The sequence below is a fragment of the Pseudomonas sp. USHLN015 genome (assembly GCF_037153275.1).
Classification (GTDB): domain Bacteria; phylum Pseudomonadota; class Gammaproteobacteria; order Pseudomonadales; family Pseudomonadaceae; genus Metapseudomonas; species Metapseudomonas tohonis.
On sequence record NZ_JBBCKP010000019.1, the window covers coordinates 1 to 56,068 of the forward strand.

The 56,068-nt window shown below is 66.9% G+C and carries 50 protein-coding genes and 8 tRNA genes (1 of these 58 cut by a window edge); 45 read left to right on the plus strand and 13 right to left on the minus strand.

What is annotated here, in order from left to right; translation table 11 throughout:
* On the plus strand, window positions 1-117 hold a 117-nt coding region (locus WFQ67_RS29140), incomplete at its 5' end, for an integrase core domain-containing protein (RefSeq protein WP_337058936.1).
* A gap of 375 nt (window positions 118-492) precedes the next feature.
* Here WFQ67_RS29140 and WFQ67_RS29145 read toward each other — a convergent pair.
* Window positions 493-568 (minus strand) — tRNA-Asn (locus WFQ67_RS29145).
* Window positions 569-637: 69 nt separating this feature from the next.
* On the minus strand, window positions 638-1,834 hold the full coding sequence (locus tag WFQ67_RS29150) for an amino acid aminotransferase (RefSeq protein WP_213628828.1): 1,197 nt from the start codon (window positions 1,832-1,834) through the stop codon (window positions 638-640).
* Window positions 1,835-2,021: 187 nt separating this feature from the next.
* Here WFQ67_RS29150 and uvrB point away from each other — a divergent pair, with 187 nt between their 5' ends.
* A complete protein-coding gene (gene uvrB, locus WFQ67_RS29155) occupies window positions 2,022-4,037 on the plus strand; it encodes an excinuclease ABC subunit UvrB (protein ID WP_213628829.1) in 2,016 nt (671 codons plus the stop codon).
* Window positions 4,038-4,085: 48 nt separating this feature from the next.
* Here uvrB and WFQ67_RS29160 read toward each other — a convergent pair whose 3' ends face one another.
* The 3 genes from WFQ67_RS29160 to WFQ67_RS29170 form a co-directional block, all read right to left on the minus strand.
* The gene (locus tag WFQ67_RS29160) at window positions 4,086-4,985 is read right to left on the minus strand and encodes an EamA family transporter (protein ID WP_213628830.1); all 900 of its coding nucleotides are present in this window, start codon (window positions 4,983-4,985) and stop codon (window positions 4,086-4,088) included.
* Window positions 4,986-5,029: 44 nt separating this feature from the next.
* On the minus strand, window positions 5,030-6,520 hold the full coding sequence (locus tag WFQ67_RS29165) for an MDR family MFS transporter (protein WP_337058937.1): 1,491 nt from the start codon (window positions 6,518-6,520) through the stop codon (window positions 5,030-5,032).
* A 62-nt stretch (window positions 6,521-6,582) separates the two neighbouring features.
* Window positions 6,583-7,620 carry an HlyD family secretion protein gene (locus WFQ67_RS29170; RefSeq protein ID WP_213628831.1) on the minus strand — a complete coding sequence of 346 codons (1,038 nt, stop codon included), beginning with the start codon at window positions 7,618-7,620 and terminating at the stop codon, window positions 6,583-6,585.
* 104 nt (window positions 7,621-7,724) lie between these two features.
* Between WFQ67_RS29170 and WFQ67_RS29175 the strand changes: the two genes are divergently transcribed.
* The 10 genes from WFQ67_RS29175 (at window position 7,725) to WFQ67_RS29220 (ending at window position 13,759) form a co-directional block, all read left to right on the plus strand.
* Window positions 7,725-8,645, plus strand: coding sequence for a LysR family transcriptional regulator (locus WFQ67_RS29175; protein ID WP_173177147.1), 921 nt, complete (start codon window positions 7,725-7,727; stop codon window positions 8,643-8,645).
* Between the two features lie 25 nt (window positions 8,646-8,670).
* On the plus strand, window positions 8,671-10,155 hold the full coding sequence (gene gltX, locus WFQ67_RS29180) for a glutamate--tRNA ligase (RefSeq protein ID WP_213628832.1): 1,485 nt from the start codon (window positions 8,671-8,673) through the stop codon (window positions 10,153-10,155).
* 246 nt (window positions 10,156-10,401) lie between these two features.
* Window positions 10,402-10,477 (plus strand) — tRNA-Ala (locus tag WFQ67_RS29185).
* 45 nt (window positions 10,478-10,522) lie between these two features.
* Window positions 10,523-10,598: transfer RNA gene (locus tag WFQ67_RS29190), tRNA-Glu, on the plus strand.
* Between the two features lie 49 nt (window positions 10,599-10,647).
* A tRNA-Ala gene (locus WFQ67_RS29195) sits at window positions 10,648-10,723 on the plus strand.
* Between the two features lie 67 nt (window positions 10,724-10,790).
* A tRNA-Glu gene (locus tag WFQ67_RS29200) sits at window positions 10,791-10,866 on the plus strand.
* Window positions 10,867-11,055: 189 nt separating this feature from the next.
* Entirely contained in the window at window positions 11,056-11,595 is a 540-nt protein-coding gene (locus WFQ67_RS29205) for a TetR/AcrR family transcriptional regulator (protein ID WP_337058910.1), read from the plus strand.
* A 10-nt stretch (window positions 11,596-11,605) separates the two neighbouring features.
* Window positions 11,606-12,433 (plus strand): alpha/beta fold hydrolase, encoded by an 828-nt coding sequence (locus tag WFQ67_RS29210; RefSeq protein WP_213628833.1) that lies wholly within the window; start codon window positions 11,606-11,608, stop codon window positions 12,431-12,433.
* Window positions 12,434-12,662: 229 nt separating this feature from the next.
* The gene (locus WFQ67_RS29215) at window positions 12,663-13,310 is read left to right on the plus strand and encodes a bifunctional 4-hydroxy-2-oxoglutarate aldolase/2-dehydro-3-deoxy-phosphogluconate aldolase (RefSeq protein WP_111259441.1); all 648 of its coding nucleotides are present in this window, start codon (window positions 12,663-12,665) and stop codon (window positions 13,308-13,310) included.
* Window positions 13,310-13,759 (plus strand): acyl-CoA thioesterase, encoded by a 450-nt coding sequence (locus WFQ67_RS29220; RefSeq protein WP_337058911.1) that lies wholly within the window; start codon window positions 13,310-13,312, stop codon window positions 13,757-13,759. The genes WFQ67_RS29215 and WFQ67_RS29220 overlap by 1 nt, the downstream gene beginning before the upstream one ends.
* Before the next feature lie 9 nt (window positions 13,760-13,768).
* On the opposite strand, the gene WFQ67_RS29225 is transcribed toward WFQ67_RS29220, so the two are convergent.
* Window positions 13,769-14,161 carry a hypothetical protein gene (locus tag WFQ67_RS29225; RefSeq protein WP_337058912.1) on the minus strand — a complete coding sequence of 131 codons (393 nt, stop codon included), beginning with the start codon at window positions 14,159-14,161 and terminating at the stop codon, window positions 13,769-13,771.
* 136 nt (window positions 14,162-14,297) lie between these two features.
* Between WFQ67_RS29225 and WFQ67_RS29230 the strand changes: the two genes are divergently transcribed.
* Both WFQ67_RS29230 and WFQ67_RS29235 read left to right on the plus strand, forming a co-directional pair.
* Entirely contained in the window at window positions 14,298-15,269 is a 972-nt protein-coding gene (locus WFQ67_RS29230) for a tRNA dihydrouridine synthase (RefSeq protein WP_213628835.1), read from the plus strand.
* Window positions 15,270-15,471: 202 nt separating this feature from the next.
* Entirely contained in the window at window positions 15,472-15,918 is a 447-nt protein-coding gene (locus WFQ67_RS29235) for an Hsp20 family protein (protein ID WP_263153245.1), read from the plus strand.
* Between the two features lie 66 nt (window positions 15,919-15,984).
* Here the strand turns inward: WFQ67_RS29235 and WFQ67_RS29240 are convergent, their stop codons facing one another.
* Both WFQ67_RS29240 and WFQ67_RS29245 read right to left on the minus strand, forming a co-directional pair.
* Complete coding sequence (locus WFQ67_RS29240; protein WP_337058913.1) at window positions 15,985-19,653, minus strand: PAS domain S-box protein; 3,669 nt, start codon at window positions 19,651-19,653, stop codon at window positions 15,985-15,987.
* 126 nt (window positions 19,654-19,779) lie between these two features.
* Complete coding sequence (locus tag WFQ67_RS29245; protein ID WP_111259524.1) at window positions 19,780-20,661, minus strand: LysR family transcriptional regulator; 882 nt, start codon at window positions 20,659-20,661, stop codon at window positions 19,780-19,782.
* A gap of 223 nt (window positions 20,662-20,884) precedes the next feature.
* On the opposite strand from WFQ67_RS29245, the gene leuC reads away from it, so the two are divergent.
* The 9 genes from leuC (at window position 20,885) to WFQ67_RS29290 (ending at window position 31,801) form a co-directional block, all read left to right on the plus strand.
* Window positions 20,885-22,309, plus strand: coding sequence for a 3-isopropylmalate dehydratase large subunit (leuC, locus tag WFQ67_RS29250; protein WP_236232731.1), 1,425 nt, complete (start codon window positions 20,885-20,887; stop codon window positions 22,307-22,309).
* A 10-nt stretch (window positions 22,310-22,319) separates the two neighbouring features.
* Window positions 22,320-22,964: a 3-isopropylmalate dehydratase small subunit gene (gene leuD / locus WFQ67_RS29255; RefSeq protein ID WP_236207379.1), complete on the plus strand. Its 645-nt coding sequence runs from the start codon at window positions 22,320-22,322 to the stop codon at window positions 22,962-22,964.
* 14 nt (window positions 22,965-22,978) lie between these two features.
* Complete coding sequence (locus WFQ67_RS29260; RefSeq protein WP_337058914.1) at window positions 22,979-23,743, plus strand: class I SAM-dependent methyltransferase; 765 nt, start codon at window positions 22,979-22,981, stop codon at window positions 23,741-23,743.
* Window positions 23,744-23,828: 85 nt separating this feature from the next.
* Entirely contained in the window at window positions 23,829-24,911 is a 1,083-nt protein-coding gene (gene leuB, locus WFQ67_RS29265; protein ID WP_337058915.1) for a 3-isopropylmalate dehydrogenase, read from the plus strand.
* Between the two features lie 57 nt (window positions 24,912-24,968).
* A complete protein-coding gene (gene asd, locus WFQ67_RS29270; RefSeq protein ID WP_337058916.1) occupies window positions 24,969-26,081 on the plus strand; it encodes an aspartate-semialdehyde dehydrogenase in 1,113 nt (370 codons plus the stop codon).
* A gap of 106 nt (window positions 26,082-26,187) precedes the next feature.
* Window positions 26,188-27,189 carry an aspartate-semialdehyde dehydrogenase gene (locus tag WFQ67_RS29275; protein ID WP_337058917.1) on the plus strand — a complete coding sequence of 334 codons (1,002 nt, stop codon included), beginning with the start codon at window positions 26,188-26,190 and terminating at the stop codon, window positions 27,187-27,189.
* Between the two features lie 154 nt (window positions 27,190-27,343).
* Window positions 27,344-30,256: a FimV/HubP family polar landmark protein gene (locus tag WFQ67_RS29280; RefSeq protein WP_337058918.1), complete on the plus strand. Its 2,913-nt coding sequence runs from the start codon at window positions 27,344-27,346 to the stop codon at window positions 30,254-30,256.
* Between the two features lie 3 nt (window positions 30,257-30,259).
* On the plus strand, window positions 30,260-31,120 hold the full coding sequence (gene truA / locus WFQ67_RS29285; protein ID WP_111259427.1) for a tRNA pseudouridine(38-40) synthase TruA: 861 nt from the start codon (window positions 30,260-30,262) through the stop codon (window positions 31,118-31,120).
* Window positions 31,121-31,177: 57 nt separating this feature from the next.
* Window positions 31,178-31,801, plus strand: a complete 624-nt coding sequence (locus WFQ67_RS29290) for a phosphoribosylanthranilate isomerase (RefSeq protein ID WP_337058919.1) — start codon at window positions 31,178-31,180, stop codon at window positions 31,799-31,801.
* Here the strand turns inward: WFQ67_RS29290 and WFQ67_RS29295 are convergent.
* Entirely contained in the window at window positions 31,773-32,045 is a 273-nt protein-coding gene (locus WFQ67_RS29295) for a hypothetical protein (protein WP_213628844.1), read from the minus strand. The two genes, WFQ67_RS29290 and WFQ67_RS29295, sit on opposite strands and share 29 nt — an antisense overlap.
* 58 nt (window positions 32,046-32,103) lie before the next feature.
* Here WFQ67_RS29295 and accD point away from each other — a divergent pair, with 58 nt between their 5' ends.
* The 7 genes from accD (at window position 32,104) to WFQ67_RS29330 (ending at window position 39,174) form a co-directional block, all read left to right on the plus strand.
* Entirely contained in the window at window positions 32,104-32,976 is an 873-nt protein-coding gene (gene accD / locus WFQ67_RS29300) for an acetyl-CoA carboxylase, carboxyltransferase subunit beta (protein WP_337058920.1), read from the plus strand.
* Entirely contained in the window at window positions 32,973-34,250 is a 1,278-nt protein-coding gene (folC, locus tag WFQ67_RS29305; RefSeq protein ID WP_271105342.1) for a bifunctional tetrahydrofolate synthase/dihydrofolate synthase, read from the plus strand. The genes accD and folC overlap by 4 nt, the downstream gene beginning before the upstream one ends.
* A gap of 6 nt (window positions 34,251-34,256) precedes the next feature.
* Window positions 34,257-34,904, plus strand: a complete 648-nt coding sequence (locus WFQ67_RS29310) for an SPOR domain-containing protein (RefSeq protein ID WP_337058921.1) — start codon at window positions 34,257-34,259, stop codon at window positions 34,902-34,904.
* A gap of 95 nt (window positions 34,905-34,999) precedes the next feature.
* The gene (locus WFQ67_RS29315; protein ID WP_021218569.1) at window positions 35,000-35,512 is read left to right on the plus strand and encodes a CvpA family protein; all 513 of its coding nucleotides are present in this window, start codon (window positions 35,000-35,002) and stop codon (window positions 35,510-35,512) included.
* Between the two features lie 91 nt (window positions 35,513-35,603).
* A complete protein-coding gene (gene purF / locus WFQ67_RS29320) occupies window positions 35,604-37,109 on the plus strand; it encodes an amidophosphoribosyltransferase (protein WP_213628847.1) in 1,506 nt (501 codons plus the stop codon).
* A gap of 77 nt (window positions 37,110-37,186) precedes the next feature.
* Complete coding sequence (locus tag WFQ67_RS29325; protein WP_173177189.1) at window positions 37,187-38,398, plus strand: O-succinylhomoserine sulfhydrylase; 1,212 nt, start codon at window positions 37,187-37,189, stop codon at window positions 38,396-38,398.
* 11 nt (window positions 38,399-38,409) lie between these two features.
* Window positions 38,410-39,174 carry an SDR family oxidoreductase gene (locus tag WFQ67_RS29330; protein WP_213628848.1) on the plus strand — a complete coding sequence of 255 codons (765 nt, stop codon included), beginning with the start codon at window positions 38,410-38,412 and terminating at the stop codon, window positions 39,172-39,174.
* Window positions 39,175-39,287: 113 nt separating this feature from the next.
* Here the strand turns inward: WFQ67_RS29330 and gspD are convergent, their stop codons facing one another.
* Both gspD and WFQ67_RS29340 read right to left on the minus strand, forming a co-directional pair.
* Window positions 39,288-41,246 carry a type II secretion system secretin GspD gene (gene gspD / locus WFQ67_RS29335; protein ID WP_337058922.1) on the minus strand — a complete coding sequence of 653 codons (1,959 nt, stop codon included), beginning with the start codon at window positions 41,244-41,246 and terminating at the stop codon, window positions 39,288-39,290.
* Between the two features lie 4 nt (window positions 41,247-41,250).
* Window positions 41,251-41,817, minus strand: a complete 567-nt coding sequence (locus WFQ67_RS29340) for a type II secretion system protein N (RefSeq protein ID WP_337058923.1) — start codon at window positions 41,815-41,817, stop codon at window positions 41,251-41,253.
* A 330-nt stretch (window positions 41,818-42,147) separates the two neighbouring features.
* Here WFQ67_RS29340 and gspE point away from each other — a divergent pair, with 330 nt between their 5' ends.
* The 12 genes from gspE (at window position 42,148) to WFQ67_RS29400 (ending at window position 50,154) form a co-directional block, all read left to right on the plus strand.
* Window positions 42,148-43,635, plus strand: a complete 1,488-nt coding sequence (gene gspE / locus WFQ67_RS29345) for a type II secretion system ATPase GspE (RefSeq protein ID WP_173177195.1) — start codon at window positions 42,148-42,150, stop codon at window positions 43,633-43,635.
* Entirely contained in the window at window positions 43,636-44,853 is a 1,218-nt protein-coding gene (gene xcpS, locus WFQ67_RS29350) for a GspF family T2SS innner membrane protein variant XcpS (RefSeq protein WP_213628851.1), read from the plus strand.
* A 49-nt stretch (window positions 44,854-44,902) separates the two neighbouring features.
* Entirely contained in the window at window positions 44,903-45,289 is a 387-nt protein-coding gene (gene gspG, locus WFQ67_RS29355) for a type II secretion system major pseudopilin GspG (RefSeq protein ID WP_230428053.1), read from the plus strand.
* Complete coding sequence (gene gspH, locus WFQ67_RS29360) at window positions 45,289-45,864, plus strand: type II secretion system minor pseudopilin GspH (RefSeq protein WP_213628852.1); 576 nt, start codon at window positions 45,289-45,291, stop codon at window positions 45,862-45,864. Before gspG ends, gspH begins: the two co-directional genes overlap by 1 nt.
* On the plus strand, window positions 45,861-46,250 hold the full coding sequence (gene gspI, locus WFQ67_RS29365; RefSeq protein WP_271105344.1) for a type II secretion system minor pseudopilin GspI: 390 nt from the start codon (window positions 45,861-45,863) through the stop codon (window positions 46,248-46,250). The genes gspH and gspI overlap by 4 nt, the downstream gene beginning before the upstream one ends.
* Window positions 46,247-46,939, plus strand: a complete 693-nt coding sequence (gene gspJ / locus WFQ67_RS29370; RefSeq protein ID WP_213628854.1) for a type II secretion system minor pseudopilin GspJ — start codon at window positions 46,247-46,249, stop codon at window positions 46,937-46,939. Before gspI ends, gspJ begins: the two co-directional genes overlap by 4 nt.
* Window positions 46,936-47,910: a type II secretion system minor pseudopilin GspK gene (gspK, locus tag WFQ67_RS29375; RefSeq protein WP_263153262.1), complete on the plus strand. Its 975-nt coding sequence runs from the start codon at window positions 46,936-46,938 to the stop codon at window positions 47,908-47,910. Before gspJ ends, gspK begins: the two co-directional genes overlap by 4 nt.
* Window positions 47,907-49,049, plus strand: a complete 1,143-nt coding sequence (gene gspL / locus WFQ67_RS29380; protein WP_337058925.1) for a type II secretion system protein GspL — start codon at window positions 47,907-47,909, stop codon at window positions 49,047-49,049. Before gspK ends, gspL begins: the two co-directional genes overlap by 4 nt.
* Window positions 49,046-49,570: a type II secretion system protein M gene (locus tag WFQ67_RS29385; RefSeq protein ID WP_442969639.1), complete on the plus strand. Its 525-nt coding sequence runs from the start codon at window positions 49,046-49,048 to the stop codon at window positions 49,568-49,570. Before gspL ends, WFQ67_RS29385 begins: the two co-directional genes overlap by 4 nt.
* A 216-nt stretch (window positions 49,571-49,786) precedes the next feature.
* Window positions 49,787-49,862 (plus strand) — tRNA-Val (locus WFQ67_RS29390).
* 35 nt (window positions 49,863-49,897) lie between these two features.
* A tRNA-Asp gene (locus tag WFQ67_RS29395) sits at window positions 49,898-49,974 on the plus strand.
* 103 nt (window positions 49,975-50,077) lie between these two features.
* Window positions 50,078-50,154 (plus strand) — tRNA-Asp (locus tag WFQ67_RS29400).
* Between the two features lie 280 nt (window positions 50,155-50,434).
* Here the strand turns inward: WFQ67_RS29400 and WFQ67_RS29405 are convergent.
* Both WFQ67_RS29405 and WFQ67_RS29410 read right to left on the minus strand, forming a co-directional pair.
* A complete protein-coding gene (locus tag WFQ67_RS29405) occupies window positions 50,435-51,472 on the minus strand; it encodes an AraC family transcriptional regulator (RefSeq protein WP_173173627.1) in 1,038 nt (345 codons plus the stop codon).
* Window positions 51,469-52,599 carry a nitrilase-related carbon-nitrogen hydrolase gene (locus tag WFQ67_RS29410; protein ID WP_213628857.1) on the minus strand — a complete coding sequence of 377 codons (1,131 nt, stop codon included), beginning with the start codon at window positions 52,597-52,599 and terminating at the stop codon, window positions 51,469-51,471. Before WFQ67_RS29410 ends, WFQ67_RS29405 begins: the two co-directional genes overlap by 4 nt.
* Before the next feature lie 203 nt (window positions 52,600-52,802).
* On the opposite strand from WFQ67_RS29410, the gene WFQ67_RS29415 reads away from it, so the two are divergent.
* The 3 genes from WFQ67_RS29415 to WFQ67_RS29425 form a co-directional block, all read left to right on the plus strand.
* Window positions 52,803-54,839 (plus strand): NADPH-dependent 2,4-dienoyl-CoA reductase, encoded by a 2,037-nt coding sequence (locus tag WFQ67_RS29415; protein WP_337058927.1) that lies wholly within the window; start codon window positions 52,803-52,805, stop codon window positions 54,837-54,839.
* 210 nt (window positions 54,840-55,049) lie between these two features.
* Complete coding sequence (locus WFQ67_RS29420; protein ID WP_213628859.1) at window positions 55,050-55,481, plus strand: nuclear transport factor 2 family protein; 432 nt, start codon at window positions 55,050-55,052, stop codon at window positions 55,479-55,481.
* A gap of 211 nt (window positions 55,482-55,692) precedes the next feature.
* On the plus strand, window positions 55,693-56,068 hold the start of the coding sequence (locus WFQ67_RS29425) for a chromosome partitioning protein ParA (protein ID WP_213628860.1). Its footprint extends 995 nt past the window's final position; 376 of the gene's 1,371 nt are visible here — the first part of the coding sequence; the start codon lies at window positions 55,693-55,695; the stop codon falls past the right edge of the window.

Here is a 56,068-nt window from a genome sequence, read left to right on the forward strand (position 1 = left end):
ACCGACCTCGGACAGGCGCGCCGCATGGTGCGCGAAGCCGTCGATATCTATAACCGGGAGCGGCCTCACCTGGCTCTGAAATACAAAACGCCCAATGCGGTGCATCGGGCGTTTTGAGGTCTGGAGCCTGACCTGAAAGGTGTAAACCTATTTCAGGACTAGACAAGGACTAGACATTATTGATCTGTCGCTAACGAGGCTGCAGGTCCAACGAAGTCTTACATACGTCAGTGCGGTCCTGAGGACGAAACTCGAGTAGCTAGTGGCTAAGTCCCTAGTTAGGTTTTAGTGTTGAATGCAAAGCCACCGTTATATGCCGAGGGCTTTGAATCTGGCTCCGCGACCTGAACTCGACCGCAAAGCCGAACGCGCTTCAGCGTGGCCCCGCAGGGGTGAGAGCCGAAGGTCCCGAATAACCGGGGACTAAGTCCCTTGTGAGTGTCCGGATGCTGAAACGAAAAAGCCCCCGGCATCTGCCGAGGGCTTTGAATTTGGCTCCGCGACCTGGACTCGAACCAGGGACCCAATGATTAACAGTCATTTGCTCTACCGACTGAGCTATCGCGGAACAACGACGCGTATCCTACTGATTAAGAAGGAGAAGTCAAGCACCTGGCTTGAGCTTCTCCCGCTTTTTTCACAGTACCTGGGTGATGGCGCGGGTCACGCTTTCCAGGTTGCCGTTGTTCAGTGCGGCGACGCAGATGCGCCCGGTGCTGACGGCGTAGATGCCGAACTCGTTCTTCAGGCGCTCGACCTGCTCGGCGGTGAGGCCGGAGTAGGAGAACATGCCGCGCTGGCGGGCGACGAAGCTGAAGTCGCGCTTGGCGCCGAAGGCGGCCAGTTGCTCGACCATCGCCAGGCGCATGCTGCGGATGCGCTGGCGCATCTCGCCCAACTCCTCTTCCCACAGGGCGCGAAGCTCGGGGCTGTTGAGCACCGATGCCACTACCGTGGCGCCGTGGGTCGGCGGGTTGGAGTAGTTGGTACGGATCACGCGCTTGGCCTGCGAGAGTACTCGGCTGGCTTCGTCGCTGGAGCCAGTGACGATGGACAGGGCGCCAACGCGCTCGCCGTAGAGCGAGAACGACTTGGAGAAGGAACTGGAGACGAAGAAGTTCAGGCCCGATTGTGCGAACAGGCGCACCGCTTCCGCGTCTTCTTCTATACCGTCACCGAAGCCTTGGTAGGCGATGTCGAGGAAGGGAATGTGCTCGCGCTCGCGCAGCACTTCCAGTACGGCTTTCCAGTCATCAAGGTTCAGGTCGACGCCCGTCGGGTTGTGGCAACAGGCGTGCATCACGACGATCGAACGAGGAGGAAGGGCCTTGAGGTCTTCGAGCATGCCGGCACGATTCACGCCATGGGTGGCGGCGTCGTAATAGCGGTAGTTCTGCACCGGGAAACCGGCGGACTCGAACAGCGCCCGGTGGTTTTCCCAGCTCGGGTCGCTGATGGCGACAACGGCGTCAGGCAGCAAGCGCTTGAGGAAGTCGGCGCCGGTCTTCAGGGCCCCGGTGCCCCCGACCGCCTGGGTGGTGATGATGCGGCCATCGGCAATCAGCGCCGAGTCGGTACCGAACAGCAGCTTCTGCACGGCCTGGTCATAGGCGGCGATACCTTCGATCGGCAGGTAGCCACGTGGTGCATGGGCTTCGATGCGGGCCTTCTCGGCCTCGGCAACGGCGCGCAGCAGCGGGATGCGGCCCTGTTCGTTGTAGTAGACGCCCACGCCAAGGTTGACCTTGGTCGGGCGGGGATCGGCGTTGAATGCTTCGTTAAGGCCCAGGATCGGGTCGCGCGGAGCCATTTCGACGGCAGAAAACAGACTCATGATGCGGCTGCTCGAGAGGAGGGGAAGTTGGAGGCCTGGCAACCCCGCGAGCATCGTGCATTGGGGTTGCGCAATCGGGCCGGTATTATAGCGGCCAAGGTCGCGTGCGGCGACATCGTACGCTAGCTTTTCGCCTGGTTTGACGCTGCCCGCGGGCGGGTGTCACATCCTTTTGCCGAGGTCAGACATGTCAGAGTTTCAACTTGTCACCCGCTTCCAGCCGGCCGGCGACCAACCTGAGGCCATCCGTCAGTTGGTCGAGGGCCTGGAAGCCGGTCTGTCGCACCAGACGCTGCTGGGGGTGACCGGTTCGGGCAAGACCTTCAGCATCGCCAATGTCATCTCCCAGGTGCAGCGTCCGACGCTTGTGCTGGCGCCGAACAAGACGCTGGCCGCCCAGCTCTATGGTGAGTTCAAGGCTTTCTTCCCGAACAATTCCGTCGAGTATTTCGTCTCCTACTACGACTATTACCAGCCTGAAGCCTACGTACCGTCCTCGGACACCTATATCGAGAAGGACGCATCGATCAACGACCACATCGAGCAGATGCGCCTGTCCGCGACCAAGGCCCTGCTGGAGCGCTCCGACGCGATCATCGTCGCCACGGTTTCGTCGATCTACGGCCTGGGCGACCCCCAGTCGTACCTGCGCATGGTTCTGCACCTGGACCGGGGCGACAAGATCGACCAACGCGCGCTGCTGCGCCGCTTGGCCGACCTGCAGTACACCCGCAACGACATGGACTTCGCCCGCGCCACCTTCCGTGTCAGGGGCGATGTGATCGATATCTTCCCGGCAGAGTCCGATCTGGAGGCGATCCGCGTCGAGTTGTTCGACGACGAGGTGGAGAGTCTTTCCGCCTTCGATCCCCTGACCGGAGAGGTGATCCGCAAGCTGCCGCGCTTCACCTTCTACCCCAAGAGCCACTACGTGACGCCGCGTGAGGTGATCCTCGGTGCGGTGGAGAAGATCAAGGAAGAGCTCAAGGAGCGCCTCGACTACCTGCGTAGCAACAACAAGCTCGTGGAGGCCCAGCGCCTGGAGCAGCGCACCCGGTTCGACCTGGAGATGATCCTCGAACTGGGCTATTGCAACGGCATCGAGAACTACTCCCGCTATCTTTCCGGTCGTGAGCCCGGCCAGGCGCCGCCCACTCTCTACGACTACCTGCCGGCGAACTCGCTGCTGGTGATCGACGAATCGCACGTCAGCGTTCCGCAGGTCGGGGCGATGTTCAAGGGCGACCGTTCGCGCAAGGAAAACCTGGTGGAGTACGGCTTCCGCCTGCCGTCGGCGCTGGACAACCGGCCCATGCGCTTCGACGAATGGGAGGCGGTCAGCCCGCAGACCATCTTCGTTTCCGCGACGCCTGGGCCCTACGAGGCCGAGCATGCCGGGCGCGTCGTCGAGCAGGTGGTGCGTCCGACTGGCCTGGTGGACCCGGAGATCGAGGTGCGTCCGGCCACGACGCAAGTCGACGACCTGCTGTCGGAGATCCGCAAGCGTGTCGCCGTCGAACAGCGCGTGCTGGTCACCACCCTGACCAAGCGCATGGCCGAGGACCTCACCGACTACCTGTCCGACCATGACGTTCGGGTGCGCTACCTGCACTCGGATATCGACACGGTGGAGCGGGTGGAGATCATCCGTGACCTGCGCATCGGCGCTTTCGACGTGCTGGTGGGCATCAACCTGCTGCGCGAGGGCCTGGATATGCCCGAGGTTTCGCTGGTTGCCATCCTCGATGCCGACAAGGAGGGCTTCCTGCGTTCCGAGCGCTCGCTGATCCAGACCATCGGTCGGGCCGCGCGCAACCTGCACGGCAAGGCCATCCTCTACGCCGACAACGTCACCGGCTCGATGCAGCGCGCCATCGACGAGACCGAGCGTCGCCGCAACAAGCAGATCGCCTTCAACGAAGCCAACGGCATCGTTCCCAAGGGCGTGCAGAAGGACGTCCAGGACATCCTCGAAGGTGCCACCGTGCCGGGCTCGCGCAGCAACAAGCGCAAGGCGATGGCCAAGGCGGCGGAGGAAAGCGCGCGCTACGAGGCGGAGCTGCGCTCGCCGAGCGAGATCACCAAGCGCATCCGCCAGATGGAAGAGAAGATGTACCAGTTGGCCCGCGACCTGGAGTTCGAGGCCGCCGCGCAGCTGCGTGACGAGATCCAGAAGCTCCGTGACAGGCTGCTGCAGGTGTGAATGGAAAGGGCGCCATCGGGCGCCCTTTTTCCATCACGGCGTCGCTTTTCAGCGGCGTCCGAAGATGATCATCATCACCCCGCCCAGGGTTGCCAGGCAGGCCAGCAGGGCCGTGACGCTCAGGCGCTCGTCGAGGATCAGGTAGCCCAGCAGGAGCGCGACCACCGGGTTGACGAAGGCGAAGGTCGATACCAGGCTCGGACGCACTTCGCGCAGCAGCCAGAAGTAGGCGGGGTAGACGCCGAGACTCACCGGCAGCACCAGGTAGGCCAGCCACAGCCAGCCGCCCGGGGACAGGTGCCCCAGTTCGAAGCCCTGCCAGTCTCCGCGCCACAGGCCGAAGCCGGCCAGCAGCGCAGTACCGATCAGCATCTGCATGGCCAGCCCCATCCAGCTGGAGCGGAACGGCCCGCGCTTGCGCAGCAGCCAGGCGCCGACGGCCCAGAGCAGCGTGGCCGTCACCACCAGCGCGCCGGCGAACCACTGCTCGAAACCCGGGTCCTCGCCCAGGCCGTTGCCCATCAGCAGCAGGATGCCGCCGCTGGCCACCGCCAACCCGCAGAGCACCCAGAGCGGCGGGCGCTCGTCCAGCAGCCATTCCAGCGCCACGCTCCACAGTGGCAGCGTGGTGTAGAGCATCGCCAGCATGCCGGTCGGCAGGTACTGGTTGGCATAGATCAGGGCGCCCTGGCCGACGGCGATCAGCATCACTCCGCCGATGAAGGCGCTGCCCAGGTCGCTGCGCTGCACCTTGGCCTGGCCACGCAACAGCACCCAGGCGAGGGCCAGCAGGCCGGCGAAGAGGAAGCGCAGCGTGGCGATGACGAACGGTGGCTGCTCGCGCAGCAGGAAATGATTGGCCAGGTAGGTGGTGCCCCAGCCGATGTAGATGAGGGCGAAGGCGCCGACGAGGAGGAGGGCGCGGGTTCTCGGGTTGATGCTGGACATGCGAAGCCTGGAGCGGAACGCGCCGCTCCAGGCGGTGCGCGGGGTTAGTGAGCGGCGCCGCCGGTGGCGCCGGCGGGCAGGGAACGGGTCAGCAGCACGGCGATCATGCTGATGCCGAGTGCGATGCCGATGAAATGGAAGGCGTCATTGTACGCCATGATCGCCGCCTGCTGATGGGCGATCTCGCTGAGCTTGGCCAATGCCGCCTGGTCGCTGCCGAGCTTCTCGCCAAGCAGGGCCAGGCGCTCGGCCACCTGCGGGTTGCTCGGTACCAGCGACTCGCGCAGGTAGTCGAAATACACCTTGGCGCGGCTGTCCAGCAGGGTGGCGAGCAGGGCGATGCCGATGGCGCCGCCGAGGTTGCGCAGGATGTTGAACAGGCTGGAGGCCGACCCCGCATCCTGCGGCAGGATGTAGGCCGTGGCGATCAGCGAGATGGTCACCATCACCAGCGGCTGGCCCAAGGCGCGGATGATCTGGATCTGGTTGAACTGCGGGCCGGCGAAGTCGGGGTTGAGCACCCCGGAGGCGAAGCTGGCGGCGCCGAACAGGCCGAAGCCCAGGGCGCAGAGCAGCTTCGGCGAGATGATCTTCATCAGCTTGGGCACCAGCGGGATGAGGAACAGCTGCGGCACCCCCATCCACATGATCACCTCGCCGATCTGCAGCGCGTTGTAGCCCTGGATCTGCGCCAGGTACAGCGGCAGCACGTAGATCGAACCGTAGAGCCCCATGCCCAGGCCGACGCTGGAGATGCTCGACAGGCCGAAGTTGCGGTTCTTGAGGATGCCCAGGTTGATCAGCGGGTTGGGCCGCGAGGTCTGCAGGATGACGAAGAGGACCAGGCTCACCAGGGCGATGCTGCCCAGGCCGACGATGAGCTGCGACTCCAGCCAGTCCTTGCGATGGCCTTCCTCGAGGAATACCTGCAGGCAGCCCAGCCCCAGGCCAAGGGTGAGGATGCCGGCGTAGTCCGTGCTCTTCAGCAGTTCCCAGTGAGGCGCCTTCTTCTCCAGGCCGTACATCAGCCCGGTGATCATCAGCAGGCCCGGGGGCACGTTGATGTAGAAGATGTATTCCCAGCCGAAGTTCTCCGTCAGCCAGCCGCCCAGGGTCGGGCCGATGGAGGGCGCGAAGGTGGCGGTGATGGCGAACAGCGCCATGCCCTTGGCCCGGTGGTGCTCGGGCAGCTTGATCAGGGTCAGGGTGAAGGCCAGGGGGATCAGCGCGCCGCCGGTGAAGCCCTGCATGGCGCGGAACACGATCATGCTTTCAAGGCTCCAGGCCATGGAGCAGAGCAGGGAGGACGCGAGGAAACCGAGGGAGACCCAGACCGCCAGGCGTCGCGCCGAGAGCACCTGCACCAGCCAGGCGGTGAGCGGGATCATGATGATCTCCGCCACCAGGTAGGACGTGGAGATCCACGAGCCTTCCTCAAGGGTGGCGGAGAGCGCGCCCTGGATGTCCTTCAGCGAGGAGTTGGTGATCTGGATGTCCAGCACCGCCATGAAGGCGCCGAGCATGGCGCTCATCACGGCGATCCAGTCGCGCCGGCTGGGCTCGCCGGTCGGGCGGATCAGGGCGTCACCGGCCACCGTCAGTCATCCAGCTTGATCGAGACTTTCACCAGCACCGACATGCCGGGGCGGATGCGGCCCTTGAGCGGATTGTCGCGCTCGAAGGTCAGCTTCACCGGGATGCGCTGCACCACCTTGGTGAAGTTGCCGGTGGCGTTGTCCGGTGGCAGCAGGCTGAACTGGGCGCCGGACGCGGCGAACAGGCTTTCGACCTTCGCCTCGATGGGCGTATTGGGGAAGCTGTCGAACACCAGTTCGGCCTTTTGCCCAGGCTGCATGTGCTCGATCTGGGTTTCCTTGAAGTTGGCCTGGACCCAGATGTCCTGGTCCGGGACCAGCGACATCAGGTGGGCGCCGACCTGCACGTACTGGCCGTTGCGCGCGGCGCGCTGGCCGACCATGCCGTCGATGGGCGCGCGGATCTCGGTGCGCGCCAGGTTCAGCTCGGCCTGGGCGATATCGGCGCGGGCATTGGCGATCTGCGCTTCCAGGCGCTTCACGTCGGCACGCAGCGCATCGGTCTGCACGCGCTGGGCCTTGAGGTCGGCCTCGGCGCGGGCCACCTGGGAACGGGCCACGCGGGAGTCGGCGGACAGCGTGGTGACGCGTTCCTCGGAGACATAGCCCGGCTTGCGCAGGGTCTGTGCGCGGGACAGGTCGATCTGGGTGCGGCCCAGGGTCGCCTGGCTGGCGGCAACGTCGGCCTCGCTGGCGGCGATCATGCTGTCCTGCTGGGTGAGTTTGCTGCGTGACTGGGCCAGCTCCGCCTCGCGAGTGGCCAGGGTGGCCTGCGCGCGTTGCAGGGCCAGCTTGAAGTCCTCGGCCTCCAGGCGTACCAGCAGGTCGCCTTTCTTCACATGCTGGTTGTCGCCCACCAGCACTTCTTCTATACGCGCGCCGAGCTGGCTGGAGACCCGGGTGATCTCGCCCTGGACATAGGCGTTGTCAGTGGTTTCCAGGAAGCGCCCGACCAGCAGCCAGTGCAGGAAGAAACCGCCCACGACGAGGACCAGCAGGGCGATGAAAACGAACAGGCGACGTTGCAGTTTGGCAGGCATTCCAGGTGCTCGAAGTGCGGGCGGAAAGGCGGAAATCTAGCACTGTTCCAGTCAGGCAAATAGCCAGTACACTTCATAAACTTTGTTGCTTATGGGGAACAATAATGGGTCTGGATGACGCCCTGATCTTCACCCGGGTGGTGGAGTTGCACAGCTTCACCCAGGCCGCCCATAGCCTGGGCATGCAGAAATCCACGGTCAGCCGGCGCATCGCCCTGCTGGAGGAGCGCCTTGGCGTGCGCCTGCTCAACCGCACGACGCGCAAGCTGCGGCTGACCGAGGTCGGCCAGGCCTATTACGAGCGCTGCCGGCAGATCATGGTCGACTTCGCCGAGGCCGAGCAGGCGGTCATGCAGCTGCAGCAGGAGCCCTCCGGCCTGTTGCGCATCACCGCGCCCATCGAGTTCGGCCAGTTGTTCCTCGGCAGGGTGCTGGGCGACTTCATGAGCCAGTACCCACAGATCACCGCTGAAGTGGAGATCACCTCGCGGGACGTGGACCCGCTGGAGGAGGGCGTCGACATCGCCATCATGGTCGGCCAGCCACAGGATTCCACCCTGATCGCCCGCAAGCTGTTCGAGAATGGCCGCCGTCTCTGCGCCAGCCCCGCTTACCTGGCGGCCCACGGCACGCCGCTCGATGTCCAGGCCCTGGCCGAGCACCGCGCGGTGCTCTTGCCCCAGGACCCGCAGCGCTACTGGCCGCTGCTCGATGAAAGCGTGCCCTGCCAGCGCGTGCTGCACTGCAACAACATCACCTTCGCCCGCGAGGCCGTGCTGGGCGGGGCGGGCATCGCCTCGCTGCCGCTGATGATCACCGAGGACGCGGTGCGCCGCGGCGAGCTGGTCGAGCTGCTGCCCGGCGTGCAGTTGCCCAGCGGCGTGATCTACGCCGTCTATCCTTCCCGGCGCTTCCAGGCGATGAAGGTGAAGGCCTTCCTCGATTTCCTCATGGCCAGCCTGCCGATCGATCGCAGCCAGTGGCTGGAGCCCGCAGCTGCGCCCCTGCTAACATCGCGCCTTTGACCGTTCCTCCGTACCAGGACCCGCCATGACCACTGTCCGTACCCGCATCGCGCCGTCGCCCACTGGCGACCCGCACGTCGGCACCGCCTATATAGCCCTGTTCAACCTCTGCTTCGCCCGTCAGCACGGTGGCCAGTTCATCCTGCGCATCGAGGACACCGACCAGCTCCGCTCCACCCGCGAGTCGGAGCAGCAGATCTTCGACGCCCTGCGCTGGCTGGGCATCGAGTGGGACGAGGGCCCCGATGTCGGTGGCCCCCACGGCCCCTATCGGCAGAGCGAGCGCGGCGAGATCTACAAGAAGTATTCCCAGGAACTGGTGGACAAGGGCCATGCCTTCCCCTGCTTCTGCACCGCCGAGCGCCTGGACAAGCTGCGCGCCGAGCAGACCGAGCGCAAGGAAACCCCGCGCTACGACGGCCACTGCATCGACCTGAGCCGCGAGGAAGCGGACACGCGCATCGCCGCCGGCGAGCCTCATGTCGTGCGTATGAAGATGCCCACCGAGGGCGTCTGCGTGGTGCCGGACATGCTCCGCGGCAATGTCGAGATCCCGTGGGATCGCATGGACATGCAGGTGCTGATGAAGACCGATGGCCTGCCGACCTACTTCCTCGCCAACGTGGTCGATGACCACCTCATGGGCATCACCCATGTGCTGCGCGGTGAAGAGTGGCTGCCCTCGGCGCCGAAGCTGATCAAGCTGTACGAGTACTTCGGCTGGGAGCAGCCGGTGCTCTGCTACATGCCGCTGCTGCGCAACCCGGACAAGAGCAAGCTCTCCAAGCGCAAGAACCCGACGTCCATCACCTTTTACGAGCGCATGGGCTACCTGCCCGAGGCGATGCTCAACTACCTCGGCCGCATGGGCTGGTCGATGCCGGACGAGCGCGAGAAGTTCTCCCTGGCGGAGATGATCGAGCACTTCGACCTGTCGCGTGTTTCCCTGGGTGGGCCGATCTTCGACCTGGAGAAGCTCTCCTGGCTCAACGGCCAGTGGATCCGCGAGCTGCCGGTGGAGCGGTTCGCCGCCGAGGTGCAGAAGTGGGCGCTCAATCCCGACTACCTGATGAAGATCGCCCCCCACGTGCAGGGCCGGGTCGAGACCTTCAGCCAGATCGCCCCGCTGGCCGGCTTCTTCTTCGCCGGCGCGCTGCCGCTGGACGCCAAGCTGTTCGAGCACAAGAAACTGTCGCCCGACCAGGTTCGCCAGGTCATGCAACTGGTGCTGTGGAAGCTGGAATCGCTGCGCCAGTGGGAGAAGGACCGCATCACCGCCTGCATCCAGGCCGTCGCCGAACACCTAGAGCTCAAGCTGCGTGACGTGATGCCCCTGATGTTCCCGGCCATCACCGGCCAGGCCAGCTCCGTCTCCGTGCTGGACGCCATGGAAGTGCTCGGCGCCGACCTCACGCGCTTCCGCCTGCGCCAGGCGCTGGAGCTCCTGGGCGGTGCGTCGAAGAAGGAAACCAAGGAGTGGGAAAAGATCCGCGACGCCATTCCTGGCTGAGTGGCCCCGCCTCTAGCAGGCCCGCCTCGTGCGGGCCTTTTCGTCTCTTGAGAAGGGAAGCGGGTTGGCTCGGCGGGAGCGGAGCATGGGCGCTTCTCGCTGAATCCGGTAAGTGATTGTTCTTGCGATGAAAATTTTTCGATCCCGCGGAAAAATTTTGTTGACAGCCTTCAGGGGCGCCCTTAGTATGCGCCCCGTTCTCACGACGAACTCGAAAGCGACGTGAGATGTTCCAGCGTTGTTCGTGGGGCTATAGCTCAGCTGGGAGAGCGCTTGCATGGCATGCAAGAGGTCGACGGTTCGATCCCGTCTAGCTCCACCAAATTGCCGGGATTCGCAGCGATGGTTGCGGTTCCACGAAGGTTAAGTCCCCTTCGTCTAGTGGCCTAGGACACCGCCCTTTCACGGCGGTAACAGGGGTTCGAGTCCCCTAGGGGACGCCACTTTCCAGCAGCGACAGCCACCAGGCCAGTCGCGCACCGAGAAGGTTTCGGGGCTATAGCTCAGCTGGGAGAGCGCTTGCATGGCATGCAAGAGGTCGACGGTTCGATCCCGTCTAGCTCCACCAAACCAGATGCCCAGCGCATCGAATTAAGGCCAGCCGCAAGGCTGGCCTTGCTTTTCGAAGGTTCAAAGTCCCCTTCGTCTAGTGGCCTAGGACACCGCCCTTTCACGGCGGTAACAGGGGTTCGAGTCCCCTAGGGGACGCCACTTTTCCCGCTCTGCGGGGTTTTCAAGGGTCATTCCGTCATGGGGTGGCCCTTTTGTTTTTCCGCTTCCGGAACATCCGCCCACCCCTCATTCATTCGCATCCCGGCCCACGACGGGTGGCACGTGTATCGGCTTGCCAAATTGAATGATGGATATAATATTATATCCATCATTCCACGGGAGGCCGTCATGAGCGACAAACGCACCCAGACACGCAAGCGCATTCTCGCCGAGGCGGGCAGGGCACTGTTCGCGCGGGGGCCGCTGGAGCCTAGTGTCAGCGAAGTGATGGCGGCGGCCGGGCTCACGGTGGGTGGTTTCTATACCCATTTCGACAGCAAGGAAGCCTTGATGGCGGAGGCGTTCGGTGAGCTGCTGCGGGAACGGCGCCAGCAGATGCGCCAGATCGATTCCGCACTTGCACCACGGGACCGGCGCTCTCTGGCGGCGGCCTTCTACCTCTCACGCAGGCATCGCGACAGCACGGATCGTGGCTGCCCGCTTCCCGGCTCCCTCGGCGAAGTGGCGCGCAATGCCGAACCCTACCAACTGATGCTGGCCGAGCACCTCGAACTGCTCGCTGCCGACCTGGCCGGTACGCCGGAGGAGGGCGACAAGGCCCTGGCCGATATCGCCCTGATGGTCGGCGGCCTGGCCCTTGCCCGGGCCCTGGGCGCCGGCGAGTTGTCGGACCGGATACTGCGTGCCGCCCGTACGGCGGTGATCTAGGAGAAACGAGATGAACAGCCTGGACTTGCTTCGAGGATTCAACGCCACGGTCGGCCGGGTCGCGCCCCGGCACGTCGCCGACCGTGCCCGGCGGCGCTTCATGACGCCGCGCGACACCACGCCTCGCGATTGGGAGCTGCCCTGGCTCGAGCGCGCTGAGCGCATCACCCTGCGCTTCGGCCTTTCCGCCCTGCGCTGGGGCAGCGGCCCGACCGTGTTGCTGATGCACGGCTGGGAAGGGCGCCCGACCCAGTTCGCCAGCCTGATCGACGCGCTGGTACAGGCCGGCTACGGCGTGATCGCCCTCGATGCACCCGCCCACGGCCGTTCTCCGGGGCGCGAGGCGAACATCGTGCTGTTCGCCCGTGCCCTGCTCGAAGCCGCCGAGGACCTGCCGCCGCTGCACGGCGTGATCGGCCACTCCATGGGCGGCGCCAGCGCCATGCTGGCCATCCAGCTGGGGTTGCGGCCCCGGGCCCTGGTCACGGTGGCCGCCCCCAGCCGCATTCTCGGCATGCTGCGCGGCTTCGCCCGCTTCATCGGCTTGCCGCCCCGGGCTGGCGAGCAGTTCATCAAGCGGGTCGAGGATCACGCCGGCATCCCCGCTGCGGACCTCGACGTGCAGCACTACCGGCTCGACATGCCCGGCCTTGTGGCCCATGCGGAGGATGATCCCCTGGTTCCCGCCGCCGAAGCCGGGCGTATCCACGAGGCCTGGTTCGACAGCCAGCTGCTGCGCCTGGAGGGCGGTGGCCACCAGCGGGTGCTGGCGGACCCGCGCCTGGTGAAGGCGGTGTTGCAGCTGTTCCACGAGGTCGGCCTGCGCGCCAGTGCCTGAGCCTTTCCCATTGCACGGCGGGCTTGGCGACAGCCGCCGGGTGCAGGAAGATTCGCCCACGGAATGCGTCGGTGGCCCACCGCTGGTCGGTGACCTGCCGCCGATGCTGCGCTTCCAAGGTCCATGTCTGTTGCGCGCCACCGACGGCGGCCAGGGCATGGTCGCCGGGGTGAATCAATTCCGGCCCCGAGCGCGGGGCCGGAGGCACGAATCAAGGGGAAAGATGCAAATGAGCCTGACTATGGATGTGGTGCTGCAGCGGGCGCGCCCCGTCCTTCCGGTGCTGGTCATCGAGGACACCGGGCTGGCCCTGGACCTGGCCGGCGCCCTCGCTGCCGGCGGGATCGAGGTGCTGGAAGTGACGCTGCGTACGCCGCGGGCCCTGGATGCCGTGGCGGCGATCCGCAAGGAATTCCCCGACCTGCTGGTGGGGGCGGGGACGCTGATCCACACCGAGCAGTTCCTCGAAGCCCGCGATGCCGGTGCCCACTTCGCCGTCAGCCCCGGCTGCACCGAGCGCCTGGCGGCCGCTGCAGAGGACTCCGGCCTGCCGTACCTGCCCGGGGTGATGACGCCCTCGGAAGTGCTGCTGGCGCTGGAGTACGGCTACCGCTCGCTGAAACTGTTCCCGGCCAATGGCAACGCCAGCGTGAAGATGCTCAAGAGCTTCAAGGGCCCCTTCACCGGCATCCGCTTCTGCCCCACCGGCGGTGTGACGCCGGACAACCTGCAAGGCTTCCTGCAACTGCCCAACGTCGCCTGCGTCGGAGGCACCTGGATCGCGCCTTCGAGCCTGATCCGCGCCCGTGCCTGGGACCAGATCACCCAGCTCGCCGCCGAAGCCCGTGAACTGGCCAGCAGCTCGGAGCACGCCTGATGAACTGGGAGCTGCCCACCCCCTTCGTCATCGACATCAAGGTCGCCGCCGATGACATCGACGGCCTCGGCCACGCCAACAACGCCGTCTACGTCAGCTGGCTGGAGCGCTGCGCCTGGCGCCACTCCCAGAGCCTGGGCCTGGACCTGGTCGAGTACCGCCGGCTGGACCGTGCCATGGCCGTGGTGCGCCACGAGATCGACTACCTCGCCGCCGCCTACGAGGACCAGGAACTGCAGATGGCGACCTGGATCGTCGAGTCCGACCAGCGCCTGAAGATGGATCGGCGCTTCCAGCTGATCCGTCCCGAAGACGGCGCCACGCTGCTGCGGGCGAAGACCACCTTCGTCTGCATCGAGCTCTCCAGTGGCCGGCCCAAGCGCATGCCGCCCGAGTTCATCGAAGGCTACGGCCGTGCATTGATGCCGCCATTCCCCCTGGAGCTCTGAGCGGGTCCGTCACTCCACCGCTGGCGACAGGAACAGCTCGGTCGGGTTCTGCACGATGCGCAGGTGCCGCCGCTCGCCGGGCTGGATCAGAACCGACTGCGGGCGCCCGGTGAGGTTGCCGGCGCAGTAGCCGGAAGGGCTCTGGGCGACGTTCAGGGTCATCTCGCCGGCCGGCACGCTCAGGCTGATGGCCTGCCCGGCGGAAATCTGCGCCACCAGTTCGTCCTGCAGGTAGAGGCCGACCTCGCAGGCATTGGCCGCATTCTCGTCACGGCTGACCACCAGTTCCGCCAGCGAATCGGGGGCCGGCTGCAACTGGCCTTCCAATGCGCCGGCCGCATTCACGAGAGGCGCCAGGCCACCGAGAGCCAGGCAGAGCAGGGCGGGTCGGATCATTTTCATCGGCGATTCCTTTTCCTGAGGCATACCGGTTCGACTGCACCGGGGCGTGGCTTGCTCCCGCAGTTTTCGTCGGGAGGATTCTGCGGCGGCCGGCTCCGCGCTTACACTACGCGCCCATTTTTCCAAGGTTTCCCTTATGCAAATCGCCCTGGCGCCCATGGAGGGCCTGGTCGACGAGATTCTCCGTGACGTGCTGACCCGCGTGGGTGGCATCGATTGGTGCGTCAGCGAGTTCATCCGCGTCTGCGACCGCCTGTTGCCCGCCAGCACCTATCAGAAGCTCGCCCCCGAGCTGGAGAGCGGGTCGCGCACCCGCGCCGGAACTCCGATGCGGGTGCAGCTGCTGGGTTCCGACCCGGTGTGCCTGGGGGAGAACGCGGCCTACGCCTGCGAGCTCGGCGCGCCGGTGATCGACCTCAACTTCGGCTGCCCGGCCAAGACGGTGAACAAGTCCCGTGGCGGTGCCGTGCTGCTCAAGGAGCCCGAGTTGCTGCATGCCATCGTCAGCGGTGTGCGTCGCGCGGTGCCGGCGGCCATCCCGGTGACGGCGAAGATGCGCCTGGGCTTCGACAGCCCCGATGGCGCGCTCGATTGTGCCCTGGCCCTGGCCGAAGGCGGCGCCTCGCAACTGGTGGTGCACGCGCGCACCAAGGTCGAGGGCTACAAGCCGCCGGCACACTGGGAATGGGTGGCGCGGGTTCAGGACGTGGTCAAGGTGCCGGTGTTCGCCAATGGCGAAGTCTGGACCCTGGATGACTGGCGGCGCTGCCGCGAAGTCAGTGGCGTCGAAGACATCATGCTCGGCCGTGGGCTGGTTTCGCGCCCCGGCCTGGCCCGGCAGATCGCCGCTGTGCGTGACGGCGCGACGCCGGAGGACATGAGCTGGGAGGAGTTCCAGCCGCTGCTCCGTGATTTCTGGCGCCAGGCGCGGCGCAAGCTCGCCCCGCGCTACGCACCGGGGCGCCTCAAGCAGTGGCTGGGCATGCTCACCCGCACCTACCCCGAGGCCGTGGTGCTGTTCACCGAGATCCGCCGGGAAAGCGACTGCTCGCGCATCGACGCCCTGCTGGGCATGCCGAGCCTGGAGCGGGAGCTGGCGGCGGCCTGAGATACGAAGCCCAGCGCCAGGCGCGCCGTGGCGGCGCCTATGCCTCGGCTGGCGCCGGTGATCAGCATGACCTTGTGCATGAATCCTCCGAGGAAGGGTGGGGCCTTGAAATCATTTCCGGCATCCCTATCTAGGGGAATGCGGGATGCCGAAGTCGGGTCCCGCGACTTTAGACCTTGCTGATTATTCAGGAGAGATTGTCATGACCAGCGCATTTTCCCTCGCTCCGCTGTTCCGCCATTCCGTAGGCTTCGACCGGTTCAACGACCTGTTCGAATCGGCCCTGCGCAACGAGAGCGGCAGCACCTACCCGCCTTACAACGTCGAGAAGCACGGTGACGACCAGTACCGCATCGTGGTCGCCGCGGCCGGCTTCCAGGAAGAAGACCTGGAGCTGCATGTCGAGCGCGGCGTACTGACCGTCAGCGGCGGCAAGCGCGATAACGGCGCCGAAAGCGTGACCTACCTGCACCAGGGCATCGCCCAGCGCGCCTTCAAGCTGTCGTTCCGCCTGGCCGATCACATCGAGGTGCGTAACGCGGGGCTGCAGAACGGCCTGCTGAACATCGACCTGGTACGCATCGTGCCGGAAGAGGCCAAGCCCAAGCGCATCCCGATCAACGGCACCCGTCCGGTGCTGGAAAACTGATCCGACGCGCAAGCGGCACGAGAAAGGGCGCCCCAGGGCGCCCTTTCTCATTGGGGCGGCTGGCGCTCAGCCCTGTTGGCGGTTCCTGGCCAGCAGCGCGCGGAACTCGTCCAGCGGCACCGGCTTGCTGAACAGGTAGCCCTGGTACAGGTGGCAGCCCTGCTGCTCGAGGAAGTCCAGTTGCTCCTGCTGCTCCACCCCCTCTGCCACCATGCCCAGCCCCAGGCTGCGCGCCATGGCGACGATGGCGCGGATGATCTCGGCGTCGTTGGGGTCGTTGGTGGCGTCGCGGACGAACGACTGGTCGATCTTCAGCACATCCACCGGCAGGCGCTTGAGGTAGGTCAGCGACGAGTAGCCGGTGCCGAAGTCGTCCATGGCGAAGCTGACGCCGAGCTTCTTCAGGCGGCGCATCTTGCCGATGGTGTCGTCGAGGTTCTGGATGACGATGCCTTCGGTGATCTCCAGCTTGAGGATGCTGCGCGGCAGGTGGGTATCGGCCAGGCTCTTCTCGATGCGCTCGACGAAGTCGCTCTGGCGGAACTGCCGTGGGCTGATGTTCACGCACAGGCTGAAGTCATCGGCGCTGGCCAGCCCCTCGGCGAACAGTTGCCCGCAGGCGCGGCAGGCTTCGGCCAGTACCCAGCTGCCCACCTCGACGATCAGGCCGCTTTCCTCCAGCACCTGGATGAACTGCGCCGGCGATTGCGGGCCGAGCGTCGGGTGCTTCCAGCGCAGCAGGGCCTCGGTGCCGATCACGCGGTTGTCCCGGGCATCCACCTGGGGCTGGAAGTGCAGCTCGAACTCGCCGCGCACCAGCGCCAGGCGCAGGTCGTTCTCCAGCCGCAGGCGCTCGCTGGCGGCTTCCTGCATGGTCGCGCGGAACAATTGGATGGCGTTGCGCCCGGAGTCCTTGGCCCGATACAGGGCGATGTCGGCGCGCTTGAGCAGGTCGGCGGGTGTCTCGCCGTGATCGGGGATCAGCGCCACGCCCATGCTCGGCGTCACCTGCAGGTGGTGGCCGTCCAGCAGCATGGGCTCGGCCAGCAGCTTGCGCAGCTTGTCGGCGATCTGCCGCACCTGGCGCGTCACTTCCGAGCGCTTGCCCTCCAGGCCGGTGAGCAGCACGACGAATTCGTCACCGCCCAGGCGCGCCACGGTGTCCTCCAGGCGCACGCTGGCTTCCAGGCGCGCGGTGACCATCTTCAGCACCGAGTCGCCCACCGGGTGGCCGAGGGAATCATTGATGTGCTTGAAGTGGTCGAGGTCGAGGAACAGCAGGGCGCCACGCAGCTTGTGGCGCTTGAGCAGGGCGATCTGCTGGGTCAGGCGGTCCATCAGCAGTGCGCGGTTGGGCAGGTTGGTCAGCGGGTCGTGGTAGGCCAGGTGCTGGATCTGTGCCTGGGCGTCCTTCAGCGCGCTGATGTCGCGGGCGGTCAGCAGCAGGCAGGCCTTGCCGTCCAGGTCGATCTGCTCGACCGACACCTCCACCATCTTGCGCGTGCCGTCGCGGTGCTGGCCGGACATCTCCAGGTGGTGCGCGCGGCCGTCGCGGCGCATGACCTCGACCAGGCGCTGGCGCTCCTCGGGGCGGGCCCAGATGTTCAGGTCATGGGCGGTGCGCCCGATGACTTCCTCGGCGCTGTAGCCGGTGAGGCGGCAGAACCCCTCGTTGACCTCGATGTAGCGGCCGGTGTCGCGCTCGGTGATGGTGATGGCGTCCGGGCTGGAGTGGAACGCCTTGGCGAATTTCTCCTGGCTGGCCTTCAGGGCGGCCTCGGCCTGCTGGCGCTCGGTGATGTCGCGGAAGGTGGTGGTGATGCACAACTGGCGATCGACGCGGATGAAGCGGCTGGACACCACGCAGGTCAGCGTCCGTCCGTCCTGGGTCAGGTACTGGGCCTCGACGTTGTCCAGGCCTTTCTCGCGCATCAGCTCGCGTGACAGGCGGTCGCGTTGCTGCAGGTCGACCCAGAAGGCGATCTCCGGTGCGCAGCGGCCGACGATCTCGTCCGGCCGCCAGCCGAACACCTCGGTGAAGCTGGGGTTGATCTCGATGAAGGCGCCATCGCGCACGCGGGTCACGCATATGGGGTCGGGGCTGGCCTGGAACAGGGTGACGAACTTCTCCTCCGAGGCCGCCAGGCGCTGCTCGCGGCGCACCCGCTCGGTGATGTCGATGAGGATGCCGGCCATGCGCAGCGGCTCGCCGGTTTCGTCGCGGTAGAGCTTGGCGGTGCTTTCCAGGTAGTGGATCTCACCGTTGGCGAAGCGCGAGCGGTAGGTGAACTGGTAGTCCTTGGTCACGCCGGTCAGCAGGTCCTGGTAGGCCTGGCGCATGGCCATCTGGTCTTCCAGCGGCACGAAGCTGAAGAAGTTCTTGAAGTCGCCCTCGTAGGGCTCGGCCGCCAGCCCGTGCAGGGCGGAGGCGCGCGCCGAGCCATACAGGCAACTGCTGGGGATGTGCCAGTCCCAGGTGCCCAGGTCGGCGGACTCCAGGGCCAGCGCCAGGCGCTCCTGGCTTTCCTTGAGGGCGCGCTCCTGGGCGCGCATGCGGGTGATGTCGCGCACCGTCAGCACCAGGCAGGTGCGGCCGTTGAGCTGGATCTGGTCGCCGTAGAGCAGGTTGGTGCTGACGCTGCCGTCACGGCCGCGCAGTTGCACTTCGAGGCCGTCCAGGGTGCCGTGGCGGTCGAAGTCATCGAGCATCTCGCGGCGCTGCCCGGCATGCACCCAGATGCCCAGTTCCAGGGAGCTGCGGCCGATCGTCTCGCTGGCGTCCCAGCCGAACTGGCGCTGGAAGCCGGGGTTGGCCTCGATGAAGCAGCCGGTCTCGCGGTCGGTGATGACCACGGCGTCGGGCGTGCTGCGGAAGGCCTTGGAGAATTTTTCCTCGCTGGTGCGCAGGGCGGCTTCGGCGCGCTTGCGCTCGGTGGTGTCGAGGAAGGTGCTGATGAGGAAGGACTCGCCCTCCAGTTCGATGAACTGGCTGGACAGCACGCCGTCGAGCACGCGCTGGTCGCGGGTGCGCAGTTGTACTTCCTGGACGATGGGGTCGTCCGAGTCGCTGCGGCTGCGATACAGCAGCTCGCGCTGCTGCGGGTGAACCCAGATGCCCAGCTCCGCCGTGCTGCGGCCGACCACTTCGGTCGCCGGCCAGCCGAACACGCTCTCGAAGTGCTGGTTGGCCTCGGTGATGATGCCGCCCTCCATGCGCACCAGCAGCACCACGTCGGGGCTCAGGTGGAACAGGCTGGAGAAGCGTCGCTGGGAGTTCTCCAGGGCTTCGGCGCGTTCCTGCTGCTCGGTCACGTCGCGGATCACGCCGATGATGCGCTTGCGGCCATCGGCATCCTGCTGCGGGCTGCCGCTGATCTCCAGCCAGTGCAGGCTGCCGTCGGGCCAGCGGATGCGGTGGCGGAAGGCGCGCTCGGGGTGGGCGCCGGAAAGGACGCGGGCGAAGAGTTCCATGACCCCGGCGCGGTCCTCCTCGGGAATCAGCTCGATGTAGTCGACCTGGGTACGCAGCGGGCGCTTGGGGTCCAGGCCGAACAGCGCCTGCGCACCGCGCGACCAGTTGACCCGGCCGCTGGCGATGTCCCAGTCCCAGGCGCCCAGGCGTGCGCCATTGAGGGCGGCGAGCAGGCGCTGCACGTCCTGCCAGCTCTGCTCGAATTCGGCCGGGTCGAGGGCGGGGATGTAGGGCAGCGGCGGATGGTCAGTTGGCTTGGACATGGTGGCCCCTTCCGGTCCGGTGACTGCAATCTGGCGGGAGGACGGGTGGGAGTGGGCGGGGTGGGCAGGGCATGCGCGGGCCTTTTCTTATCGTTATGCGGCTCACGTTAGCCCCAGCCTCGGGGACTACGCAAGGTGATCGCGCTGGGCGTCGAGCAGCGCCATGAAGGCCTTGGCCGCGTTCGACAGGGTGCGGTCCGTGTGCAGGATGTAGCCGAGCTTGCGGCTCAGCTGGATGTCCTGCAGCGGCAGGCGGACCACCTGTTCGTCGAGCATGGTGCGCGGTAGCACGCTCCAGGCCAGGCCGATGGAAACCATCATCTTGATGGTCTCCATGTAGTTGGTGCTCATGCCGATGTTGGGCGTCAGCCCCTCGGCCTCGAACAGGCGCCGCACGATGTGGTGGGTGAAGGTGTTGCCACCGGGGAACACCGCCGGGTGCTTGGCCACGTCGGCGAGGAAGATGGTCTTGTCGCGGGCCAGCGGGTGCTCCGGGGCGGCGACGAAGTCCAGGGCGTCGTCCCAGACCGGCACCGCCTGCACCGGCAGCGCGGTTTCCGGGGCCAGGGTGATCACCGCCAGCTCGGCGCGGCCATGCAGGATCTCCTCGTAGGCGACCTCGGAGTCGAGGAACTGGATGTCCAGCGCCACCTGCGGGTAGGCACGGGTGAAGGCGCGCAGCAGCGGCGGCAGGCGATGCAGGCCGATGTGGTGGCTGGTGGCCAGGGTCAGGCGGCCGCTGATGTCGCCGGACAGGTTGGAGAGGGCGCGGCGGGTGTCGTCCAGCACATTGAGGATCTGGTAGGCCCTTGGCAGCAACGCGCGGCCGGCCTCGGTCAGCCCCACCTCGCGGCCGAGGCGGTCGAACAGGCGCACGTTCAGCTGCTGCTCCAGGGAGGCGATGCGCTTGCTCACCGCCGGCTGGGTCAGGTGCAGGCGCTCGCCGGCTTCGGAGAAGCTGCCGGTTTCGGCGATGGCGATGAAGGCATTGAGGCTGGCGAGATCCATGGCGCTGGGGCTCCGGGCCGCGTGAGCGGCGGGTGTGCGGGAGAGGGCAGTCGCCTGGGTGGCAGTCGACTGCGGGGCTATCGATTCCTTGTAGGAATCCATTGGATAAAAAATATGAATTTGAGTTATTCATGTCAAATCCCTAGGATCATCCCCACAAGCCAAGGGGCCTTTTTGTCCAATGAGAGCCCCGGCATGGAAACAAGCTGATGAGGAACGCCCGATGGCCGGCAAGACGCTCTACGACAAGCTCTGGGAAATGCACGAGGTGAAGCGCCGCGACGATGGTTCGTCGCTGATCTACATCGACCGCCACATCCTTCATGAAGTGACCTCGCCCCAGGCGTTCGAAGGCCTGCGTCTGGCCGACCGCAAGCCGTGGCGCATCGACGCCAACATCGCCACCCCGGACCACAACGTGCCGACCACCCGCGCCGAGCGCCAGGGGGGCCTCGAGGCCATCGCCGACGAGGTGTCGCGCATCCAGGTACAGACCCTCGATGAGAACTGCGACGACTTCGGCATCCTCGAGTTCAAGATGAATGATGTGCGCCAGGGCATCGTCCACGTGGTCGGCCCGGAGCAGGGCGCCACCTTGCCGGGCATGACCGTGGTCTGCGGCGACTCGCACACCTCCACCCACGGTGCCTTCGGTGCGTTGGCCCACGGCATCGGCACCTCCGAGGTGGAGCATGTGCTCGCCACCCAGTGCCTGATCGCCAAGAAGATGAAGAACATGCAGGTGCGCGTGGAGGGGACGCTGCCCTTCGGCGTCACCGCCAAGGACATCGTGCTCGCGGTGATCGGCAGGATCGGCACCGCCGGCGGCAACGGCCACGCCCTGGAGTTCGCCGGCAGCGCCATCCGCGATCTGTCCATGGAAGGCCGCATGACCATCTGCAACATGTCCATCGAGGCAGGTGCCCGCGTGGGCATGGTGGCGGTGGACGAGAAGACCATCGCCTATGTCGAGGGCCGCCCCTTCGCACCCAAGGGAGCGGACTGGGAGAAGGCCGTGGCGGTCTGGCGCGGCCTGGTTTCCGACGCCGACGCCCACTTCGACACCGTGATCGAGATGCGTGCCGAGGACATCATTCCCCAGGTCAGCTGGGGCACCTCGCCGGAGATGGTGCTGCCGGTCGACCAGCGCGTGCCGGACCCGGCCGTCGAGGCCGACCCGGTCAAGCGCGACTCCATCACCCGCGCCCTCAAGTACATGGGCCTGGCCGCCAACCAGGCGATCACCGATATCCAGCTGGACCGCGTGTTCATCGGCTCCTGCACCAACTCGCGCATCGAAGACCTGCGCGCCGCGGCGGAGGTGGCCAAGGGTCGCAAGGTCGCCGCGACCGTCAAGCAGGCGATGGTGGTGCCGGGCTCGGGCCTGGTGAAGCAGCAGGCCGAGCGTGAGGGGCTGGACAAGATCTTCATCGAGGCGGGCTTCGAATGGCGTGAGCCGGGCTGCTCCATGTGCCTGGCGATGAACCCGGACCGCCTGGAAAGCGGCGAGCATTGCGCCTCCACCTCCAACCGCAACTTCGAAGGCCGCCAGGGTGCCGGTGGGCGTACCCACCTGGTCAGCCCGGCCATGGCCGCCGCAGCCGCCGTCAACGGCCGCTTCGTCGATGTTCGCGAGATGCTCAAGTAAGGAGAGCGAGATGAAAGCCTTCACCCAACACACCGGTCTCGTCGCTCCGCTCGATCGTGCCAACGTCGACACCGACCAGATCATCCCCAAGCAGTTCCTCAAGTCGATCAAGCGCACCGGCTTCGGCCCGAACCTGTTCGATGAGTGGCGCTACCTGGACGTCGGCCAGCCGAACCAGGACAACTCCAAGCGCCCGGTGAACCCGGACTTCGTCCTCAACTTCCCCCGCTTCCAGGGCGCCAGCGTGCTGTTGGCCCGTGAGAACTTCGGCTGCGGCTCCTCCCGCGAGCATGCGCCGTGGGCCCTCGAGGAATACGGCTTCCGCGCCATCATCGCGCCGAGCTACGCCGACATCTTCTTCAACAACAGCTTCAAGAACGGCCTGCTGCCGATCATCCTGAAGGACGAGGAAGTGGACGAGCTGTTCAAGCAATGCGAAGCGCAGGAGGGCTACCGGCTCACCGTCGACCTCGCCGCGCAGACCGTGACCCGTCCGGACGGCAAGACCTATTCCTTCGATGTGGACGCCTTCCGCAAGCACTGCCTGCTCAACGGCCTGGACGACATCGGCCTGACCCTGCAGGACGCGGACGCCATCCGCGCCTTCGAGAGCGGCCATCGCCAGGCGCAGCCCTGGCTGTTCCGCGACGCCTGAGGCGAGGACGCGAGATGAGCGACAAGGCCCATGTGCAGGTGGTGCAGCGCCAGTTCGGCGAGCAGGCCAGCGCCTACCTGAGCAGCGCCGTGCATGCCCAGGGCGCGGAGTTCGCGCAGCTGCAGGCAGCGGTCGCGGGCCGGGGCGATGCGCGGGTGCTCGACCTCGGTTGCGGCGCGGGCCATGTCAGTTTCCATGTCGCGCCGCTGGTCGGCGAAGTGGTGGCCTACGACCTGTCGCAGCAGATGCTGGAAGTGGTCGCCGTGGCTGCCTCCGAGCGTGGCCTGGGTAACGTGCGCACCGAGCGCGGGGCGGCCGAGCGCCTGCCTTTCGCCGACGCCAGCTTCGATTTCGTCTTCAGCCGTTACTCCGCGCACCACTGGAGCGACCTGGGCCTGGCCCTGCGCGAGGTGCGCCGGGTGCTGAAACCGGGCGGCTGCGTTGCCGTCATCGACGTGGCGTCGCCGGGCAGCCCGCTGCTCGACACCCACCTGCAGGCGGTGGAAGTGCTGCGCGACACCAGCCATGTGCGCGATTATTCGGTCGCCGAGTGGTTGCGTCAGGTCAGTGAGGCGGGACTGTTCGTCGAGCGCCATGCGCGTCAGCGCCTGCGCCTGGAGTTCGGCTCCTGGATCACGCGGATGCGTACGCCCGATGTGTTCCGCGATGCCATCCTGGCCCTGCAGAAGGCGGTGGGCGAGGAAGTTCGCGCGTATTTCGAGATCACCGAAGACGGCTCCTTCAGTACCGACGTGCTGGTGCTGTGGGCCACCCAATAACCGCGCGCCAGGCTGCAGGCTCCAAGCGACACGTACTTGGGGCCTGCGACTTGGGGCGTGACGCTTTTTTCCGAAGGAAAGACTCATGAGCAAACAGATTCTGGTTCTCCCTGGCGACGGCATCGGCCCGGAAATCATGGCCGAGGCGGTCAAGGTGCTGGAGCTGGCCAATGACAAGTTCCAGCTCGGCTTCGAGCTGAACCACGACGTGATCGGCGGTGCCGCCATCGACAAGCATGGCGTGCCGCTGGCCGACGAGACCCTGGAGCGTGCGCGCCAGGCCGACGCCGTGCTGCTGGGCGCCGTGGGTGGGCCGAAATGGGACAAGATCGAGCGCGACATCCGCCCGGAGCGCGGCCTGTTGAAGATCCGCTCGCAACTGGGCCTGTTCGCCAACCTGCGCCCGGCCATCCTCTATCCGCAACTGGCGGACGCCTCCAGCCTCAAGCCGGAAGTGGTCTCGGGCCTGGACATCCTCATCGTCCGCGAGCTGACCGGCGGCATCTACTTCGGCCAGCCGCGCGAGCAGCGCGTGCTGGAGAACGGCGAGCGCCAGGCGTATGACACCCTGCCGTATGCCGAGAGCGAAATCCGCCGCATCGCCCGCGTCGGCTTCGACATGGCCCGCGTGCGTGGCAAGAAGCTGTGCTCGGTGGACAAGGCCAACGTGCTCGCCTCCAGCCAGCTGTGGCGCGAAGTGGTGGAGGAGGTGGCCAAGGACTACCCGGACGTCGAGCTGTCGCACATGTACGTCGACAACGCGGCCATGCAGCTGGTGCGTGCACCCAAGCAGTTCGATGTCATGGTCACCGACAACATGTTCGGCGACATCCTGTCGGATGAGGCTTCCATGCTCACCGGCTCCATCGGCATGCTGCCTTCCGCCTCCCTGGACGCGAACAACAAGGGCATGTACGAGCCGTGCCACGGTTCTGCGCCGGACATCGCCGGCCAGGGCATCGCCAACCCGCTGGCGACCATCCTCTCGGTCTCGATGATGCTGCGCTACAGCTTCAACCAGGGCACCGCCGCGGATGCCATCGAGAAGGCCGTGAGCAACGTCCTCGACCAGGGGCTGCGCACCGGCGACATCTTCTCCGCCGGTACCACCAAGGTCGGTACCCAAGCCATGGGCGATGCAGTGGTCGAGGCCCTGCGTAATCTGTAATCTGTCGGGCCCGCTGCATGGCAGCGGCCCACTTTTTCCCTGAAAGGTGTAGTTGTCATGAAGCGTGTAGGTCTGATCGGTTGGCGCGGCATGGTGGGTTCCGTACTCATGCAGCGGATGCTGGAAGAGCGGGATTTCGACCTGATCGAGCCGGTTTTCTTCACCACCTCCAACGTCGGCGGGCAAGGCCCGGCGATTGGCAAGGACGTCGCTCCGCTGAAGGATGCCTACAGCATCGATGAGCTGAAGAGCCTCGACGTGATCCTGACCTGCCAGGGTGGCGACTACACCAGTGAAGTCTTCCCCAAGCTGCGCGAGGCCGGCTGGCAGGGCTACTGGATCGACGCCGCCTCCAGCCTGCGCATGCAGGATGACGCGGTCATCGTCCTCGATCCGGTCAACCGCCGCGTGATCGACCAGCAGCTGGACGCCGGCACCAAGAACTACATCGGTGGCAACTGCACCGTCAGCCTGATGCTGATGGCCCTGGGCGGCCTGTTCGAAGCCGGCCTGGTGGAGTGGATGAGCGCCATGACCTACCAGGCCGCCTCCGGCGCCGGTGCGCAGAACATGCGCGAGCTGATCAAGCAGATGGGCGCCACCCACGCCGCGGTCGCCGATGACCTGGCCAACCCGGCCAGCGCCATCCTCGACATCGACCGCAAGGTGGCCGAGGCCATGCGCGGCGACGCCTTCCCGACCGAGAACTTCGGCGTGCCGCTGGCCGGCAGCCTGATCCCCTGGATCGACAAGGAGCTACCCAACGGCCAGAGCCGCGAAGAGTGGAAGGGCCAGGCCGAGACCAACAAGATCCTCGGTCGCTTCAAGAGCCCGATCCCGGTGGACGGCATCTGCGTGCGCATCGGCGCCATGCGCTGCCACAGCCAGGCGCTGACCATCAAGCTGAACAAGGATGTGCCGATCGCCGACATCGAAGGGATGATCAGCCAGCACAACCCCTGGGTGAAGCTGGTGCCGAACCAGCGCGAGATCAGCATGCGCGAGCTGACCCCGACCGCCGTGACCGGCACCCTCAGCGTGCCGGTGGGCCGCCTGCGCAAGCTCAACATGGGTTCGCAGTACCTGGGCGCCTTCACCGTCGGCGACCAACTGCTGTGGGGCGCGGCCGAACCGCTGCGCCGCATGCTGCGCATCCTCCTGGAGCGTTGATCGATCCGGGGCGCCGATGAGGCTCGTCGGCGCCCGGTTTCCCTCGATTGCCTGCGTGCGGGGCGGCGGTTAAAGTGCCGCTCCCGTTTCGCCAGAGGCAATGTCCATGAGCCAGTCCTTCGATATCGCCGTTGTCGGCGCCACCGGCACCGTTGGCGAAACCCTCGTCGAGCTCCTCGCCGATCGTGAGTTCCCCATCGGCACCCTGCACCTGCTGGCGAGCATCGAGTCCGCCGGCGCCTCCGTGCCGTTCCGTGGCAAGAACCTGCGCGTGCGCGATGTCGCCGAGTTCGATTTCTCCCAGGTACGCCTGGCCTTCTTCGCCGCTGGCGAAGCGGTGAGCCGCAGCTTCGCCGATCGCGCCAGCCAGGCGGGCTGTGCGGTGATCGACCTGTCCGGGGCGCTGGATGACGCCAAGCCTCTGGTGCCCGAAGCCAACGCCGGCCTGCTGGGCGAGCTGGCCCCTCCTTATAGAGTGAGCAGCCCGAGCGCGCCCGCCGTGGCGCTGGCCTGCGCGTTGGCACCCCTGGCTGCCCTGGGCATCGAGCGCGTCACCGTCACCGCCTGCCTCGCGGTTTCCAGCCGTGGGCGCGAAGGCGTCAACGAACTGGCCCGGCAGACCGCCGAGTTGCTCAATGCTCGCCCGCTGGAGCCGCGCTTCTTCGATCGCCAGGTGGCTTTCAACGTCCTCGCCCAACCCGATGCGGTGGACGGGGACGGGCACGCGCAGCTGGAAAGAAGACTGGCACGCGAATTGAAAGCGCTGCTCGTCGCCCCGACGCTGGACGTGGCCGCCACCTGCGTACTCGTGCCGGTGTTCTTCGGCGACAGCCTGAGCGTCTCGCTGCAGGTGCGCGAGGACCTCGATCTGGCTCATGTGCTGGAGCGACTGGAGGCTGCGCCGGGCATCGAACTGGTCGAGCGGGACGACTACCCGACGGCAGTAGGTGACGCTGTGGGGCAGGATGTGATCTACGTCGGCCGGGTGCGAAAAGGGCTGGAAGACCCGCGCCAAGTCAATTTGTGGATTGCGTCTGATAATGTGCGAAAAGGCGCTGCACTCAACGCCGTACAGTCCGGCGAGTTATTGATAAAACACTATCTGTAAAAGATACTTACCTGAAAATTTGAAGAACTTTTCTAGCTTGACAATACTGGTTTAGTTTTCATCGCTGACGGGGAACCGCTATGGCGTGTTGTGGCAGCGATCAAAATACTCTCTCGTTCGGCCGAGAAAAAAAGATAAAACAAGGGATTACGCTATGATTCGGGTTCGCAAACTGGTGCTGGCAATTGCGGCTGCTTCGGCGCTGACCTCCGGCATGGCACATGCTCTGGGGCTCGGGGAAGTGACCCTGAAGTCCGCCTTGAATCAGCCGCTGGTGGCTGAGATCGAGTTGCTCGAGGTCCGCGACCTGGCTTCCAACGAAGTCGTTCCGAACCTGGCTACGGCCGAGGAGTTCAGCAAGGCTGGTGTCGATCACCAGTACTTCCTGACCGACCTGAAGTTCACGCCGGTGCTCAAGCCCAACGGCAAGAGCGTGATTCGCGTTACCTCCAACAAGCCGGTGCGCGAGCCCTACCTCAATTTCCTGGTGGAAGTGCTGTGGCCCAATGGCCGCCTGCTGCGCGAATACACCCTGCTGCTGGACCCGCCGACCTATTCCCCCGAAACCACCGCCGCCGTCATGCCGAGCATGCCCATCGCCGCTCCGGCCCAGGCCCCGCGTCCGGCCGCTGCCGCCCCGCGCCCGAGCACCAGCCCGGCCGCCCAGGCTCCGCGTGCTTCCGCTCCGGTAGCGCCGGCCGCTTCCACCGCCAAGGCGGGCGCCGAGGAATACAAGACCACCGGTAGCGACACCCTCTGGGAAATCGCCCAGCGCAATCGCTCCAGCGGCTCCGTACACCAGGCCATGCTGGCCATCCAGGACCTGAACCCGGATGCCTTCGTCGGCGGCAACATCAATCGCATGAAGAGCGGCCAGGTGCTGCGCATGCCGACCGATGCGCAGATCGCCAGCCGTTCGCAATCCGAAGCCATCGCCCAGGTCGCCGCTCAGAACGCCGCCTGGCGTGACGGCAGCGCGGTCGCGGGCAGTGCCGGTCAGCGCCAGCTGGACGCCACCAAGCGCGCCACTGCCGGCGCCGCTCCTGCCAAGACCGAAAGCAAGGACAGCCTGCGCCTGCTCTCCGCCGACAGTGGCAAGTCCACCGCTGGCAGCGAGAAGGGTGCCGGCAACGGCAACAACAAGGCCCTGTCCGAGAAGCTGGCGGTCACCCAGGAAAGCCTGGACACCACCCGTCGCGAGAACGACGAGCTCAAGGGCCGGATGAGCGACCTGCAGAGCCAGCTGGACAAGCTGCAACGCCTCATCCAGCTGAAGGACGACCAACTGGCCAAGCTGCAGGGCGACCTGGCGAAGAAACCCGAAGCCGCCGCCCCGGCGACTCCGGCCACGCCGACCCCGGCAACGCCAGCCGCTTCCGCCACTCCGGCGGCTCCGGCTGCCGAACAACCCGCAGCGGTGCCGGCTACTCCGGCACCCGACGCTACCCAGGCCACTCCCCCGGCCGGGCAGGCGCCGGACTACAACTACAACGAGGAGCCGGCTGCACCTGATGCAGCCGCCCAGTCCCAGAACCAGCAGCCGGCCAGTGAGCCGGCTGATGCCGTTGAAAAACCTGCCGCTCCGGCCGAAGCCGCCAAGCCGGTCGAGCCTGCGCCGGTTGCCGCCGCGCCCGCTCCGGTCGAGCCCGAAGCCGAGCAGCCCGGTTTCATCGACGATCTGATGGGCAACCCGATGCTGCTGGGCATCGCCGGTGGCGGCGCGCTGCTGGCGCTGCTGGTCGCCCTGATGATCCTGTCCCGTCGCAATGCGATGAAGGAAGCCGAGCTGCAGAACAGCCTGGCTGCCCAGGATGACGACACCCACTTCGACAACGACCTGGACATCCAGGACAACGCCTTCGGCGGTCTCGAGAACGAGCCCGCCGTAGCGGCCGCCGCGCCTGCCCAGGCCGAAGAGCGCGTCACCGCCCAGACTGGCGACGCCATCAGCGAAGCCGACATCTATATCGCCTACGGTCGTTTCAACCAGGCTGCCGAGCTGCTGCAGAACGCCATCAATGACGAGCCGCACCGTGCCGATCTGCGCCTGAAACTGATGGAGGTCTACGCCGAACTGGGTGACCGCGACGGCTTCGCCCGCCAGGAAAGCGAGCTGCGTGAGATCGGCGGTGCCTATGCCGAAGTCGACCAGCTCAAGGCCAAGTACCCGGCCATGGCGCTTGCCGCCGCTGCAGGCCTGGGCTTCGCCGCCAGCTCTTCCGCTGCGGACGACCTGGACAGCTTCAGCCTCGACGACCTGACCCTGGACGAGCCCGCCGCTCCCGCTGCCCCGGCGCCCGCCGCCGTGGGGTCGGATCTGGACGATGCCTTCGACCTGAGCCTCGACGAGCTGGAAGCCGACCTCGATCGCGACCTGCAGGCGTCCGCCGGCAACGATGCGCTGGCCGGCCTGGACGATCTCGACCTGAGCCTCGACGAACCCGCCGCCCCGGCTGCGAGCCTCGACGACGAGCTGGGCTTCGACCTGGAACTGGACAGCAAGCCGCTGGCGGAAGAGCCGCTGGACCTGGGTGACGATCTCGCCGACTTCAGCCTGGATCTGGAATCCGACACCAAGCCGACCGTCGCCGAGGAAGACGACTTCCTCCTCAGCCTCGACGACGAGCTGGGCCTGGGTGGGGCCGAACCTGCCGCCGAGCCGGCCAAGGAAGAAGCCGCTTCCGCCTTCGAACTGCCGTCCGACTTCGACCTGTCGATGCCCGAGGACGAGCCAGCCACCGAAGTGGACGCGCCGCTTTCCGACAGCTTCGCCGCCAAGCTGGATGAAGTGACCGCCGAGCTCGACCAGCTCGCCGAGAGCCTCGACCAGCCGCCGGCAGAAAGCGCACCGGCCAGCACCGCCGCTCCGGCGCTGGACCTGGATGGCGAAGACGACTTCGACTTCCTCTCCGGAACCGACGAAACCGCCACCAAGCTCGATCTGGCCCGCGCCTACATCGACATGGGTGACACCGAAGGCGCCCGCGACATCCTCGACGAAGTGATGGCCGAGGGCAGTGAGAACCAGCAACAGGAAGCGCGCGAGCTCATCGCCCGTATCAGCTGATCAATGACCCAAGCAGTACCCACAACGGCAGCCGACTCGGCTGCCGTTGGCATTTACAGAATCGCCCTCGGCGTCGAGTACAAGGGCTCCCGCTATCGCGGCTTCCAGCGCCAGCGCGCCGGGGTTCCGTCGGTCCAGGAGTGCCTGGAGAAGGCCCTGTCCAAGGTGGCCGGCGGCGCGCCGGTGACGCTCAGCTGTGCCGGCCGCACCGATGCGCTGGTGCATGCCAGCGGCCAGGTGGTGCACTTCGACACGCCGGTCCAGCGCTCCATGCATGCATGGGTCATGGGGGCGAACATGAACCTGCCGGGCGACATCAGCGTGGCCTGGGCCCAGGAGATGCCGCGGCACTTCGATGCGCGCTTCAGCGCCATGGCGCGGCGTTACCGCTACGTCATCTACAACGACCAGATCCGCCCGGCGCACATGGCCGAGGAGGTCACCTGGAACCATCGGCCGCTGGATGTCGAGCGCATGCGTGAGGCCGCTGCCCACCTGGTGGGCACCCATGACTTCAGCGCATTCCGTGCCCGCCAGTGCCAGGCCAAGTCGCCGATCAAGACGGTGCACCACCTGCGCCTGAGCGAGCATGGGCGCTTCATCGTCCTGGACATTCGCGCCAACGCTTTCCTCCACCACATGGTGCGCAACTTCGCCGGGGTATTGATGACCATCGGTGCCGGCGAGCGGCCGCCGGAGTGGGCCCGTGAAGTGCTGGAAAGTCGCGTCCGGCGTACCGGCGGTGTCACCGCCCATCCGTATGGGTTGTACCTGGTGGAAGTGGAATACCCCGAGGAGTTCCAGTTGCCCAAGCGTTACATCGGGCCACATTTCCTTTCCTGGCTGCCGGAAAACCCGGGCTGACGCTCCGCCGAGCCTTTGCTACCATCCAGCATCTTTTACCCACCCGGTGCCAGCAACTTGCCAGCCGTTCGCATCAAAATCTGTGGCATCACCCGCGTCGAGGACGCCCTGGCGGCGGCTGCGGCCGGGGCCGATGCCATCGGCATGGTGTTCTATCCCGCCAGCCCGCGCGCGGTCACGGCCGAGCAGGCCCGGGCGATAGTCGCGGCGCTGCCGCCCTTCGTCACCACTGTCGGCCTGTTCGTCGACATGCCCGCCGCCGAGCTGGCGGCCATCCTCGATGTGGTTCCCCTCGACCTGCTGCAGTTCCATGGCGACGAGACGCCGGATGCGTGCTCGGGCCATGGCCGCCCCTATATCAAGGCTCTGAGGGTCCGGCCCGGCGATGACGTGGCCGCCCGCGTGCGTGAATTCCCCGGTGCCTCGGGCGTGCTGCTGGACACCTATGTCCCCGGCATCCCGGGTGGTACGGGCGAGGCGTTCGACTGGAACCTCGTCCCGGTCGAGCTGGACAAACCCGTGATACTCGCAGGCGGCCTCACCCCGGAGAATGTCGGGCTGGCCGTTGCCCAGGTCAGGCCGTATGCCGTGGATGTCAGCGGCGGCGTGGAAGCGAGCAAGGGCATCAAGGACCATGACAAGGTGCGGGCCTTCATCGATGCGGCAAGAGCGGCATGCTGAACCCGTCGCCCGCATATGTGACGGCGCCGCTCGCGCTGCCGTCCATAACCCAGTTGCCCGGGCACGCGCGCATGCGCGCGTTGTCGGAACGGGCCGATTTTGCTTTTCGCGACGGCGCCATGCCGGCTTCCGTCGCCCAGATGGCCGGGGATTGCCCGGCGACGCCGAGCGGGGCAGGGCGCACCATCGCCATCCCGCTGGTGCCGCCAACCCCGTCCGCAATCGTGAATTCGCTCAAGAACATGCGCAGGGCTCCGGGCCGCTAGCGCGTGTTCGGGCCTGAAGCTATGGAGAACGAGAGCATGAGCAACTGGCTGGTAGACAAGCTGATCCCTTCGATCATGCGTTCCGAGGTGAAGAAGAGCTCGGTTCCTGAAGGCCTCTGGCACAAGTGCCCGTCTTGCGAGGCCGTGCTGTACAAGCCCGAGCTCGATAAGACCCTCGACGTCTGTCCCAAGTGCAACCACCACATGCGCATCGACGCGCGCACCCGCCTGGACATCTTCCTCGACGCCGAGGGCCGCGAGGAGCTGGGAGCCGAGCTGGAACCGGTGGACCGCCTCAAGTTCCGCGACAGCAAGAAGTACAAGGACCGCATCACCGCTGCCCAGAAGGACACCGGCGAGAAGGACGCGCTGATCGCCATGAGCGGCAGCCTGGAAGGCATGCCCATCGTGGCGTGTGCCTTCGAGTTCTCGTTCATGGGGGGCTCCATGGGCGCGGTGGTCGGCGAGCGTTTCGTCCGCGCCGCCAACGTCTCCCTGGAGAAGCGCTGCCCGCTGGTGTGCTTCTCCGCCTCGGGCGGTGCGCGCATGCAGGAAGCGTTGATCTCCCTGATGCAGATGGCCAAGACCTCTGCGGTACTGGCGCGCCTGCGCGAAGAAGGCATTCCCTTCATCTCCGTGCTCACCGACCCCGTCTATGGCGGTGTTTCCGCGAGCCTGGCGATGCTCGGTGACGTGATCGTCGCCGAACCCAAGGCGCTGATCGGCTTCGCCGGTCCCCGCGTAATCGAGCAGACCGTGCGCGAGAAGCTGCCCGAAGGCTTCCAGCGCAGCGAGTTCCTGCTGGAGCACGGCGCCATCGACATGATCATCCCCCGTCAGGAACTGCGCGCCCGCCTATCGCGGCTGTTGGCGCAGTTCATGCGTCTACCCTCACCGGCCACTGCATGACCCAACGAACCCTCGCCGACTGGCTCGCGTACCTCGAGCAACTCCACCCTACAGCCATCGACATGGGGCTGGATCGCAGCCGCCAGGTCGCCCAGCGACTCGGCCTGCACAGGCCGGCGCCGCTGGTGGTCACGGTTACCGGGACCAATGGCAAGGGTTCGACCTGCGCCTTCCTCGCCTCCTTGTTGAGGGCGCAGGGCCTCAAGGTCGGGGTGTACAGCTCCCCGCACCTGCTCACCTACAACGAGCGCGTACAGATCGATGGCCTCGACGCCAGCGACGCTGCGCTCTGCGAGGCCTTCGCCGCCGTGGAGGCTGCTCGTGGCGACGTCTCCCTGACCTATTTCGAGATGGGCACCCTGGCGGCCTTCTGGCTGTTCGAGCGCAGCGGGCTCGACGCCGCGGTGCTCGAAGTCGGCCTCGGCGGCCGCCTGGATGCGGTCAACCTGGTCGATGCCGACCTGGCGCTGGTCACCAGCATCGGCATCGACCATGCCGACTGGCTCGGCGACACCCGTGAAAGCGTCGCCTTCGAGAAGGCCGGCATCTTCCGTGCCGGCAAGCCTGCCCTCTGCGGCGACCTCGATCCTCCTGCACCGCTCATCGAGCAGGCCGCGACCCTGGGTGCTCCCTTCATCCTGCGCGGGCGTGACTACGACCTGGCGGTGGGCGAGGGCGCCTGGCATTGGCGGGGCGTCGACCGGAAGGGCCAGCTGCGCCAACTGCATGACCTGCCGCTGCTCGACCTGCCCCTGGAGAATGCCGCGCTGGCCCTGCAGGCCTACTCGCTGCTGGGCCAGGCCTGGGACGAGGCCGCCATCACCCAGGCGCTGCAGGCCACCCGGGTCACCGGCCGCCTGGATCGCCGCTCGCTGAAATGGCGTGGCAAGTCACTCACGCTGCTGCTGGATGTTGGGCATAATCCCCACGCTGCCGGCTACCTGGCCGAGCGCCTGCGCGCCCGTCCGGTCGCGGGTCGTCGCCTCGCGGTGTTCGGCCTGCTGGCCGACAAGGACCTGCCCGGCGTGCTCGCGCCGCTCAAGGACGTGCTGCCCGACTGGGCGGTGACCACCCTGCCGTCGACGCGCAGCCGACCGGCCGCCGAGTTGCAGGCCGCGTTGCTCGCCCTTGGCGTCACGGCGAGCAGCCATGCGGACGTGGCTGCGGCGCTGGATGCGCAGTGCGAGAAGGCCGGGGAGGGGGATGAAATCCTGGTGTTCGGATCTTTCTATTGCGTGGCCGAGGCGCTGGCCTGGCTCGCGCATCAGGCTTAAGGGGGAGTGGCTGTGCTGGACAAGGGACTCAAGCAACGCATCGTCGGTGCCCTGGTGCTGCTGGCGCTGGCGGTGATCTTCCTGCCGATGCTGTTCACCCGCGAGGACGAGCTGCGCCAGGTGCGCATCGAAGCCCCGACCATGCCGCAGACCCCGGAGATGCCGCCGGTGGAGATGGAAACCGTGCCGGTTCCCGAGCCGCAGGTGTTGCCTGAAGAGCCCGTCCCGCCGCTGGATGGCTCCGGCCAGGCCAGTGCCCTGCCCGTCGCCCCTGCCGAGCAGCCCGGCACCCCCGTGCAACCGGCCCAGCCCCAGGCCCCCGCGCAACCCCAGGCCCAGCCGCAGCAGGCCCAGGCCGTGCCGCCGGCCGCCACCCCGCCCAAGGCGGAAGAAAAGCGCCTGGACCCGAACGGCCTGCCGGTCAGCTGGTCGATCCAGCTCGCCAGCCTGTCCAACCGGGCCAGCGCCGAGAAGCTCCAGCAGACCTTGCGCAGCCAGGGCTATAACGCCTATATCCGCAGCGCGGACGGCATGAACCGGGTGTTCGTCGGCCCGGTCATCGAGCGCGCGGAGGCCGACCGGCTGCGTGACTCCCTGAGCCGCCAACAGAAGCTCAACGGCTTCATCGTTCGCTTCCAGCCCGAAAAAGGCTGATTCGCTCGCTCTATCAGAGCAATCTGATCCGCGGGTTACCGGAGTGACGGGGCTCTGCTAAAATGCAGCGCCTTTTCTGTTCGTGAGCTGCATACGTGGCATTCACCTGGGTCGATTGGTCGATCATCGCCATCATCGCCATTTCCAGTCTGATCAGTCTGAAGCGCGGCTTCGTCAAGGAAGCGCTTTCACTGCTCACCTGGATCATCGCCGGCATAGTCGCCTGGATGTTCGGCGGGGCCTTGTCACAGCACCTCACCGAGTTCATCGAAATGCCGTCGGCGCGCGTGATTGCGGCCTGCGCCATTCTCTTCATCGCCACCCTGCTCGTGGGGGCGTTGGTCAATTTCCTGATCGGTGAGCTGATCAGGGTCACCGGCATGGACGGCACCGACCGCTTCCTCGGCATGGTCTTCGGCGCGGCGCGCGGGGCTTTGCTGGTGGTGGTGCTGGTCGGCCTGCTGAGCCTGGCGCCGGTGCAACAGGATCCTTGGTGGCAGCAGTCCACGCTGCTGCCGCATTTTCTCATGGTCGCCGACTGGTCGAAGAACCTGATTCTGGGCTTCACCAGCCAGTGGCTTGCCGGCAGCGTCAGCGCACCAAGCTGAGCCGCCAAACAACGGGTGGCGAGCGGGGCACCAACTGCCCGGCCCGTCGCCCGGTATTAGCCTGAACTACTAGCAGCAGGGGTTGCACCGCATGTGTGGCATCGTCGGTATCGTCGGTAAGTCGAACGTCAATCAGGCGCTGTATGACGCGCTCACCGTTCTCCAGCATCGCGGCCAGGACGCTGCCGGCATCGTGACCAGCCATGACGGCCGGTTGTTCCTGCGCAAGGACAACGGTCTGGTCCGCGATGTCTTCCAGCAGCGGCACATGCAGCGCCTGGTCGGCCACATGGGCATCGGCCACGTGCGCTACCCGACCGCGGGCAGCTCCAGCTCCGCCGAGGCGCAGCCGTTCTACGTCAACTCGCCCTACGGCATCACCCTGGCGCACAACGGCAACCTGACCAACGTCGAGCAGTTGGCCAAGGAAATCTACGAATCCGACCTGCGCCACGTGAACACCAATTCCGACTCGGAAGTACTGCTCAACGTGTTCGCCCACGAGCTGGCCCATCGCGGCAAGCTGCAGCCCACCGAGGAGGACGTGTTCGCCGCCGTCTCCGGGGTGCATGACCGCTGCCTGGGCGGCTACGCCGTGGTGGCGATGATCACCGGCTACGGCATCGTCGGCTTCCGCGACCCCAACGCCATCCGCCCGATCGTCTTCGGCCAGCGTCACACCGACGAAGGCGTGGAATATATGATCGCCTCCGAGAGCGTCTCCCTCGACGTGCTCGGTTTCACCCTGATCCGCGACCTCGCGCCGGGCGAAGCGGTGTACATCACCGAAGACGGCAAGCTCTACACCCGCCAGTGCGCCAAGGCGCCGAGGCTCGCCCCGTGCATCTTCGAACACGTCTACCTGGCGCGTCCGGACTCCATCATGGACGGCGTCTCGGTCTACAAGGCGCGCCTGCGCATGGGCGAGAAGCTGGCCGAGAAGATCCAGCGCGAGCGCCCGGACCACGACATCGACGTGGTCATCCCGATCCCCGATACCAGCCGCACCGCAGCCCTTGAGCTGGCCAACCACCTGGGCGTGAAATTCCGCGAAGGTTTCGTCAAGAACCGCTACATCGGCCGCACCTTCATCATGCCGGGCCAGGCCGCGCGCAAGAAATCGGTGCGCCAGAAGCTCAACGCCATCGAGCTGGAGTTCCGCGGCAAGAACGTGATGCTGGTGGACGACTCCATCGTCCGTGGCACCACCTGCAAGCAGATCATCCAGATGGCCCGCGAAGCCGGCGCCAAGAACGTCTACTTCTGCTCGGCCGCCCCGGCGGTGCGCTACCCCAACGTGTACGGCATCGACATGCCCAGTGCCCACGAGCTGATCGCCCACAACCGCTCCACCGAGGAAGTGGCCGAACTGATCGGCGCCGACTGGCTGATCTACCAGGACCTGCCGGACCTGATCGAGGCGGTCGGTGGCGGCAAGGTGAAGATCGACCAGTTCGACTGCGCGGTGTTCGACGGCAAGTACATCACCGGTGATGTCGACGAGCACTACCTGAACAAGATCGAGCAGGCGCGCAACGACGCCAGCAAGGCCAAGGTCAACGTGGTCAGCGCGATCATCGACCTGTACAACAATTGAGCGGCGACCACTGAGCCGCACGTTGCAAGCCAGCAGCCCGGACCCGATCCGGGCTGCGTTTCTGATGAGGTAGCGATATGACGCAGGAATGGGAAGCCGGCCGGCTGGACAGTGACCTCGAAGGCGCGGCCTTCGACACCCTGGCGGTGCGTGCGGGGCAGCACCGCACGCCGGAAGGCGAGCATGGCGAGGCGATGTTCCTCACCTCCAGCTATGTGTTCCGCACCGCCGCCGACGCCGCCGCGCGTTTCGCCGGCGAAGTGCCGGGCAACGTCTACTCGCGCTACACCAACCCCACGGTGCGTGCCTTCGAAGAGCGCATCGCCGCCCTTGAAGGCGCCGAGCAGGCCGTGGCCACCGCCTCGGGCATGTCGGCGATCCTCTCCATCGTCATGAGCCAGTGCAGCGCGGGCGATCACGTGCTGGTCTCGCGCAGCGTGTTCGGCTCGACCATCAGCCTGTTCGAGAAGTACCTCAAGCGCTTCGGCGTCGAGGTCGACTACCCGCCGCTGGCCGACCTGGCCGGCTGGGAAGCGGCCTTCAAGCCCAACACCCGGCTGCTGTTCGTCGAATCGCCGTCCAACCCCCTGGCCGAGCTGGTGGACATCGCCGCCCTGGCCGAGATCGCCCACGCCCGGGGCGCGCTGCTGGCGGTGGACAACTGCTTCTGCACCCCCGCGCTGCAGCAGCCGCTGAAGCTCGGCGCCGACATCGTCATGCATTCGGCCACCAAGTACATCGACGGCCAGGGCCGCAGCATGGGCGGCGTGGTCGCCGGCCGCAAGGCGCAGATGGAAGGCGTGGTCGGCTTCCTGCGCACCGCCGGCCCGACCCTCAGCCCGTTCAACGCCTGGATCTTCCTCAAGGGCCTGGAAACCCTGCGCGTGCGCATGCAGGCCCACTGCGCCAGCGCCCTGGAGCTGGCCCGCTGGCTGGAACAGCAGCCGGGCATCGAGCGCGTGTACTACGCCGGCCTGGAAAGCCACCCGCAGCACGAACTGGCCAAGCGTCAGCAGAGCGCCTTCGGTGCCGTGGTCAGCTTCGAGGTGGCCGGCGGCAAGGACGCGGCGTGGCGTTTCATCGACGCCACCCGGGTGATCTCCATCACCACCAATCTGGGTGACACCAAGACCACCATTGCCCACCCGGCCACCACCTCCCACGGCCGCCTGTCGCCGCAGGAGCGTGCCAACGCCGGCATCGGCGACAACCTGATCCGCGTCGCCGTGGGCCTGGAAGACATCGCCGACCTCAAGGCCGATCTCGCGCGTGGCCTCGCCGCGTTGTGATCGAGTGGTCCATGGAGTCGCTACCCGCCCATAACGGCAAGGTCGCGCTGGTCACCGGCGCGGCCCGTGGCATTGGCCTGGGCATCGCCGCCTGGCTGATCGCCGAAGGCTGGCAGGTGGTGCTGGCGGACATCGACCGTGCCCGGGGCAGCAAGGTGGCCAGGGCACTGGGCAGCAACGCCTGGTTCGTCGGCATGGACGTGGCCCATGAAAGCCAGGTCGCCGTGGGCATCGCCGAGGTGCTCGGCCAGTTCGGCCGGCTCGATGCGCTGGTGTGCAACGCCGGCGTCGCCGAGGCCCATGGCGCGCCACTGGAAAGCCTCGAGCTGATGCAGTGGAACCGCACCCTGTCGGTCAACCTCACCGGCCCGATGCTGCTGGCCAAGCATTGCGCGCCCTACCTGCGCGGCCATCGGGGCGCCATCGTCACCATCGCCTCGACCCGCGCCCATCAATCCGAACGCGACACCGAAGCCTACGCCGCGAGCAAGGGCGGCCTGGTGGCGCTGACCCACGCGCTGGCCATCAGCCTGGGGCCGGACATCCGCGTCAACGTGGTCAGCCCCGGCTGGATCGACTCCCGCGACCGCGCCGCCCGTGAAGAGGCGCCGCTGTCGGAATGGGATCACGACCAGCACCCGGCGGGCCGCGTCGGTACGGTGGAAGACGTCGCCGCCCTGGTCGCCTGGCTGCTTTCGGACAACAGCGGCTTCGTCACCGGCCAGGAGTTCCTGGTCGACGGCGGCATGACCCGCAAGATGATCTACCTGGACTGAGCTCGCTTTCCCGGTACGCACCGTCCCCGATCATTCCACGGGCCTGCGGCACGAACGAAAACGGGCGGCAGTGCCTTCGCACTGCCGCCCGCTGGTTTTCCGAGGCTCGGGTATCAGGGCGCCGGGCTTTCCGCCGGGCGCACGTCGATGGCCGGGGTGCCCTGGCCGCCGTCGAACAACTGCGCCGGGCTGCGCGGCAGGATGCTCGGGCGGCTTTCCTTGTCGCTCTGGTCGCCCAGCACGCGGATGTCGCTGTACTTCTTGCCCGAGAGCGCGGCGAGGCCGGCGCGGTCGCGGACCACGGTCGGGCGCAGGAAGACCATCAGGTTGCGCTTCACGTGGCTGTCCTTGGTGGAGCGGAACAGGCGGCCGAGCAGGGGGATGTCGCCCAGCAGCGGCACCTTGGAGTCGGTGGTGGTGACGTCGTCCTGGATCAGGCCGCCGAGCACGATCACCTGGCCGTCCTCGGCGAGGATGGTGCTCTTGATCGAGCGCTTGTTGGTGATCAGGTCCACCGCCTGGGCGGTGAGGGTGGCGCTGGGGGCGATGGAGGAGATCTCCTGCTCGATCTCCAGGCGCAGGGTGGCGCCCTCGTTGATGTGCGGGGTGACCTTGAGGGTCACGCCGATGTCCTTGCGCTCGATGGTGGTGAAGGGGTTGTTGGCCCCGGCCGCATCGGTGGTGTAGGAACCGGTCTGGAAGGGCACGTTCTGGCCCACGAGGATTTCCGCCTTCTGGTTGTCCAGGGTCAGCAGGCTGGGCGTGGACAGCAGGTTGCTCTTGCTGTTGGCCGAGAGCGCGGTGACCAGGGCGGCGAAATGGTCGGTGCCGATGCCGATGATGGCGCCGTCGGGCAGGGTGGTCGGCAGCTTCTCGTCCTTGATGGCATTGAGCACGGTGCCCACCGAGAGGCCGGTGTTGCCGAAGTTGACCCCGCCCAGGCCGCCGGTCTTGCCGCGGGCGTCGACTGCCCACTGCACGCCGAGGGCGTCGGTGATGTCGCCGGAGATTTCCACGATGGCGGCTTCCACCATCACCTGGGCGCGCGGTACGTCGAGCTGGCGGACGATGTCCTCCAGCGCGTTGACCGTGTCCGGTTCGGCCAGCAGGACCAGGGCGTTGAGGCTCTCGTCTGCACGGATGAGGATGTTCTGCGGCTTGCCCTGTTGTTCACCGCCGGCTTCGGGGGCCTTCAGGCCCTCGGAAATCTCGCCCAGGGTGGTGGCCAGGGCCTTGGCGTCGTTGTGGCGCAGGCGGATGACGCGGGTATTGGCCGAGCGCGAGGTCGGTGTGTCGAGGGACTGCGCCAGTGCCACCAGCTTGGCGCGTGCCGAAGGCGGGCCGACGATGATCAGGCGATTGGTGCGCGCGTCGGCGATCACCTGGGCGGCGTTGGTGCCCTTGGCCTGGCCGCGGCTGACCGCGCTGTTGAGCACCTCGGCGGCGTCCATCACCCAGGCGTTCTGCAGGTTGAGCACGGTGTAGTCGCGGTCGCCCTTCTGGTCGAGCTGGCTCATCAGGCTTTCGATCCGCGCGATGTTGGCGCTGCGGTCGCTGATGATCAGGGCGTTGGACGAGGTCACTGCGGCGAGGTGGCCGTATTGCGGCACCAGCGGGCGGATCAGCGGGATCAGTTCGGTCACCGGCGTGTGCTGCACCTGGATGACCCGGGTTTCCAGCTTGTCCGGCGCGGCCGGCCCGCCCTCGGCTTCGGACTTGGCCTCGGCGTTGGGGATGATGCGTGCCTGGTCGCCCTGGGTGACCACGGTGAAGCCGTGGGTAGCCATCACCGAGAGGAACAGCTGGTAGACCTCGGAGAGGCTCAGCGGCGCCTTGGACACCACACTGACCTGGCCCTTGACCCGGGGGTCGACGATGAAGGTCTCGCCGGTGATGTCGGCCACCTGGTCGACGAACTCGCGAATGTCGGCGTCCTTGAGGTTTATCGTCCAGCCATCCTGCTGGCTGCTTTCGGCCTGGGGTTGCGGGGTTGCCGCCAGCAGGGGCAGCGGCGCGGTAGCGAGGCCGGCGGCCAGCAGGGCGATACTCAGGCGCGAGAGGAGTGTGGGCATTGATTCATTCGCTTTCCGGGGGCTGTTCGGGCGGTAAGTCCGGCGGCAGGCCACCGGATTCTTCCATCTGTTTTCTCAGTGCTTCCATGCGTTCGCGCAGCTCGGCGGCGTTCTCCTCCTGGAGGCCGCCAAGGTCGTTCACAGCATCGTTCGCCGGCTCCGCCTCCATGGCGGGCGATCCGGGTGCGGCCAGGCGCGCCCGGGGGAATGTCAGGGTTTCGAGGCGGCCGCCACGGTCGATCTCCACGCGGTCGCGGTAGACGGCGTGCAGCTTCACGCCGGGGCTGAGCTCATCGCCGCTGTGCAGGCGCCGGGGCTTTTCGCCCTCGGTACGGATGATCACGCTGGAGCGCGCTGGGTCGGCATTGATGAAGCTGCCCAGCAGGGTCAGGCGCAGGTTGGTCGCCGGTGGCGGCGCATCGCTCTGCGCGCGGCTCGGGCCGAACAGGGGTTCGAGGCGTTCCAGGCTGGCCGGAACCACGGCCTCGAGGGTGGGGTCACTGCTGGTGACGGGTGAATTGCGCAGCAATCGGATCCAGTCGGCGGTTTGCCAGGCGAGGCTCAGGCTCATGGCGATCACCAGGCCCGCGCCCAGCAGCGCAGGCGAATGCTGTTGCAGCCAGTGTCGAGCACCAGGTGTGGGCAAGTTGGGGGTTCTCCGCGAGTCGTTCTTGGTTTTCTGGATCGGCGAAAGTGCTGAATCATAGCAGTACGACGCAATCACGCTACAACTCGCTGGCACGTGTGTCGTGGAGGTCGATGTGCTAAGAATATTCCAGATTTTTTACGGGTTTGCGTGCGCGCCCGATCACAACGACAAGAGAAATGGCAGGGATTGCCGCACAACCGTCAGGCAGTGTTGTGATAATTGCCCAGGTGATTTCATGAAGGCATTACACGGATGAACCCCTCTTCGATCGAGGCGCCGCTGCGGCGCCTGCCGTTCGGCTTCGCCAAGCGCCACGGCGTCTTCCTGCAGGATGGCGTAGAGCCCTGCCTGGCCCATCGCCAAGGCGCCGAACTGGTAGCCCTGGCCGAGGCCCGGCGCTTCGTCGGCCGCTCGCTGCCGTTGCGCCCGCTGCCCGCCGAAACCTTCGACCAGGCCCTGGCCCAGGCCTACCAGCACGACTCCTCCGCCACCATGCAGCTCGCCGAAGACCTCGGCGGCAGCCTCGACCTGGCCGCGCTCGCCGAGCAGATGCCGGAGACCACCGACCTGATGGAGCAGGAGGACGACGCGCCGATCATCCGCCTGATCAACGCCATCCTCGGCGAGGCCATTCGCGAGAACGCCTCGGACATCCACCTGGAGACCTTCGAGAAGCGCCTCGTGGTGAGGTTCCGTGTCGACGGCATTCTGCGCGAGGTGCTCGAACCCAAGCGTGAGCTGGCGGCGCTGCTGGTGTCGCGGATCAAGGTCATGGCCAAGCTGGACATCGCCGAGAAGCGCGTCCCCCAGGACGGCCGCATCTCCCTGCGCGTGGCCGGGCGCGAAGTCGACATCCGCGTGTCCACGCTGCCCTCGGCCAACGGCGAGCGCGTGGTATTGCGCCTGCTGGACAAGCAGGCCGGGCGCCTCACCCTGCAGCACCTGGGCATGAGCGCGCGCGACCGCGAACTGATGGAGGCCACGGTGCGCAAGCCCCACGGCATCCTGCTGGTCACCGGGCCCACCGGCTCGGGCAAGACCACCACGCTGTACGCCAGCCTGGTGACCCTCAACGACCGCACACGCAACATCCTCACGGTCGAGGACCCGATCGAGTATCACCTCGAAGGCATCGGCCAGACCCAGGTCAATGCCAAGGTGGAGATGACCTTCGCCCGTGGCCTGCGCGCTATCCTGCGGCAGGACCCGGACGTGGTGATGGTCGGCGAGATCCGTGACCACGAGACCGCCGAGATCGCCGTGCAGGCCTCGCTCACCGGCCACCTGGTGCTTTCCACCCTGCACACCAACAGCGCCATCGGCGCCATCACCCGCCTGGTGGACATGGGGGTCGAGCCCTTCCTGCTGTCGTCCTCCTTGCTCGGCGTGCTTGCCCAGCGCCTGGTGCGTGTGCTCTGCAATCACTGCAAGGCGCCATACAGCGCCGACGCCGCCGAATGCGCGCTGCTGGGCATCGACCCGGCGCAGCCGCCGACCCTCTACCACGCCCGTGGCTGCGCCGAATGCCACCAGCAGGGCTATCGCGGGCGTACCGGCATCTACGAACTGGTGGTCTTCGACGACCACATGCGCACCCTCATCCACAACGCCGCTGCGGAGCAGGAGATGACCCGCCATGCACGCCGCTTCGGTCCCAGCATCCGTGACGACGGCAAGCGCAAGGTGCTCGAAGGCGTGACCACGGTGGAAGAAGTGCTGCGCGTGACCCAGGAAGAATAAATGGCCGCCTTCGAATACCTCGCCCTGGATGCCCGTGGGCGCCCGCAGAAGGGTGTGCTCGAGGCCGACAGTGCCCGCCAGGTGCGCCAGCTGTTGCGGGAGAAGCAACTGGCACCGCTGGAGGTGAAGGCCACCCGCACCCGTGAACATGCCGCCAGTGGCGGGCGTTTCGGTTTCACCCGTGGCCTGTCGGCCCGCGACCTTGCGCTGGTGACCCGGCAACTGGCGACCCTGGTACAGGCCGCGCTGCCCATCGAGGAAGCGCTGCGCGCCGCTGCCGCCCAGTCCACCTCGCCGCGCATCCAGTCGATGCTGCTGGCGGTACGCGCACGCGTGCTGGAGGGTCATAGCCTGGCCGGCAGCCTGCGCGAGTTCCCCGCCGCGTTCCCCGAGCTCTACCGGGCCACGGTCGCGGCCGGCGAGCACGCCGGCCACCTCGGGCCGGTGCTGGAGCAGCTCGCCGACTACACCGAGCAACGCCAGCAGTCGCGGCAGAAGATCCAGCTGGCGCTGCTCTACCCGGTGATCCTGATGTGCGCTTCGCTGGGGATCGTCTCCTTCCTCCTGGGCTACGTGGTCCCGGACGTGGTGCGCGTGTTCATCGACTCCGGGCAGACCCTGCCGCTGCTGACCCGGGGCCTCATCGCCCTCAGCGACCTGGTCAAGCACTGGGGCTGGCTGGTGGCACTGGCGCTCATCGCGGCATTCGTCGGCGCGCGCCTGGCGCTGCGCGAGGAGGCGGTGCGTGTCCGCTGGCATGGCCTGGTATTGCGCATTCCACTGGTGGGCGGGCTGGTGCGCGCCACCGACACCGCGCGTTTCGCCTCGACCCTGGCGATCCTCACCCAGAGCGGCGTGCCGCTGGTGGAAGCGCTGGGCATCGGTGCCGAGGTCATCGCCAACCGGGTGATCCGCGCCGATGTGGTGCTGGCGGCGCAGAAGGTCCGCGAAGGCGGCAGCCTGACCCGCGCGCTGGAAGCCAGCGGCCAGTTTCCGCCGATGATGCTTCACATGATCGCCAGCGGCGAACGCTCGGGCGAGCTGGACCAGATGCTGGCGCGCACCGCGCGCAACCAGGAAAGCGACCTCGGCGCGCAGATCGCGTTGCTGGTCGGGCTGTTCGAGCCCTTCATGCTGGTGTTCATGGGCGCGGTGGTGCTGGTCATCGTCCTCGCCATCCTCCTGCCGATCCTTTCTCTCAACCAACTCGTGGGGTAATCGCGTGAAACAGCGCCGTACACAGACGGGCTTTACGCTCATTGAAATCATGGTGGTGGTGGTCATCCTCGGCATCCTCGCCGCCCTGGTGGTGCCGCAGGTGATGAACCGCCCGGACCAGGCCAAGGTCACCGTCGCCAAGGGCGACATCAAGGCCATCGGTGCCTCGCTGGACATGTACAAGCTCGACAACTTCGCCTACCCCAGCACCCAGCAGGGCCTGGAGGCGTTGGTGAAGAAGCCCAGCGGCAACCCGCAGCCGAAGAACTGGAACAAGGACGGCTACCTCAAGCGCCTGCCGGTCGACCCCTGGGGCAACCCGTACCAGTACCTGGCCCCCGGCACCAAGGGCGCCTACGACCTGTACTCCTTCGGCGCCGACGGCAAGGAAGGCGGCACCGACGCCGATGCCGACATCGGTAACTGGGAAAACTGATGCACCCACGGCCGCGCTGCCCAGGCTGCCCGCCCGCCGAGGGGCAGGGCGGCTTCACCCTGATCGAGTTGCTGGTGGTCCTGGTGATCATCGGCTGCCTGGTCGGGCTGGCGGTGCTCAGCACCGGCGTGGCCGGCCCTTCACGTGAGCTGAACAACGAAGCCGAGCGCCTCGCCGGGCTGATCGGCGTGCTGGTGGACGAGGCCGTGCTCGACAACCGCGAGTACGGCCTGCGCCTGGAGGGGGACGGCTATCGCGTACTGCGCTTCGACGAGGCGAAGGCGCGCTGGCAGGAAGTGGGGGATGAAACCCACAAGCTGCCGGCCTGGGCCGAGCTCAAGTTCGAACTCGAAGGCGCCGCGCTGGCATTGCCCGGGCCGGTGGCGGACGAGGACGAGAAAACCAAGGATCAACCCCGTACGCCGCAGTTGCTGATCCTGTCCAGCGGCGAGCTCAGCCCGTTCCGCCTGGAGCTGGGCGAGCGGCGCAAGGACGGCCTGCGCCTGCAGATGAGCAGCGACGGCTTCCGCCTGCCCAGGGTCGAGGCGATGCCGGGCAAGGGGAGGGCGGGATGAGCAACCAGCGTGGCTTCACCCTGCTCGAAGTGCTGGTGGCCCTGGCCATCTTCGCCGTGGTCGCCGCGTCCGTGCTGGCCACCAGCGCGCGCAGCCTGCAGAACGCCGCGCGCCTGGAGGACAAGACCCTGGCGATGTGGATCGCCGACAACCGCCTCGCCGAGATGCAGCTGGCCGCCACGCCGCCGGGGGACGGGCGCGACCAGGGCGAGCTGGATTTCGCCGGGCGCCGCTGGGAGTGGCAGAGCCAGGTGGAGGCGACCTCCGATCCGGCCCTGCGCCGCGCCACGCTCTGGGTGGCCCAGCGCAACGACCGGGGCCCCCGGGGCAAGCTGGAGGAGCGTGCCGCCGCGCGCCTGGTCGGCTTCATCGAGACCCGCCAATGAAGCGCTCCGCCGGTTTCACCCTGCTGGAACTGCTGATCGCCATCGCCATCTTCGCGCTGCTGGCACTGGGCACCTACCGCATGCTCGACAGCGTCCTGTCCAGCGACCGGGCCACCCGCGCCCAGGAACAGCAGCTGCGTGAACTGGTGCGGGCTATGGCCGCCATCGAGCGGGACCTGCAGCAGGTCAATCCACGCCCCGTGCGCGATGCCTACGGTGAATGGCGCGGTGCGCTGGTGGGCGAGAGCGGCGACAACGATGCCATCGAACTGAGCCGTGGCGGTTGGCGCAATCCGCTAGGCGCCCCGCGTTCGCGGCTGCAGCGGGTGCGTTGGCAACTGTCCGGGGAGAAGCTGGAGCGCCGCTACTGGACGGTGCTCGACCAGGCCCAGGACAGCCAGCCGCAGGTGCAGCAGGCGCTGGACGGCGTGACCCGCCTCAAGCTGCGCTACCTCGACAAGTCCGATAACTGGGTGGAGGTCTGGCCGGCCGACGGCGAGACCGGCGACAAGAGCCTGGAGAAGCTGCCCCGGGCCATCGAGCTGACCCTCGAACACCGCCGCTACGGCGAGTTGCGCCGCGTGCTGCGCCTGGTGGACGAGCCGCCGGAGCGCAAGCCCCAGGTTCCCGACAACGGCGGTGGCGATGACGGCGGCGACGTACCGCCCGACGACGGTGGTGCGCCATGACGCGGCAGCGTGGCATGGCCATGATCACGGTGCTGCTGGTGGTGGCGGTGGTGACCGTCGTCTGTGCCGGCATGATCGCGCGACAACAGCTGGCGATCCGCTCCAGTGCCAACCAGCTGCATGCGCGCCAGGCCCTGCAATATGCGCTGGGGGGCGAAGCGCTTGCCCGTGGGATGCTGCAGCGCGACCTGCGCGCCGGCGACCCGCGCACCCCGGTGGATCACCTCGGCGAAGCCTGGGCGCGACCGCTGAACAATTTCCCGCTGGACGACGGCGGCGAGCTGCTGGTGCGCATCGAGGACGCCACCTCGCGCTTCAACCTCAACGCCCTGGTGCGCCAGGGGCGGGTCAACGAGCAGTCGCTGCAGCAGTTCCGTCGGCTCCTGCTGCGCCTGCAGATCGAGGCGCCCTATGCGGAACGCCTGGTGGACTGGCTCGACAAGGACCAGGAGCCCACCGGGGCCAATGGCGCCGAAGACAACGAATACCTGCTGAGCCAGCCGCCCTACCGGGCAGCCAACCGTGCCATGGTCGACGTCTCCGAGCTGCGCCTGCTGGCGGGCATGACCGAGGCGGACTATCGTCGCCTGCTGCCCTACGTCAGCGCGCTGCCGGACGACGCCACGCTCAACGTCAACACCGCCGGCGCGATGGTGCTTTCCAGCCTGGCCGACAGCCTCACGCCCAGCGTGGGGGAGGCGCTGGTGGCGGCCCGTGGCAAGGCCGGCTTCCAGACCCTGGACGCCTTCCTCGGGCAATCGGCGCTGGCCGGCATGGGGCTGCAGGCGCAGGGCCTGGCGGTGGGCAGTGAATATTTCCGGGTGACCAGCGAAGTGCATCTGGGCGGACGACGCCAGGTACTGGTCAGCACCTTGCAGCGCAGCAATGACGGCCGCGTGCGGGTGCTTTCCCGCGACATGGGGCAGGGCGGATTGCCGCCGGCCCTTCTCAAGGAAAAGGACGAAGAATGAAGCAGGCAAGTATTTTCCTGCCGGCGGCGGCGGTCACGCGCGTCGAAGGCGAGCTGGAGGTCTGGCTGGTGCAGGGTGGGGACGCCCGGCAACTGCCATTCGCGGCGGCGGTGACGGCGCTCTCCGGTGACTGGCGCCTGGTATTGCCGGTGGAGGCGGTGACTGCCTGCGCCGCGCGCCTGCCCACGCAGAAGGCGCGCTGGCTGCGCCAGGCGCTGCCTTTCGCGGTGGAGGAGTTGCTGGCCGAAGACGTCGACAGCCTGCACCTGGCCCTTGGTGGCAGCCTGCCGGATGGCCTGCACCGCATCTTCGCCGTGCGCCGCGCCTGGCTGAGCGCCTGGGTCGACCTGGCGGCGGAACTGGGCTCGGTACCCACCAGCCTGCAGGTGGACGCCGACCTGCTGCCCGATGAAGGCACCCAGCTGTGCTGGCTGGAAGGCCGCTGGCTGCTGGGCGGCGAGCAGAGTGCGCGCCTCGCCCTGCTGGACGAGGACTGGCCGCACCTGCGCGATGCCTGCGTGCTGCCGCTGCAGGGGCACGCGCCCCGGGCACGGCAGGTGCTCGAAGGCATCGAGCAGTGGCAGGAGCACGAACAGCCGCACCTCTGGCTCGCCGGGCGTTCGGGCAGCGAACTGGCCCAGGCGGAGTTCGAAGTGCGCCAGGAACATCGCCACCAGCGCTTCCTGCGTCCGCTGCTGGGGCTGGTCGGGCTCTGGGCGGTGCTGCAGTGGGGCTTCTACCTGGCCCAGGGCTGGCACCTGCGGCATGAGGGCGATCGCTATGCGGCGGCCAACGAGGCGCTGTACCGCGAACTGTTTCCCCAGGACAGCAAGCTGATCAACCTGCGTGCGCAGTTCGACCAGCACCTGGCGGCCAGCTCGGTGTCGGGACAGGGCCGCTTGCTCGGCATGCTCGACCAGGCCGCCGAGGCGCTGCTGGCGGAGGGGGCCCAGGTGCGTGTGCAGCAACTGGATTTCAGCGACACCCGGGGTGACCTGGCGATGCAGGTGCAGGCCCCTGGCTTCGATGCCCTGGAGCGCTTGCGCGAGCGACTGATCGCCGCCGGGCTGGCCGTGCAGCTGGGCTCGGCCAGCCGTGAAGGCAATGCGGTGAGCGCGCGACTGGTAATCGGAGGATGAGCATGGCCATGGTTTTCAAGGACAGGGTGCAGGCGCAATGGCAGGCATCGGCGCTGGCCGGGCGCTGGAAGGCGCTGCCGCCCCGTGATCGCCTGGCGCTGATGTTGCTGGGCGGCTTCCTGCTGCTGGTGCTGCTCTACCTGGCGCTGTGGCGCCCGGCCCAGCAGGGCGTTGTCGGTGCCCGCGAGTACTTCGAGCAGCAGCGTGCGCTGCATGCCTATATGCAGCAGCAGGCACCGCGAGCCCGATCCAGCCAGGAAGCGCCGCAGGCCAGCGTCGAACCGGAGCGCCTGCAGGGGCTGGTCACCGCCAGTGCCGCCGAGCAGGGGTTGTCGGTCGAACGCCTGGACAGCGACGCCCCGGGGCAGGTGCAGGTGAGCCTGCAGCCCACCAGCTTCGCTCGCCTGTTGCGCTGGTTCGCCGGCCTCGAGGCCCAGGGCGTGCGCATCGAGGAGGCCGGCCTCGACCGCGCGGATGAAGGGCAGGTGACGGCGCGGCTGACCCTGCGCGTCGGTGGCTGAATGCACCTTCCTGTGGCCGGGGGCACTGTCGTGCACCGGCCTGGTGATCACCGGTGGTGATCGGTGATCGCTGCGACGGCACCGTTTTCCCCTGGGCGGGCGCTGCCATCGAAGGGGCTGTCGAAGGCGTGCAAAAAACGATTCCGAGAAAAAACTTCAAGCAGGGTGTTGACTTAGGTGGGGCCTCTGCGTAAATTGCGCGCCTCGCAAGGCGATGGGTGATTAGCTCAGCCGGGAGAGCATCTGCCTTACAAGCAGAGGGTCGGCGGTTCGATCCCGTCATCACCCACCATCCCTTGTGAATTCGGACGAAAGTCCGGCCGACGCGCAGCGGTAGTTCAGTCGGTTAGAATACCGGCCTGTCACGCCGGGGGTCGCGGGTTCGAGTCCCGTCCGCTGCGCCATATTTCCCATGCCAGGTTCCGCCGGGCATGAGGTGACGAGAAGCTCGAAGCTCTCATCGCCAGACGAAGCAAAGGTTCCACCGGACGAAAGTCCAACCGACGCGCAGCGGTAGTTCAGTCGGTTAGAATACCGGCCTGTCACGCCGGGGGTCGCGGGTTCGAGTCCCGTCCGCTGCGCCATATAAAGGAAAGCCCTCAGGTAGCAATACCTGGGGGCTTTTTCTTTGCCTCGAAAAAAGTGCAGCTCGCCGGGTTCGGCGCCGATCGATTTCGCGGGGTATTGTCCTGGGTTAATTTTTCGGTCACCGGCACTCGTTACTCTTTTGGCACGGTCCTTGTTTCATCAAGGGCGCGACAGAACAGGAGAGTGATGATGGATGAGTATCAGGAAGAAATTCTCGACTTCCACGCCAGCGAGCAGGACGGGGTGGAGCCGGCGGACGACGCCACCGAGATGTGATCACCCCACCTGGCGCTGGGCGCGGCGGAACTCGCCGGGTGTGCTGCCGCTCCAGCGCTTGAACGCGCGCTGGAAGGCCTCGGCCGAGGCGAAGCCCAGCAGGTAGGCGATTTCCCCGAAGGCCAGTTCGGTGTCGCGGATATAGGCCATGGCCAGGTCGCGTCGGGTGTCGTTGAGGATGCTGCGGAACTGCGTGCCTTCCTCGGCCAGCTTGCGTCGCAGGGTCCAGGTCGGCAGTTGCAGGCGCGCGGCCACCTCCTCCAGATCCGGCTCGCGGCCGTGCAGCAGTGGCCCCAGCAACTGGGTGATGCGTTCGCGCAGGCTGCGGGTGCGGGTACGTTGCTCCAGTTCCTGCTCGCAGAGCTCCAGCAATTGTCGCCAGGTGCTGGGGCAGTGCTCGCGTCCGCGCAGGGCGAGGGTCGGCTGGGACAGGCGCAACTGGTTGGCGCCGGCAGCGAACTCCACCGGGCAGCCGAACAGTTCCGAGTAGCGCTCGGCGTAGTCGGGGGCGGGAAACTCGATCTCCACTTTCTCCACCGCCAGCGGCTCGCCCACCAGCATGCCGAACTGGCAGGCCCAGCTGGCCAGCACGGAATCCACCACGAAGCGGTTGTAGGCGTTGTACGGGCTGATGGAATAAAAGCGCAGCCAGGCACCGCCAGCATCCTCGTGGAAGCTCGACTGGCCCCGGTAGTTGTGGGCGTACAGCGGCTCGAAGCGGATCAGCGTGCGAGCCGCCTCGCGCACGTTGGGGGCCTGCATCGCGGTGACGCCGGTGAGGCCGACCTGGCTCAGCCGGCTGATGCGCCCCATGCGCAGGCCCAGCGCCGGGTCGCCGATCAGTTGCATCGCGGCGTGGCCCAGGCGCATGTAGCGGGGGATCGACAGGCGCCCGCGCGGTTCGGCCAGGCGGGCGGCGTCCAGGCCGTACTGGGCGAGCAGGGGGGCCGGGTCCCGGCCGGCGTCGCGCACCGCCTCGGCGAGGTTCTGCACGAAGCCCACCGAGAGGTCGCCCAGGCGTACCCGTGTCGGCTTCATAGCCAGATGTTCAGCAGCTTCGCGCCGCGACCGGCCTCGGCGATGTGGATGCCGTTGGCATCGGCGGCGAGGCCGGGGCCGTCGCTGCCCAGGTCCCACAGCTGACCTCGGAGGAAGACCGTCATGCCGGCGCGGGCACCGCTGCCCGGCTGGTGCCCGGCCAGGGCCAGGCGCTGCCAGGCCTCGCCTTCGCTGAGCTTGCCGGCCTGCAGGTTCGCGTCATCGGGCGTCGGCGCGCCTTTTTCGCCGCGCCAGGGCTTGCTCCAGCTGCCGTTGCCGGTGAGGAAGGCCGGCACCGCCAGCAACTCGACGCCCTGTTCGTGCAGCGCCGTGTAGCCGGCGGGGTACCAGCTGTCCGCGCTGACCAGCACGCCCAACCGCCCGGCCGGGGTGTCGACCACCTGGAGCTGGTCGATCCCCGCGGCGGCGGTGAAGCCCTGTTCCTCGTGGCTCGGGAAGAGCTTGCGCTGGGGCTGTCCCACGGGCCTGCCCTGGCGGTCGAACACCAGGCTGACGTTGTACAGCGGCCCGCTCTCGGCCAGCAGGTTGCCGCCTTCGATGCGCGGCGCGGGGAGCAGGATGGAGCCCGCCACCAGGGTGATGCCGAACTCCCGGGCGAGGCCGCCGAACAGGGCCTGGTAGTCACCGGCCATGCGCGTCGCCTTCATGCGGAAGAGGGCATCGGCCAGGCGTTCCTCGCCTTCGGCCGCGACCAGCGCGCGGGCGAGTTTCATCGGGTTGGCGGCGGCCAGCCAGAGCATGGCGTGATCCAGGGTGTGGGCGCTGTAGACCTGGTCCTTCTCGCCGGCGGCCACCAGCCAGGTGCCGATGTGCTCGGGCAGCACGACGACCGTGCGGTCGTTGATCAGCCCTTCGGCGCGGGCCTTCTCCAGGTAGGCCGCGAGCTTCAGGCGCAGGCGCTCCACGCTCTGGTAGTCGGCGGCAAAGAGTTCGGGCTGGATGCCCAGCAGGTTGCCGCGTTCGCCGGGCTGGCCGAGGTTGAGCGCCACCTCGCTGCGCAGGTCGGAGAGGTAGTGGCCGACCGGTCGCTTGTCGGTCCAGATCGCGTAGCTGACCAGCACGCCGGCGAACAGGGCGGAGGCCAGGACAATCAGCAGTTTGCGCATGGGATTGGGCGTCGATGGATGTGCCGGTCAGGGTAGGGGAGCGCGTTGTGCTTGCCAAGTCGCGCTGTGCGTTTGGATCAATAACTTGTCACTTTCGATCATTGAGCGCGCCCGGCTGGCTGACTATCGTCTGCCCCATAAACCGACCGTGGCCCACGACGCCGCGGCATCCCGTGAATGCAACGCCCGCTGTGGAGACATCCATGACCGCTTCCGCCTACCCGAACCTGCTCGCGCCCCTGGACCTGGGCTTCACCACCCTGCGCAACCGTACCCTGATGGGCTCCATGCACACCGGCCTGGAAGAGAAGCCCAATGGCTTCGAGCGCATGGCCGCCTATTTCGCCGAGCGTGCCCGTGGCGGCGTCGGCCTGATGGTGACCGGCGGCATCGGCCCGAACGACGAGGGCGGCGTGTACTCCGGCGCTGCCAAGCTGACCACCGTGGAAGAGGCCGAGAAGCACCGCATCGTCACCCAGGCGGTGCACGAGGCGGGCGGCAAGATCTGCATGCAGATCCTCCACGCCGGCCGTTATGCCTACAGCCCCAAATCCGTCGCACCGTCCGCCATCCAGGCGCCGATCAACCCGTTCAAGCCGCGCGAACTGGACGAGGAAGGCATCGAGAAGCAGATCCAGGACTTCGTGAACTGCTCCGTGCTGGCGCAGAAGGCCGAGTACGACGGCGTCGAGATCATGGGTTCCGAGGGTTACTTCATCAACCAGTTCCTCGCCGCCCACACCAACCAGCGCACCGACCGCTGGGGTGGCAGCTACGAGAACCGCATGCGCCTGCCGGTGGAGATCGTCCGCCGCGTGCGCGAGGCCGTGGGCCCGAATTTCATCATCATCTACCGCCTGTCGATGCTCGACCTGGTGGAAGGCGGCAGCACCTGGGACGAGATCGTCCTCCTGGCCAAGGCCATCGAGGCTGCCGGCGCCACCCTCATCAACACCGGCATCGGCTGGCACGAGGCACGCATCCCCACCATCGCCACCAAGGTGCCGCGCGCGGCCTTCACCAAGGTCACCGCCAAGCTCAAGGGCGAGGTGTCGATCCCGCTGATCACCACCAACCGCATCAACACCCCGGAAGTGGCCGAGCAGGTGCTGGCCGAAGGCGACGCCGACATGGTCTCCATGGCCCGCCCGTTCCTCGCCGACCCGGACTTCGTCAACAAGGCCGCCGAAGGCCGCAGCGACGAGATCAACACCTGCATCGGCTGCAACCAGGCCTGCCTGGACCACACCTTCGGCGGCAAGCTGACCAGCTGCCTGGTCAACCCGCGTGCCTGCCACGAGACCGAGCTGAACTACATCCCCACCACCCAGGTGAAGAAGATCGCCGTGGTCGGCGCAGGCCCGGCCGGCCTCGCGGCTGCCACCGTCGCCGCCGAGCGTGGCCACCAGGTGACCCTGTTCGACGCCGCCGCCGAGATCGGTGGCCAGTTCAACGTCGCCAAGCGCGTGCCGGGCAAGGAAGAGTTCTACGAGACCCTGCGCTACTTCAAGCGCAAGCTGGAGACCACCGGCGTCGACGTTCGCCTGAACACCCGCGTCGGCGTCGATGATCTGGCCCAGGGCGGCTACGACGAGATCCTCCTCGCCACCGGCATCGCCCCGCGCACCCCGGAGATCCCCGGCGTCGACAACCCCAAGGTGATCAGCTACCTGGACGCCATCCTGCAGCGCAAGCCGGTCGGCCAGAAGGTCGCGGTGATCGGTGCCGGCGGCATCGGCTTCGACGTTTCCGAATTCATCACCCACGAAGGCGAGGCCACCAGCCAGAACCGCGACGCGTTCTGGAAGGAGTGGGGCATCGACGGTGATCTCGAGGCCCGTGGCGGCATCGCCGGGATCAAGGCCCAGCCGCACCCGGCGGCGCGCGAGGTGTTCCTGCTGCAGCGCAAGAAGACCAAGGTCGGCGACGGCCTGGGCAAGACCACCGGCTGGATCCATCGCACCGGCCTGAAGAACAAGAACGTGCAGATGCTCAACTCGGTCGAGTACCTGAAGATCGACGACGCCGGCCTGCACATCCGCATCGCCGAGGGCGAGCCGCAGGTGCTGCCGGTGGACACGGTGGTCATCTGCGCCGGCCAGGACCCGCTGCGCGATCTGCACGACGGCCTGGTCGCCGCCGGCCAGACGGTGCACCTGATCGGCGGTGCCGACGTGGCCGCCGAGCTGGACGCCAAGCGCGCGATCAACCAGGGCTCGCGCCTCGCCGCCGAACTCTGATGGAAAGACGCCCCGCCTCGTGCGGGGCGTTCTCTTTAAGGGCATCTCTAAAAACGTAGGCGAGGCCGTCAGCGCAAGGCAAAAACAGGCGAAAAAGCGCAGTTTACGCACGGTAAATGAGCATTTTGAGCGTGTTTTTAACGCAGCGATGACAACACAGGTAGTTTTTTGAGGTGCCCTTTACAGGCTCATAAGAACAAGGAGAAGCCAATGTCCCTCGACGCCCGACTCAACCCCGCCGTGGCCGCCAGCCTGCAGCGCTGGCACCACTTGATCGCCAGCCAGGACCTGAGCCGGCTGCCCGAGCTGCTCCACCCCGAGGCGGTGTTCCGCTCGCCCATGGCGCACACGCCCTACCCGGGCGCGCAGGCGGTCAACCTGATCCTCAACACCGTGATCCAGGTGTTCCAGGACTTCGCCTACCACCGCGAGCTGGCCAGCGCCGACGGCCTGAGCGTGGTGCTGGAATTCAGTGCCCGGGTCGGTGAACGCGAGCTGAAGGGGATCGACATGATCCGCTTCGACGAAGAGGGTCGGATCGTCGATTTCGAGGTCATGATCCGCCCGATGAGCGGCCTTGCCGCCCTCGGCGAGGAGATGGGACGTCGCCTGGCGCCCTACCTGGCGGCGATGAAAAGCTGAAAGTCTCCAACCCCATCACATTTTCACTGTGCACCCGGTCCGCTCCCTGATGGGGGCGGGTCGAGTGCCAACCCAGTCACATTGCCCGTTGCGCTTTTTCCCCTAGACTCCGTGAATCAGGATGTACGCCTGTCTCCCAGGCGTAGCTCCACCGACAGGAATGTCACCCGTCCCGCCCAGGGACTCACCGCGTTGGCCTAGAGGGAAACCGATGAGCATGCAGAACAAGCCGCAGATGGTTGAAGCCGTGCTGTTCTTCAATGAGCGTGGCATCTGCAAGGAAATGCTCTTCCCCGAATTCGAAGCGATGCTCGATGGCGTGGTGAACATGCCCGAGTTCGCCGACGAGCAGATGCGCCTGGCGTATGTGCTGATCAACCCCCGCCTGCTGGTGCGTTCGCTGGTCTTCTTCTATCTGGATTTCGACGAGAAGGGCCAGGCCGACACCGGCTGGAACATGCCCCTGCGCCACCTGGCCGAGCGCGCCGGTCGCGGCCCCGACCTGGGCGCCGGGCCGATCCGCCTGGCCTGCCGCAGCCAGTGCCCGGTCTCTTGGCACCAGATGCACATGTGGGACCCGAACCTGG

Bases quoted from the DNA above. Each gene is read 5' to 3' on its own strand.
- gspH (WP_213628852.1), top strand. From the start codon at position 45,289: ATGCACCCACGGCCGCGCTGCCCAGGCTGCCCGCCCGCCGAGGGGCAG.
- WFQ67_RS29240 (WP_337058913.1), bottom strand. From the start codon at position 19,653: ATGTCCAAGCCAACTGACCATCCGCCGCTGCCCTACATCCCCGCCCTC.
- WFQ67_RS29405 (WP_173173627.1), bottom strand. From the start codon at position 51,472: ATGAAGCCGACACGGGTACGCCTGGGCGACCTCTCGGTGGGCTTCGTG.
- folC (WP_271105342.1), top strand. From the start codon at position 32,973: ATGACCCAACGAACCCTCGCCGACTGGCTCGCGTACCTCGAGCAACTC.
- truA (WP_111259427.1), top strand. From the start codon at position 30,260: ATGACCCAAGCAGTACCCACAACGGCAGCCGACTCGGCTGCCGTTGGC.
- WFQ67_RS29385 (WP_442969639.1), top strand. From the start codon at position 49,046: ATGAGCATGGCCATGGTTTTCAAGGACAGGGTGCAGGCGCAATGGCAG.
- gspK (WP_263153262.1), top strand. From the start codon at position 46,936: ATGACGCGGCAGCGTGGCATGGCCATGATCACGGTGCTGCTGGTGGTG.
- leuC (WP_236232731.1), top strand. From the start codon at position 20,885: ATGGCCGGCAAGACGCTCTACGACAAGCTCTGGGAAATGCACGAGGTG.
- WFQ67_RS29220 (WP_337058911.1), top strand. From the start codon at position 13,310: ATGAACTGGGAGCTGCCCACCCCCTTCGTCATCGACATCAAGGTCGCC.
- accD (WP_337058920.1), top strand. From the start codon at position 32,104: ATGAGCAACTGGCTGGTAGACAAGCTGATCCCTTCGATCATGCGTTCC.
- WFQ67_RS29210 (WP_213628833.1), top strand. From the start codon at position 11,606: ATGAACAGCCTGGACTTGCTTCGAGGATTCAACGCCACGGTCGGCCGG.
- WFQ67_RS29340 (WP_337058923.1), bottom strand. From the start codon at position 41,817: ATGAGCCTGAGCCTCGCCTGGCAAACCGCCGACTGGATCCGATTGCTG.
- WFQ67_RS29235 (WP_263153245.1), top strand. From the start codon at position 15,472: ATGACCAGCGCATTTTCCCTCGCTCCGCTGTTCCGCCATTCCGTAGGC.
- gspE (WP_173177195.1), top strand. From the start codon at position 42,148: ATGAACCCCTCTTCGATCGAGGCGCCGCTGCGGCGCCTGCCGTTCGGC.
- WFQ67_RS29295 (WP_213628844.1), bottom strand. From the start codon at position 32,045: ATGTTCTTGAGCGAATTCACGATTGCGGACGGGGTTGGCGGCACCAGC.
- WFQ67_RS29160 (WP_213628830.1), bottom strand. From the start codon at position 4,985: ATGTCCAGCATCAACCCGAGAACCCGCGCCCTCCTCCTCGTCGGCGCC.
- purF (WP_213628847.1), top strand. From the start codon at position 35,604: ATGTGTGGCATCGTCGGTATCGTCGGTAAGTCGAACGTCAATCAGGCG.
- gspJ (WP_213628854.1), top strand. From the start codon at position 46,247: ATGAAGCGCTCCGCCGGTTTCACCCTGCTGGAACTGCTGATCGCCATC.
- xcpS (WP_213628851.1), top strand. From the start codon at position 43,636: ATGGCCGCCTTCGAATACCTCGCCCTGGATGCCCGTGGGCGCCCGCAG.
- WFQ67_RS29150 (WP_213628828.1), bottom strand. From the start codon at position 1,834: ATGAGTCTGTTTTCTGCCGTCGAAATGGCTCCGCGCGACCCGATCCTG.
- asd (WP_337058916.1), top strand. From the start codon at position 24,969: ATGAAGCGTGTAGGTCTGATCGGTTGGCGCGGCATGGTGGGTTCCGTA.
- uvrB (WP_213628829.1), top strand. From the start codon at position 2,022: ATGTCAGAGTTTCAACTTGTCACCCGCTTCCAGCCGGCCGGCGACCAA.
- WFQ67_RS29330 (WP_213628848.1), top strand. From the start codon at position 38,410: ATGGAGTCGCTACCCGCCCATAACGGCAAGGTCGCGCTGGTCACCGGC.
- WFQ67_RS29215 (WP_111259441.1), top strand. From the start codon at position 12,663: ATGAGCCTGACTATGGATGTGGTGCTGCAGCGGGCGCGCCCCGTCCTT.
- WFQ67_RS29170 (WP_213628831.1), bottom strand. From the start codon at position 7,620: ATGCCTGCCAAACTGCAACGTCGCCTGTTCGTTTTCATCGCCCTGCTG.
- WFQ67_RS29415 (WP_337058927.1), top strand. From the start codon at position 52,803: ATGACCGCTTCCGCCTACCCGAACCTGCTCGCGCCCCTGGACCTGGGC.
- WFQ67_RS29175 (WP_173177147.1), top strand. From the start codon at position 7,725: ATGGGTCTGGATGACGCCCTGATCTTCACCCGGGTGGTGGAGTTGCAC.
- WFQ67_RS29205 (WP_337058910.1), top strand. From the start codon at position 11,056: ATGAGCGACAAACGCACCCAGACACGCAAGCGCATTCTCGCCGAGGCG.
- gspL (WP_337058925.1), top strand. From the start codon at position 47,907: ATGAAGCAGGCAAGTATTTTCCTGCCGGCGGCGGCGGTCACGCGCGTC.
- WFQ67_RS29260 (WP_337058914.1), top strand. From the start codon at position 22,979: ATGAGCGACAAGGCCCATGTGCAGGTGGTGCAGCGCCAGTTCGGCGAG.
- gspI (WP_271105344.1), top strand. From the start codon at position 45,861: ATGAGCAACCAGCGTGGCTTCACCCTGCTCGAAGTGCTGGTGGCCCTG.
- gspG (WP_230428053.1), top strand. From the start codon at position 44,903: ATGGTGGTGGTGGTCATCCTCGGCATCCTCGCCGCCCTGGTGGTGCCG.
- WFQ67_RS29325 (WP_173177189.1), top strand. From the start codon at position 37,187: ATGACGCAGGAATGGGAAGCCGGCCGGCTGGACAGTGACCTCGAAGGC.
- WFQ67_RS29230 (WP_213628835.1), top strand. From the start codon at position 14,298: ATGCAAATCGCCCTGGCGCCCATGGAGGGCCTGGTCGACGAGATTCTC.
- WFQ67_RS29275 (WP_337058917.1), top strand. From the start codon at position 26,188: ATGAGCCAGTCCTTCGATATCGCCGTTGTCGGCGCCACCGGCACCGTT.
- leuD (WP_236207379.1), top strand. From the start codon at position 22,320: ATGAAAGCCTTCACCCAACACACCGGTCTCGTCGCTCCGCTCGATCGT.
- gspD (WP_337058922.1), bottom strand. From the start codon at position 41,246: ATGCCCACACTCCTCTCGCGCCTGAGTATCGCCCTGCTGGCCGCCGGC.
- WFQ67_RS29280 (WP_337058918.1), top strand. From the start codon at position 27,344: ATGATTCGGGTTCGCAAACTGGTGCTGGCAATTGCGGCTGCTTCGGCG.
- gltX (WP_213628832.1), top strand. From the start codon at position 8,671: ATGACCACTGTCCGTACCCGCATCGCGCCGTCGCCCACTGGCGACCCG.
- WFQ67_RS29410 (WP_213628857.1), bottom strand. From the start codon at position 52,599: ATGCGCAAACTGCTGATTGTCCTGGCCTCCGCCCTGTTCGCCGGCGTG.
- WFQ67_RS29225 (WP_337058912.1), bottom strand. From the start codon at position 14,161: ATGAAAATGATCCGACCCGCCCTGCTCTGCCTGGCTCTCGGTGGCCTG.
- WFQ67_RS29245 (WP_111259524.1), bottom strand. From the start codon at position 20,661: ATGGATCTCGCCAGCCTCAATGCCTTCATCGCCATCGCCGAAACCGGC.
- leuB (WP_337058915.1), top strand. From the start codon at position 23,829: ATGAGCAAACAGATTCTGGTTCTCCCTGGCGACGGCATCGGCCCGGAA.
- WFQ67_RS29420 (WP_213628859.1), top strand. From the start codon at position 55,050: ATGTCCCTCGACGCCCGACTCAACCCCGCCGTGGCCGCCAGCCTGCAG.